Genomic DNA, 57671 nt, shown 5'->3' with positions numbered 1-57671 from the left:
GGAATTGTGGGCAATGGATGGTATGATCGTACAGACTGTGAGATTAAATTCTGGAAACAGTCCAACAGGCTGGTAGATGCGCCCAAAATATGGGACAAAGCCCGCAGACTCAACCCGGAATTTACCTGCGCGCAAATGTGCTGGTGGTACAATATGTACGCCAATGTTGATTATTCGCTGACACCACGACCTAATTATCTCTCCGATGGCCGCAAAATTCCGGACTGCTATACTACGCCGGATACCTTGCGTGACTATCTGACAAAAGAGCTGGGAACCTTTCCCCTCTTTAATTACTGGGGCCCTACCGCCAGCATCAAATCCTCCCAATGGATCGCTGACGCTACCATCCTCACCGATAAATTATACAATCCCACACTCACTTTCGTTTACCTGCCGCACCTGGATTACTGTCTGCAGAAATTTGGTCAGGACCCGGTACGTAATGCGAAAGAAATCAGTGAAATCGATCAGGTATGTAAACAGCTGATTACCTATTATCAGCAGCAGGGCGTAGATCCGGTGGTGTTGTCAGAATATGGTATCACCAATGTGAATAACCCGGTGTACCTGAACCGCCGGCTGAGAGAAGAAGGGCTGCTGGCACTGCGTGTGGAAAGAGGGCTGGAGCTGCTGGATGCCGGTGCTTCCAAAGCCTTTGCCGTAGCAGATCATCAGCTGGCGCACATCTATATCAACGACCCGTCCTGCTATAAAAAAGTACGGACCATACTCGAAAATACACCCGGTGTAGAACTGGTGCTGGACAGGGAAGGCAAGCGGCAGCATCATATGCATCATGAACGCAGCGGCGACCTGATCGCCGTCGCCGACGCCAACAGCTGGTTCGCCTACTACTATTGGATGGATGATAACAAAGCGCCTGACTTCGCGCGTATTGTAGACATCTTCCGTAAACCAGGCTACGACCCGGTGGAAATGTTCATGGATCCTGCCGACCCGCTGGTGAAGCTGAAAGCAGGCGCCAAACTCCTGAAAAAGAAACTCGGCTTCCGCTATCTCATGAATGTTATCCCCCTGGATGCCACACTCATCAAAGGCTCCCACGGCAGATTGGAAGAAAACCCACTGCATCATCCCGTAGTCATCAGCAACAATCCTACCGGCAAAAATCAGTTGCAGGCAACTGAAGTGTATGATGTTATTTGGGAGACGCTGATGGGGAGATAATAATTACGAATTACGAATTGCGAATTACGAATGAAGAAGCGAAGCGCTAAACGTAGATTAAAGGTGATAAGTATTAAGTATCTCCTTTAATCTACGTTTAGCGCTTCGCTTCTTCATTCGTAATTCGCAATTCGTAATTCGTAATTATTTATATTAATTTAGATCGCAGGTAAAATTCCAGTTATGAAAAGAAGAGATTTTATAAAAACCGGTACCCTGGCAGGTTTGGGCGCAGGGCTTACTATACTTGATTTTCCGGTATTCGGAAAAAATGCTCCTGGTAATAAGTTGGTGTTGGGTGTGATGGGAGTGAACTCCCGTGGCAACTGGCTGGCACAGGTGGCGGCAAAGCTGCCGGGCGCGGAGATAGGCTATATATGTGATGTAGAGGACGGGGCCATTGAAAAGGGATTAAAGGCAGTGGCGGGTGCTCAGGAGCGCAAGCCGCAGGTGATAAAGGATATACGCCGGTTGCTGGAGCGCAGGGATTTTGATGCGCTCATCATTGCAGCGCCGGACCACTGGCATGCTCCGGCAGCTATCATGGCTGCGGCGGCAGGTAAACACGTGTATGTGGAAAAGCCCTGCGCACACAATCCGCATGAAGGAGAAATGCTGGTAGCCGCAGCGAAAAAATATAACCGGCTTGTGCAGATGGGTAATCAGCGCCGCTCCTGGCCTAACCTGCAGCAGGCCGTGAAAGAAGTAAAGGAAGAAGGTATTATCGGCAAGGTGCACTATGGCCGCGGATGGTATGTCAATGACCGTAAACCCATCGGTACGGGAAAGCAGGTACCAGTGCCGGGTACGCTGGACTGGGACCTGTGGCAGGGTCCTGCACCCAGGCAACCATACCTGGATAATATTGTGCACTACAACTGGCATTGGCGCTGGCATTGGGGTACATCCGAAACCTGTAACAACGCTACGCATGAACTGGATTGTCTGCGTTGGTTTATGGATGTAGACTTCCCCACAAAGGTAACCTCTGCAGGCGGTCGTTATGCTTATCCTAAAGATGATTGGGAAACACCGGATACACAAACGCTCAACTTTGAATTTGAAGGTGGCAAAGCTATCGCCTGGGAAGGCCGCAGCTGCGATCCTTTCACGCTGGAAGGCAGTGGCCGCGGCTTTACGCTGTTCGGTGAAAACGGAAGCCTGTATAACTCCGGCGGCGACAGCTACAAAATCCTTGACAACAAAAACAAGGTGGTGAAAGAAGTAAAGCAGGCCGCCAATCCCAATCAAAGCGTAACCAATACCGTGAGCCCCGCCGGCGAATTCTATGATGCCATTCATCTCAATAATTTCCTGGAAAGCATCAGAGGTAATGCCACCCTTCACTCAGAAATCAATACCGGCTATCGCAGCACCTTGCTATGCCTGCTCGGAAATATAGCGCAACGCACCGGCCGCATACTCCACACAGATCCCCAAAACGGGCATATACTGCATGACAGAGAAGCTATGGCGATGTGGGGAAGAACGTATGAGAAGGGATGGGATCCGGGAAGACTGGTTGGATAGAAACCACGCATTCATTTTATTATTTTATTATTTGAGATTTATATAAAAGCGAAGACCAGAGCAAATACTTAAAGTACAATCGCTCTGGTCTTCGCTTTTATATAAATCTCAAATAATAAAATAATAAAATGAATTCGTAGTTTATTTCGGTAGGAGGTATTTCGCAATATCGAAGTTCGGTGGCGGGGGATCTTCATTATAGGCACTTTCAATAATTTCTCTGGAGGGGAAAAGCTTGAAGCCCTTTTGCCATATGGGGTGGGAGCGTATTTCTTCTTCAGGTCCGGGGGTGACGGGTAGTTTTATTTTATGGTAGATGGCAGAGAGACAATGTTCCAGACGGGGGGCATTGAGTTCTGCGAGGTCTATCTGCCAGCTGAAGTTGTCTTCATCGTGTGTGGCGACAGGCGTCCATACATTTTTGAAAGTGGTGATTTTAAAGCTCCTTTCAGTAAAGCGGAAGTCTGTCAGCTGAATGAGATCGGGTTGCATGATTTCCTCACCACCGGGCATTTTCACATAGCCGTAACCGTATATGTCCAGTTGCTGGGTGATGATCCTGGAGCGCACCAGCTGTCTGATCTCTTCCACTATCTGGTCTGTCTGCAGGCCGGCGCATCCGAAGTTACCGGTTTGGGTGAGTTGTACAGGAAGCAGCAGACGGGATTCCATGAATTGAGTCAGTATGATGTGCAGATCTTCGTATATACGTTCATGTGCTACGCCAATGGTGTTGTAATCACTGTAGATATCATTGTCTTCATCCTTGAACAACCATTGAATCGTATAACCGATGTTGGGAAAATCAATCGTTTTCGTCATATGACAGTAGAGCCGTTGGTTTTTGATAAATTGAATATACCTATTATTTCATTAGCTTTATAGACTAGCAATAAATATAATATCTTGTTATCTCCCATAACTTATAGTTATTGCTATTATTTGTCTGCCTTTCGCACATGACCTACTTTTGAACGACCTGTAATGAACGAAACCAACCACACCAACCATAAGTGCTCATTCCCGGAGGGATGAAAGAATGGAATATTTACAACAATCTGATTACCTGCCTGTCCTGTTGATCGGGGTAGTTGTCGGTTATTTATCCGGCCTGCTGGGAAAAGGAGGAAGTGCTATCAGTACTCCTGCGCTGCAGATATTTGCCGGTGTGCATCCTTTTCTGGCGCTGGCATCGCCGTTACCTGCTTCTATTTCCAGTACCTTATCTGCAACAGTGGTATACAGCAGGGAGAAATTATTCAACCGGCGTGTAATATTGCTGGGCGCCGTTTTCGGTGTACCTGCCACTATTGCCGGATCCTGGCTGAGCAGTTATCTGCCGGGAAAAACGCTGATGGTGCTGACTGCGCTGTTCATTGTCACCATTGGTCTGAGTCTGTTGTTCGCCTATCTGACCAACAGAAACAAGTCGCCCGAAATGGCTATTACCAGCAGCAGCGTAAAGGCAGAACAGCTGATAGGCGCGGCGCTCTTCATTGGTTTTCTGGCAGGGCTGCTGGCTAATGCCGGCGGAATACTGTTCAGTTCCTTCTTTATCAAAAAGCTGAAAATGCCTATTAAGCAGGCTTTGGCTTGTGCAGTGGTCCTGTCTGCCATCTTATCGGTGCCCGGCGCCATTACACATTGGTACCTGGGGCATATTGACTGGAACATTGCCCTGTTGTTATCACTTACTGCGTTCCCCGCCTCCTGGCTGGGAGCTAAGACAGCCGTGAAAATGAAGACACCGCTGCTGGAAAAAATATTTGCCCTGACATTAGTGGTATTCGGTCTGTACGATATCATTTTCACCCTTTGCAGATAGCCGTCAGGCATTCACCTTCATCTTATGAATGGCATCCTGTTCCTGAGCGGGCAGGGTGCTGACAATCAGTTCATAGGCATGATGCAGAAAATTCTCCAGTTCCTGTGAAGGCAACATATCTTCCTGTTTCAGCTGTACCCAGTGATAACGCGCCAGATGCGGCGCCGGCACAATACCCGGTTTGGCTATCAGCTGATGGTAATCGCCCTGGCTGCACTTGAAAGAAATGCGGTGGGGCGGGTCCATGGAAATCATGCAGAATAATTTCTCTCCCACAAAAAAACGCAGCTCATTATCCCACTTCTTATCAGTGGTAACTGCCGGTAAGGACTGACAAAAGCCCAGTGTGTGATCAAACATAGCAGCGGGTTTTAAGGCATACAACATCTGTTCGCCAGGCGAACGGTTCTCTCAATAGCTTTCAACCACAACAAAACATATACAAATATGTTGCATGTGTGGAATTGATTTGTCTTGCTGTAAATAGTGAATGAAACTGCTGTATAAATGTAGGAAATAAAACGCAGAAAAATTGACTGCAGGATATTAAGGGGGAAGGATTAACGAGGTTTTAATATTAATTACGAATTACGAATTGCGAATTACGAATGTAGAAGCGAAGAACTAAACGTAGATTAAAGGTGATAATTTAAAAATATTCTCCTTAATCTACGTTTAGCTCTTCGCTTCTACATTCGTAATTCGCAATTCGTAATTCGTAATTATTTTTTCGCCCATCTTTCCATCTTCTGCTCCAGTACAGAAAGCGGTACACAGCCGTCTTTCAGGAGTTCATCATGGAAGGAGGAAAGGCTGAAGCTGCTACCCAGGGTGTTGGCGTAATGGTTGCGCAGTTCCCGGATTTTCAGTTCACCGATTTTATAGGAGAGGGCTTGTCCGGGGATAGCCATGTAGCGTTCAATTTCAGCTGTCACTTCCTGTTCGGAAACGGGCTCGTTGTCCAGCATATATCTGATTGCCTGTTCGCGGGTCCAGCCTTTGTGATGCAGGCCAACGTCAACGACTAAACGAATAGCGCGGTGAATTTCATCAGACAGCCGTCCGAAGTACATATACGGATCCGTGTATAATCCCAGTTCTTTGCCGAGACTTTCACAGTACAGGGCATAGCCTTCGCCATAGGCCCCGATCCAGGTGAAGCGGCGGAATTTAGGAAGGGAGTCGTTTTCCTGTTGCAGGGAGAACTGGAAATGATGGCCGGGAATGGCTTCATGAAGAAACAGGCATTCCATGCCGGCGTAGCTGAAATCGCCTGCGTTCAGGATGGGCACATAGAAGATACCCGGGCGGGAGCCGTCAGGGGTTCCCGGCTGGTATTCCGCAGAGGCGGAGGCTGCGCGGTATGCTTCTGTCTGCCGGATTTCAAATTTTGTTTTCGGAAGATGACCGTACATTTTTTTAACACCCGGCATGATCTTGTTTTCGATAGCCCGGAAGGAATCCAGTACGGCCTGTGGTGTTTTGAAGATGCGCAGTTTTTTATCAGTACGTACGGAAGCAAAGAAGGCAGGCAGATCTCCTTTAAATCCGGTACTGTTCTTAACTGTTTCCATCTCTGCCCGGATGCGGGCTACTTCTTTTTCTCCCAGCGCAAAAATTTCATCCGGTGTTTTATTGGTGGTTGTCCAGGTGCGGATCAGGAAATTATAGTATTCCCTGCCATCAGGCAATGCGTTGATGCCACTGCTGGTACGGGCTTTCGGCAGGTATTCCTTTTCCATGAATTGCTGCAGTCTGTCATAGGCAGGCAGGATATACTGTTCAATAGCCTGCGTATAATCCTTTACCAGCTGCGGTTTAGCGGCTACGTCAACAGCTGCGGGAATAGATTTCAGCGGTGCATAAAAAATATTGGCGGCAGTATCTTTTTTAGCGAGGTCTTTTAACTGCGGAATAGTTTTCACGACCAGGCTGGCGGGCAATACATAACCGGTGGCGATGCCGCGGCGCATATTGGCAATGGCGGTATCTGTCCAGGCAGCAAAGCCTTTCATACGGCCGATGAAATTCTCGTAGTCCTTCTTCGTTTTGAAGGGTTGTGCGGCAGATCCAGAACCGAGTTGTGCCAGTGTAATCGGCAGACAGGTAAACTGCTGTACCGGCATCAGGTGATCATGAAAAGTAAGCGCTTCCCGGCTGATGGCAAATTCACGCTGCAGCATATCATAGGTGATGCGGTCGTTCCCCGATAATACAGCGGTATCAATACCCTTCAGCTCTTCCTGGTAACGGGCATATACGGAATCGCTATGTGCGCGGAAGCTCTCGCTGATATCCACAGGCAACTGATCGTTATATTGATTCTCACCATTAAAGGTGGCCTGCACCGGATTCAGGATCAGAAAATCCGCATAGTAACGATCGGCAATATGCTGCAGAGAATCCTGCATAGCCCCGGAACCGCTCTTGCCGGTCTGCTGACAGGCGCCTGCCAGCAAAGCGCTTCCCAGCAATAAAAGGTGTCTCCCTTTGAATGTAGACATAAATATATTTTTGGATGACCGAATGTAGGAAATCATTTTTTATTTGGTTATTTGGTTATTTGAGATTTGTTGCTGTACAACGTATGCCTTTGTAGTACAGGAGATAGCTTATCTCAAAGGAAAATCCTGTACTACCGCAAATCTCAAATAACCAAATAATAAAATAAAAAAGCATTCCGAAGAATCGGAATGCTTATTTAGAACAGTGAACAATGAAAAAAAAGATAAAATATTTTTACTTGAGTATTTTAATACGAATGCTTTTATAGGAAACCTCGTTACCATGGTCCTGTAAAAGAATGTGACCTACTGGCCACAGGCCGAAATTTTTCCAGTTTTTATATTTGCTGATTGCCACCAGATCTTTGAAGGCTTGGGAGCCCCGCTCATATTCCAGCACTTTAAAACCATTCAGCCAGTGTTCTACATGGTTATTTGGATACACAATAATACGACCTTTGTTCCATTCTCCAATAGGTAGGAGGGCACGTTTTTCCTGTTTTCTTGTCATAAGGTCGTAGAGTGAAGCCAGTGTGCGGTTTCCGTCACGGCCTAATTTGGCGTCCGGGTGTTTTTCGTCGTCCAGTACCTGATATTCCAGGCCTATGGCTGACTTCCCTCCTGTTTCGTAGCTTTCACTTACAAAGTATTTAACGCCACTGTTGGCTCCCGGCGTGAGTCTGAACATGAATTCCATCTCAAATGCGCCATATTCCTTATCTGTAACGATATCGCCGCCACTGCCTTCTTCGTCGCCATTGGAATGCTGGATGGTAAGAACGCCATCATTCATTCCCCAGCCCTTGTCCGGGAAAGTTTTCTTGTAGGCGCCTCTCCAGCCTTTGGAGGTCTTGCCGTCCCACAGGAGCTGGTAACCGTTTTTCTTTTCCTGACCGGAGATGGTATTGTCTACATTGTTGACTACGTAAATGTTATCGTATGGCGAATACTGTGATGGTGCAGGGTTTTCGAGTATGCGGATATTTTTCCAGTAGATATTTTTATGATCATCGGCAGTATTTTTACCGATACCATGTACCTGCAGGGCGATGAAACCCTTGGGCAGCGCGGTATCTACCAGGTGAGCGGCAGGTACGCCGTTTACCCAGGTACGCATTTCATGGCCGCGGCACTCGATACGGTATTTGTTCCAGTCGTCTTTCCTGAAGGCATTTTGCCCGGTCGGGTTGAGTTCCATGGGGTATTGCCAGCCTCTGCGGCCTTCTTCATAGATGCCGCCGCTCCATCTACGGTCCGACGGATCAATTTCCATCTGGTAGCCGAATACGCGCCCATTCTGGTAATCGGGGCGGCTCTGGCTCCGGAATTGTATGCCTGAGTTAAATTCTTTGCCCAGCTTGAATTCCAGCTCCAGGATGAAATCGCCGTATTCTTTTTCAGTTGTCAGGAAGGAGTTGGGTGTTTCCAGAACGGTAGTGCCTACTATCTGGCCGTTTTCCGCCTGGTAGATGGCCTTACCGCCCAGCTGCTTCCAGCCTTTCAGGTCCTTGCCGTTGAAGAGTGTCTGCCATTGCGCTTTCTGTGCAAATACGCCGCTATATAAACATAGCAGACTGCCACATAATAAAATCGTTCTTTTCATAACTTAACCGGAATAAGTCGTCAAATTAATCAATGAAAATGATTTTTACAACCGATTGCAAAAAGATTTTATTTGTATAATGCCAGCATATCTTTCAGGATGCTGTTGATCTTTTTCATGGGAAGGTCTTTTTCAGGGTCCAGCAGCAGTATTTTCATACGCGCACGTTTTTCCTGCAGCAGATCCGGATGATGTACGCTGCTGCCTTCTACGATGCCTATATAAGGCTGTTTCAGCTTTTTGTGTATCCACAGGTAGCAGCACATTTTACCGTTGTAACAGTACATGGGCATGCCATATTTCCAGGCCTCCGTCAGGTGACTGTCCAGCTGCAGGATATGCCCGCGCAGAAATTGCATACAGCCCCTGGCCGGTTCTTCCAGTTGCAGAAAATATTGATCAATAGGACGAATACTCATCGCAGCCAATAATTATTAGTATCCCGCAAATTATTGAAAACAGGTAAACCAGCAAAGCCGGAACAATGCCGCCGCACAGCGGCAGTCAGCGCTGCATATAAGTAATAAGCGTACAACATACGTATATCAGCTTATCTAGATAGCGATGCCGGCGGTTAGAAATTCTGTCGGCAATATCCCTGGCAGCGCTTGCTGGTAAAGGATATGACCGATCGGGTATAAAAGGTCCTCCGCATACTCCTGCGCAAATGCTGTCCTGAAAAATTATTTATTTGTGCAAACGTTTGCAAATGATGAAATAAGTATTATTTTGGTCAGGATATCATGTAATGGAAAACACGTAGAAAACTATCGCTGGATAAAAATCAGCCAACACACCGAAATCAACTATCAGTAAAAGGAACGTTATGAATAAGAAAATTTCACGTCTGTGCTTTGCAGCATTGTGTCTGCTCTTTCACCAGCTGGCGCACGCCCAGTCCGTTCAGGTAGAGGGTAATGTGCTCGCCAAAGACAAATCTCCGCTCGTAGGCGTATCCGTTTCAATTAAAGGAAGCAGCACCGGAACGCAGACCGACATGCAGGGGCATTATAAACTGCAGGTTAAAGATGCCGCCAATGCCGTGCTGACGTTTTCATTCATCGGGTTCACCACACACCAGGAACCTGTCAGCAACCGTAAAGTAATCAGCATCATCCTCGAAGAAGATCAGAAAAAACTGGAGGAAATTGTAGTTGTCGGTTACGGACAACAGAAGAAAAAGGATGTAACCGGCTCTATCGCCTCCATCAGTAACAAAGCCATCCAGGATGTGCCTGTAACCAACGCCCAGCAGGCGTTACAAGGCCGTACTCCCGGTGTGGACGTACTCGCCAACAGCGCCAAACCCGGCGATGAGCCTACCGTCCGCATCCGTGGTACCCGCTCTGTAACCGCCGGAAACGACCCCCTCTATGTGGTAGACGGTATCCCTTACTCAGGGAGCCTCAACGATATTGGTCCGGGTGTAATACAATCGATGGAAATTCTGAAAGACGCCTCTGCTACCGCCATCTACGGTTCCCGCGGCGCCAATGGCGTGGTACTCATCACCACCATCCGCGGAAAAGTGAGTAAACCCGTTGTAACCTACTCCGGCTCATACGGCGTAGTGAATACCCTGGGGCAGACAGACCTCATGAACGGTCAGCAGTTTGCGGATATGCGCCGCGAAGCAAGACGTGCCATCGGCAGATACAACGATAACAACCGCGACTCCTCCGACCGCGCCATCTTCAACCCGCAGGAACTCGCAGGCATTAAAAACGGTACCAGCACCGACTGGCAGAAACTGCTCCTGAAACAGGGGTACCAGACTAACCACGCGCTCAGCGTAGCCGGCGGTACCGAGAAAACAAAATATGCCATGGGCATCGGTTACTTCAAAGACCAGGGGGTACTGAAACTACAAAGCTATGAACGCTATAATATTAACATAGGACTGGATCAGATGATCGGCTCCCGCGTAAAGGTAGGTGGCTCCCTCCTGGCTGCCTACAGCAACCGTGCCGGTGAAACCTACAACGGTATCAACAATGCTATCCGCATGCTGCCGATTACTTCTCCCTATGATGAAAACGGTAACCTCGTTACCTTTCCCAATAACGACAGTAACCTGCCTAACCCGTTACTGGATTATGTTCCCGGCACCCGTACGGAAAACAGAAAACGTTTCCGCCTGTTTACCAGCCTGTACGGAGAAGTGGAAATCATCGACGGACTGAAATACAGACTCAACGTAGGCCCTGATATCTCCCAATACAATTACGGCCTGTTCCAGGGTAAGAATAACTTCGACCTCCTCATCGGTGGCGGCGATGCCACTGCCAGGAAAACCAGCGGGGAAACAATTGCATACACAGTAGAAAATATACTGACCTATAATAAAATTATCAAACAGAAACACAACATCGGATTCACCGGATTGTACAGCGTGCAGCGGCAACGCGGCGACAGCTCCACCGCTAACGTGCGCGGCGTACTCGTGGAAAACCAGGAATACTACAACCTCGGCGAAGCACAGAACGTAACCGGCGTAGGCAGCAGCCTCGGTACCTGGACTATCCTCTCCTACATGGGCCGCCTTAACTACGGCTACGATGACCGCTACCTGGTAACCCTCACCATGCGTGCAGATGGTTCCTCCCGCTTTGCACCCGGCAAACAATGGGGTTACTTCCCTTCTGTGGCCGCTGCGTGGAACCTGACCGGCGAAGAATTCCTGAAAGGCAAAAGAAATATCGATAACCTGAAACTCCGCCTCAGCTACGGCCGCATCGGCAACACCGGTATCGACCCATATGCCACACAGGGCGCGCTGCAACGCATCGCCTACTCCTTCGGCGGAAAAGGCGTACTGGGCTATACGCCACAGATGCTGCGCAACCCGGAACTAACCTGGGAAACAACTACCTCCTTCGATGCAGGTATCGATTTCAGCTTCTTTAAAGGCCGCCTGACCGGTGTGCTCGACTACTACAAACAGAAAACCACCGACCTGCTGATGCCCTTCCTGCTGCCTTACAGCAACGGCTTTAACAGCGTGCTGCAAAACGTGGGCGCTACCAGCAATACCGGCTTTGAAATAGGCCTCACCGGCGTTATCATCGATAACCCCAAAGGCTTCAACTGGACCATGGATGTAAACTGGTCACGCAACCGGTCCAAAATTCTGGAACTCATGGGCGGTAAACAGGCCGACATCGGTAACGCATGGTTCGTTGGCCAGCCTACCTATGTGTACTACGATTATAACAAAATCGGTATCTGGCAGTCTTCCGATAAAATAGACTTCGTTGTATCCCCGCCCAAACCAGGCGAAATCAAAGTGGAAGATGTAAACGGCGATAAGAAGATAGATGCAAACGACCGTAAAATCCTGGGCTCTCCGCAGCCGGACTGGACTGCCGGTACTACACAACGTTTTTCCTACAAGGGATTTGAATTGTCGGTAGTAGCCTTTGCACGTGTGGGCGGCATGATTAAGAGCGATTTCTATCAGAATACCAACACCCTGTTCGGCCGTTTCAACAACCTGAATATCAACTACTGGACACCGAATAATCCGACAAACGATTTCCCCAGACCTAACGCTAACCAGGAACGTCCGGTGAACTATCAGTCACTCAGCTATTTTGACGGCTCTTTCTTCAAAATAAGAAACATCACCCTGGCATATTCCTTACCGGAATCGCTGGTGAAACGCTGGCAGATGTCTGACCTGCGCGTCAACGTAGGCGTGAAACAGCCGCTGATCCTTGCTCCTTACCGCCAGCAATGGAAAGGTGTGGATCCGGAAGATGTGAATGTTATCGGCATTGATGCGCCGGCCACCTGGATGTTACAGTTTGGCGTGAATGCACGGTTCTAATTTTTTCAACCTAAAAAATTTGTCATGAAAAATATTATTTGGGGAATGGCATTGCTGGCCATCGCAGGAACAGGTTGTAATAAAATGCTGCAGGAAGATGTGGTGACGAATACAACAGATGATTTCTATTATACTAAAAATGGTTTCAATACCGCCGTCAACGCCGGTTATGCCGGTATGCGCATCTTTTACAGCACAGAACGCGGTATGACGCTTACCAACGCAGGAACAGATATTATCACCAACGGTTCCGACGGTAATTTCAAATTTGCCAATCAGTACACCTCCCAGTTCGATGCGCGCTATGATCACGTACGTGAATTATGGAACGGCCTGTACCAGTCTATCAACAATGCCAACGTTGCCATAGACCGGGCAGACCAGGTAAAGGGCCTCGATTCCGCCAGCAAGGCCAGGGGCGTGGGAGAAGCCTTGTTCTGCCGTGCGCATTATAATTTCATTCTGATGCAGACGTTTGGGAGCATACCCTTACGGCTACACGAAAATAAAGTGATAGAAACTGCCGCCACAAGAGATACCACCACGAAGGTATACGAGTCCATTATCACCGATCTGCTGGCTGCCGAATCCAGGCTGCCGGATGTGCAAAGCGAATGGGGGCGCGCTACCAAACCTGCCGCCGAGCACCTGCTCGCCAGGGTTTACCTGACAAGAGCCAGTTCTACAGACGCCAAACCGGATGATTATACCAACGCCGCTAAATATGCGGATATGGTCATCAAAAATTATCGTTTCCGGCTGCTGGATGACCCGGGAAAAATATGGGCGCAGGGTAATGAGAATAACACAGAAACCATCTTCGCAGCACAGTATACCACCGACCCGCTATATGCATCGCCGGATAACAACGCCTGCCGCTTCTTCCTGATGCAGTACGATGTACTGGACGGAATGCAGCGCGACCTGCCCAACGGTACACCCTGGAAGCGTTTCAGGCCAACTGCCTTCCTGCTGGATACGCTGTATAAAGAGCGTGTATTCGATACGCGTTATGAGAAATTCTTTACAACTGTATGGTTTGTGAACAAACCGATGACTTCCCCGAAAGTCCTGAAACTCGGTGATACAGCCGTTTACATGCCAGGCCGCCCTGTTTCTGCCGCAGAAGTAAGCAGTAAGAACTACCTGCTGGTAGGCTCCGATAAATATGACGAAAAACTTTATCCGTCCCTGAACAAGTTCGCTGACGCCCTGCGTCCGGATAACCAGGCTTCCGGCGTACGGCCCTTCATCGCGTTCAGGCTCGCAGAAACTTACCTGATCGCTGCGGAAGCACAGATGAAACTCGGCAACCTCCAGGGCGCCGCTGATAATATCAATGCTGTCCGCATGCGCGCTGCCCGCCAGGGTAGCACCCCTGCAGAAACGCAGGCCAATCAGCAAGCCATGAAAGTCAATGCCGCCAATATCGACATCGACTTCATCCTGGACGAAAGAGGCCGTGAACTCGTAGGCGAACAACTCACCTGGTTTGACCTGAAACGTACCGGCAAACTCCTGGAAAGAGTAAAGAAACATAACATGCAGGCTACGACCAGTATTCAGTCCTTCCACCTGCGTCGCCCTATCCCGCAGGACCAGATTGACAGGTCGTCGACACCGTTCTGGCAAAATCCCGGATATTAAATTTTAATTACGAATTACGAATTGCGAATTACGAATGAAGAGGCGGAGATGAAAGCGGAGATTAAAGGTGATAGCTTTTAAACATCATCATTCATCTCCGCTTTCATCTCCGCCTCTTCATTCGTAATTCGCAATTCGTAATTCGTAATTATTTTTCCTTAACTTGATGTACCACAAAAACTTACAATCATATGGGAAAGAAGAAAATACTTTTACTGACAGGTGATTATGCGGAAGACTATGAAACGATGGTGCCTTTTCAGATGTTGCAGATGGTAGGGCATGAGGTACATGCGGTTTGCCCGGATAAGGCGGCGGGAGATAAGGTGAAGACGGCCATCCATGATTTTGAGGGGGACCAGACATACAGTGAAAAGCCGGGGCATAATTTTGTGCTCAATGCATCCTTTGCAGATGTGGTGGCAGGTGATTATGACGGGCTGGTGATTGCAGGGGGGCGTGCGCCGGAGTATCTGCGGCTGAACAGGAATGTAATAGAGCTGGTAAAGCACTTTTTTATAGCGGAGAAGCCGGTAGCGGCAGTTTGTCATGGTATCCAGATACTGACGGCAGCAGATGTTGTCCGGGGAAAGAAGCTGACGGCTTACCCGGCAGTAGCGCCGGAAGTAACCGCTGCCGGAGGAACCTATGTAGCCGTGAATGTGTATGAGGCGGTGGTAGACGGCAGGCTGGTAACGGCCCCGGCATGGCCCGCACACCCGCAGTGGATTGCGGCATTTTTGCAGGTGCTGGGAACAACTATTACATTATAATATTTAAAATTTTGTAATAAATTGATTTTTAGTCTTTAAAAGAAAGATTTAATTATCTTTTCTACGAATTTTCAAATTAAATCGTCATTACTTACCTTTGCAGCCAAATTCGGGGATGGAAACATTTCCGGGTGAAGGAAGATCCAGTAATTTGTCATTCGTAACTTGATTAAAATATATGTCCGGACAGCTTAAAGAAGTTCGTAACCGAATCAAATCTATTCAATCTGGCCAGCAGATCACTAAAGCCATGAAAATGGTGAGTGCGGCTAAATTAAGACGTGCACAGGATGCTATTATGCTGATGCGTCCTTACGCCTTGAAGCTCCAGGAAATGCTGCAGAATATTGTTTCCAACAGTGAAGGCAATATCGACACGCCCCTGGCAGCGCAACGTGCGGTTGAAAAAGTACTGATCGTGGTAATCACTTCCGACAGAGGGCTGTGCGGTGCATTCAACTCCAACCTGATCAAAACTGCGAAACGCGTTATCCGCGAGAAATATGCAGAGCAGTTTGAACTGGGTAATGTGGAATTACTGCCAATCGGTAAAAAAGGCTATGATCATTTCTTACAGAATGGTTATAAAGTGAATGATAAATTCTGGAACATGTTCGGCAATCTTACTTTCGAGCATGTGAAAGAAGCTGCTGCCGTAGCGCTGAACGGTTTTACCGAAGGTACCTACGATGCCGTGGAAATCGTCTACAGCGAATTCAAAAACGCCGCTACCCAGGTATTTGTTGCTGAACAATTCCTGCCTATCGCCAAAGTAGAAAATGAAGAAAACAGCAAACTGAAAGCTGACTACATTTTTGAACCGGAGAAAGAAGTACTGATAGCTGAACTGATGCCTAAAATTCTGAACACCCAGTTCTTCAAAGCGATCCTCGACTCTCATGCTTCTGAGCATGGCGCCCGTATGACCGCGATGGATAAGGCAACAGAGAATGCGCAGGAGCTGCTGCGTTCCCTGAAAATCTCCTACAACCGTGCACGTCAGGCGGCTATTACAACCGAGCTGACAGAAATCGTGAGCGGCGCTGCTGCACTCGCGGGTTAAGCGTTGAAGGAATTTATTCACACTACGTCAACACTGAATATTTTATATTTTCAGATTAGGGTCAAAGGCTGTATTTTCGGTCTTTGACCTTTTTTTGTAATCCATACTACTGAGTATCATATGGAAATATCACAGCTCATCCCGCATGTGGAAGCACTGATTTTTGCTGCCGACAGGCCCCTGCCCATGCTGGAAATAGTGGATTTACTGAACAATGCACTGGCTTTCCTGGAAGACCGCGCCACCCTGGAGCAGGTGGAAGCTGCCATCGATGCTATCAGGGAAAAATACAGTTCTGAATTCTACGCTTTTGAAATACGTAGCAGCGGAGGCGGGTTTCAGTTCATGACTAAAAAGGAATATTATCAGACGGTAGCCCAGCTGAACGGAGACAAATTCCTGAAACGCCTGTCTACCGCCGCCCTGGAAACACTGGCTATTATCGCTTACCGTCAGCCTATTTCCAAAGGTGAAATTGAATATATCCGTGGCGTAAGTACCGACTATTCCATCCAGAAACTCCTGGAAAAGGAACTGATCGTGATTTCCGGCCGTAGTGAGGACCTGCCCGGCAAACCCTTGCTCTATACAGTTTCCCGGTCATTTATGGATTACTTCGGCATCAATTCTGCCGCTGATCTGCCCAAACTCAAAGAACTCTTTGATGAAGAGATTATCCAGCCTACCCTGATCAATGATGATACTGCCACCATCGGCAGGGAAAGTGATAATACGCCTTCTGCAGAAACAGCCCACGTAATGATGGTGTCAGAAAACGGCGAACTGCTGGACCCCGATCATGAACTGGACAAGCTGGAAAATACCGGCAGCGACCTATTGCCGGCGGCTGAAGACGAAGATGCAGAACCGGATGATGAAATCATTCCCTTCGACGCCATCCTGGAAGATGCCGCCACTGAAGAAAGTAATGAGGATGAGGAAGAAGATCCTTATGCCCCCCGTAATACAACTGAAGAAGAGACAAATGACGAAGATCCGGATGGTACTATAGAAGACGCACAGGATGTATCTGCCGTAGAAGATACCCGGCAGGAAGAAGAGACGAAGGAAGAAGATCCGGATGATATCGTAGAAGACGCATTATCTGAGCCGTCTGAAGATGACGAAGATGACGAAGATGACGAAGATGACGAAGATGACGAAGATGACGAAGATGACGAAGATGACGAAGATGACGAAGATGACGAAGATGACGAAGCAACATCAACTGATGAAGATACAGATAAAAGCAAATAAAAAAGGGCCGGCATCGCCGGCCCTTTTTTATTTATAACCCTTTGATGACAGTGGCAAACACACTGCTCAGTTTCTTATCTGCCATACCCGCCACCGCAATAATTTCTTCTATGGAAACGGGGTGTAAATTATCCGGATCACATTCGTCTGTTACCACGGAAACTGCTGCACAGGGGAGTTGCAGCTGATTAGCCACAATTACCTCCGGAACGGTGCTCATACCTACCAGGTCTGCCCCTATCATGCGAAGAAAGCGGTATTCCGCCCTTGTTTCCAGGTTAGGGCCCATAACGGATACATATACACCGGTTTTCATCTCTGCGTCATGGCTGGCAGCAGCGGCCTGCAGCCGGGCGCCCAGCGCAGGATCATAAGGGCGGCTCATATCCGGAAAACGTGGTCCGAATACCGGTGAATTGAGGCCGCGCAGCGGGTTTTCCGGCTGCATGTTGATATGATCGTCCAGCAATACCAGATCTCCCTTTTTAAAGGCCGTATTCATACCGCCGGCGGCATTGCTCAGCAATAGCTGCGTAATACCCAGGGCTTTCATTACCCGTATCGGGAAAGTGATCTGCTGCATGGTATAGCCTTCATAGTAATGAAAGCGGCCCTGCATGGCTATTACAGGCGTATCGCCGATATGCCCCAGTATCAGCTGGCCTTTATGTGATTCTACGGTAGATTCCGGGAAATGTGGTATCTGATGATAAGGGATGCTGTGAGATATTTTAATATGACCGATCAGCTCTCCCAGTCCGGTGCCCAGCACCACGCCCACGCGGGGCTGTTCAAAGGAAAGGGCCCGGAGATAATCCGCGGCAGCTGATATCTGTTGCAGTAGCAAGTCCATACGATGTTGAATTTGGCTGCAAATTAATTCCCTTTGCGGGCAATCACATAAAACAAGGGGGGAAAAAATCTTTTAAACCACAGGAGCAGTCTTTCTGCCCTGGCAATCAGTATCTGTTTACGTTTGCGGCGCATGCCGCGTAATATGCGTCTGGCGCAAACATCTGCCGGAATGCCCTGCGCCTGCCCCGGGTCCATTTTCCCGAATGGCTCTCCGGTGGCGGTGATAGCGGAATAGGTAATGGGTGTCTGTATACGGCCCGGACAAACAATAGTGGTGTATAACGCCGGAATGGGCTGTTCTGTTTGTAATGTTTCGAAATAACCCTGCAATGCGTGTTTGGCAGCATTGTAGCCTGAGCGCCAGGGATAGCCCATCAGTCCGGCCATACTGCTGATAACAATGATCTGCCCCTGCTGTTGTTCGCGGAAATGTGGCAGCAGGGCTTTGGTCAGCATGACAGGTCCGAAGAAATTCACGTCCATCAGCTGACGTACAGCAGATACGGGCGTATCTATCAGTTTGGAGCGCTGGGTAACGCCGGCATTGTTTACAAGTACATCTATCTTGCCGAAAAATGTCAGGGCCTTTGCTGCGCCTGCTGTTACGGCTCCTTCATCTGTAATATCCATTACCAGTACTGCGCAGTGGGGAGTAAGCTGCAGGCATTCCTGCTGCACCGCCTCCAGCGCGGGTAGTTTACGGGCTGCCAGTATCAGCCTGGCTTTCTCTTTTGCGAGCAGCAGGGCCAGTTCCCTGCCTATGCCGGAGCTGGCGCCGGTGATGAGGATGACTTTATCGGTGTACAACATGTAGATATATAGATTTCGATTTACTGATTTACGAATTTAAAATGCAGCGAAGATTTTAGCGTACATCATTTCCGCTAAAATCTTCGCTGCATTTTAAATTCGTAAATCAGTAAATCGAAAATCAGAAAATTTTATAAAGTGGTGACTTTAATATTTTTCCATTTCACTTTAATGCCGCCACCAGAGTGAATCTGTAAGGCAATCTGGCCATCGGCGCCGCCGATTTTGGCATCTTTGAGGGTAATCATTTCCTGTCCGTTGAGCCAGGTGGTGACTACGTCGTTGACCACACGTATTTTCATGGTATTCCATTCGCCCATCTTCAGGTATTTTTCCTTTTCTTTATCGGGCTGAATGAGCCATCCGCGGCCGTAAGATTCGTAGATACCGCCGGTATGCATGCCGGGAGGTGCTACTTCAGCCTGCCAGCCGGTAATTTTGGTACCTTCCAGTGAAGAGTGGAAGAATACGCCGCTGTTACCGTCCGCTTCCTGCTTGAATTGGAGGGTCAGTTCAAAATTCTTGTATTTGCCATCGGTGCCGAGATAGCCGTATTCTTTATCCGGACCACTTTCACAGATCAGCTCTCCTTTCTCCACATACCATTTTTCGGTACCGTATATTTTCCAGCCGTCCAGGTTTTTTCCGTTGAACAATGATTTTCCCTTCTGGGCAGCTGCGCTGCCGGCGCTCAGTACTACAGCGGCGCCCAATACAAATTTTAAGATAGACTGTTTCATATAGATGGATCGAATTTTCGGATAATTCCGCCAATAAAAAAAGTCCTCCGTTATACACGGAGGACTTCCAAGATATTTTTTTATTTGAGATTTTCAGATTTAATTATTTAAACGAAACCAACAGGCTTACTAAATAATCAAATCTCAAATAACCAAATCTTCAAATAATACTTATCTGGCGATGTTTACCGCTCTTTTTTCGCGGATAACGGTTACTTTAATCTGGCCAGGGTATTGCATTTCAGTCTGTATCTTATTAGCGATCTCGAAGGAGAGGCGGTCTGCATCGTTATCGGAAACCTTATCACTTTCCACGATGATACGCAGTTCTCTGCCGGCCTGGATAGCGTATGCTTTTTCCACACCTTCGTGGGAGAGGGCCAGGTTTTCGAGGTCTTTGATACGTTGCAGATAGCTCTGCATGATTTCGCGGCGTGCGCCGGGACGGGCGCCGCTGATGGCGTCGCAGGCCTGTACGATCGGGGAAATTACATATTGCATTTCCATTTCATCGTGGTGAGCGCCGATAGCGTTCACTACAGCAGCATGTTCGCCGTATTTTTCAGCCAGTTTGGCGCCCAGGAGGGCGTGGCTCAGTTCAGTTTCTTCGTCAGGTACTTTACCAATATCGTGCAGTAAGCCGGCGCGTTTGGCCAGTTTAGGGTTGAGGCCGAGTTCAGCAGCCATTACCGCGCAGAGGTTAGCGGTTTCTTTGGAGTGCATGAGCAGGTTCTGACCGTAGGAAGAGCGGAAACGCATTTTACCTACGAGACGTACCAGTTCTTTATGGAGGCCATGGATACCCAGTTCAATCACGGTTCTTTCACCGATGTCCATTACCTGTTCTTCCAGTTGTTTCTTGGTTTTTTCTACTACTTCCTCGATACGGGCAGGGTGGATACGGCCATCCTGAACGAGACGTTGCAGGGAGAGACGCGCAATTTCACGGCGTAACGGATCGAAGGAAGATAATACGATAGCTTCAGGGGTATCGTCAACAATGAGGTCAACGCCGGTAGCAGCTTCTATGGCGCGGATATTACGTCCTTCACGGCCGATGATCTGCCCTTTGATTTCATCGCTTTCCAGGGTGAAAACGGTGATGGTGTTTTCGATGGTCTGTTCTGCAGCGGTACGCTGGATAGACTGTATAATGATTTTCTTGGCTTCCTTGTTAGCCTTTAACTTGGCGTCTTCAATAATTTCCTGAATATGAGACAGCGCCTGTGAGCGGGCTTCTTCTTTCAGGCTCTCTACCAGCTGGTGTTTGGCTTCTTCAGCAGTCAGGCCGGCAACTTTTTCAAGGCGGCGGATATGCTCTTCCTGATGCTTTTCCAGTTCGGTACGCTTGATGGTTACCAGTTCCATCTGGCGGTTCAGGGTTTCCTTGATCGCATCGTTCTCATTGATCTGTTTCTGGAGCTGTTCGTTCTTCTGATTCAGTCCCTGCTCTTTCTGCTTGATACGGTTTTCAGACTCAACTATTTTCTGATTGCGCTGGAGCACTTCCTTTTCGTGCTCACTTTTCAATTGCAGATATTTTTCTTTGGCTTCGAGTAACCTGTCCTTTTTGAGGTTTTCTGCACTTACCTGTGCGTCTGCGATGATTTTTTTAGCCTGTTGATCAGCTTCGTCAATTTTTTGCTGCGTGTTTTTGGCAAATATCACCTTTCCCAGCACTATCCCAATGACCAATGCCACTACCGCAGCTATTGTCGTATAAAGTGTAACATCCATATGAATTATTTATACTTGATTTATATAGTATTCTCATACCCAGGTCGCTGCTAAAAGGCAACAGGGGCGAGAACTGACCCGCGAAAATACAAAAAAATAGCAGTAAAGCGTGTTTAATACGTGATAATTAGCGAATTAGCTAAGTCATTGTTTAGCAGGGGATAACGTGGTTAGCCCAATGCCTGGTTGATGATTTCTTCCAGCTTTTCCAGTTTTTCCTGGAGAAACGGCGCCGTGATTGCCTGGGCCTTTCCTCCGCTGGTACCGGGATGGGTGGCATACATGATGAGGGCCATAGCTATATAATCCTGCTGGTCTTTGCCGGCGTAGGATGTTTTAAAATCGACGATTTTCTCATTAACTTCTTTCATAATACGGCGTACCTCTTCTTCTTCTTCCGGTCTGATCTTGATCCGGTAAGAGCGGTCTGATACAACTATATTAATGGGAATGAGCTGCTCCATAATTTTAGTAGCTATTTTATCAGTCGTTCAGCAGTGCGATGCAGCGGTCTATCTCTTTGATATAATCATTGATTTTCCCGCGGATCTCTTTTCTGAAGGCTGCGTCATCTTCTGCTATGGCACTTCCTCCCTGGGCAGTAGCTGCAATCCTGGCCAGCTGCAGCTTGTCTTCCAGCGATTGTATTGCCGTCTGCTGCTGTTGCAGCGCCTGTTGCTGGGTATTGATTTCTTCTTTAAGCAATACATTCTCCGCCTGTAACTGCTGGAATTTTTTTACCAGCTGTAACAGTTTCTCTTCTACGCGTTGAATATACTGCTCTAAAACCATAATATGCTTTGAATTACGAATTGCGAATTACGAATTACGAATGTTGAGCGGAGATTTAAGCGAATATAGCATTATTATGATTATGCGCGTAAATCTTCGCTTTCATTCGTAATTCGCAATTTGTAATTCGTAATTATTTTCTTATTTCCGCCTGTAACTGTGTCTCAAACGTTTTTACCAGCTTGTCCATAACACCATCAATCTCCTTATCGGTAAGGGTTTTCTGGGTATCCAGGAAGGTAAAGCTGACAGCGTATGATTTCTTGTTTGCACCCAGCTTCTCGCTTTCGAATACATCGAACAGGTTGATGTCCCGGAGCAGCTGCGATTTAACTGCACGGGCAGCCGATTCAACTGCGGCGAACTTCACCTGTTTGTCGAGTACCAGCGCGAGATCCCTGCGTACTGCCGGGAAGCGGGGTATTTCCTTATAAAAGTTATCACTTTTTTGCAAGAGTCCCAGTATTTTATCCCAGTTAAAAGTGGCATACCATACGGGCTGTCTGATATCGAACTGTTTCAGTTTCTGCTGGGAAACACCGCCCAGGGTAACTACTGCCTGGTTTTTAACCTTTATTTCCCAGGCCGGCTGCAGGTCTGCCGCGGTGCTTTCCACCCACTGCAGGTTGCTGTAACCCAGCTGGTTCAGGATGTTCTGCACATAGCTCTTCAGTTCGTAGAAGTCAACCGGACTGCTTTTATGCATCCAGGTTTCTGTTGTTTTCCGGCCGGTCAGGTACAGCACCAGGTGATTGGTTTCGCCATAGCCTTTTTCCAGCACGGAGTAGGTTTTACCGAATTCAAAGAAGAACAGGTCTTCGTTTTTACGGTTCAGGTTATATGAAATGCTTTCCAGGCCGGTTTCCAGCATGGAGGGGCGCATCACATCCAGTTCCACGGTGAGGTTGTTCATCATTTTTACCGTATGCTCCAGTACTTCAGGCGTAAAGTATTTACTGTTGGTAATGGAGTTGGTGAAAATTTCATGAAAGCCGTTGCCGGCGAGGTAGTCTGCGATTTTCTCGCGCACCCGTTCTCCGTCAGGCTGAACGGAGAGTGCCGGGGAAATGGTAACATGTGTAGGGATTTCGATGTTATCGAGACCGTCTATCCGCATTACTTCTTCCACCAGGTCGGCCGGCAGACTGATATCCGGTTTGCTGAAGGGCACCGCTACTTTCAGGCTTTCTGCCGTTTCGCTGAGTACTTCAAAGCCCAGGCTGCGGAGGATATTTTTGATTTTATCAGCGGGATAGTTGCTGCCGCTGAGTTTACGTATATAGGCGTAGGTGGTTTCCACCTGTGTTTTGTGCTTAGGCTCCGGATATATATCCACGATAGCGGAAGCAGCCTGGCCGCCGGCCAGTTCACAGATGAGAGAGGCGGCGCGTTCCAGTGCAAACAGCGTATTGGAGATATCCACGCCTTTTTCGAAGCGGGTGGCCGCGTCTGTACGCAGGCCATGCCTGAAGGACGTGGTACGGATAACGCCGGCGTTGAACAGGGCGCTTTCCAGGAAAATATGTTGCGTCGTATCGCTCACCCCGGAGTGGAGCCCGCCGAAAACGCCGGCAATGCTCATCCCTTCGCCTGCGCCGTTGCAGATCATCAGGTCGGTGGCATCCAGTTTTCTTTCTTTTTCATCGAGGGTCACGAACGGCGTGCCCTGTGGCAGGTTTTTCACCACTACCGCGTTGCCTTTAATGGCATCTGCATCAAATGCATGCAGGGGTTGCCCGGTTTCATGCAGGATGAAGTTGGTGATATCCACAATGTTGCTGATGGAACGTACGCCGATAGCCTGCAGGTGATTCTTCAGCCAGTCCGGCGACGGGCCCACCTTTACGCCGGTGATGCTGATGCCGCTGTACCGCGGACAGGCATCTGTATTTTCGACGGTAACGCTGATGGGCAACGGTGTGGCTGCCTGTGGCAGCGCCTTGATAGCCGGCAGCTGCACCTGGTATTTATGGGTGTGTTCCAGGTTGTTCAGGAAGGCGCAAACATCTTTTGCCACGCCGATATGGCTCATGGCATCCATACGGTTGGGGGTCAGCCCGATTTCGTATATCCAGTCCTGCGCAGGTTTGAATATTTCGCTGGCAGGAGTACCCGGCTGCAGGGAGGCATCCAGTACCATAATGCCGGCGTGACTGCTGCCCAGCCCGATTTCATCTTCCGCACAGATCATTCCCTGGCTTTCTTCTCCCCGGATTTTCGCTTTTTTCATCGTCAGCGGTTCTCCGTTTACCGGATAGATGGTAGTGCCGATAGGGGCTACTACTACTTTCTGGCCTGCCGCCACATTGGGCGCGCCGCAAACGATACGCAGCGGTTCGCCGTTGCCGGTATTTACCGTGGTGAGCGTCAGCTTATCTGCATTGGGATGCTTTTCAGTTGTCAGTACTTCTCCGATTACCAATCCGGCCAGACTGCCCTTTACAGCTTCAAATTTTTCGAGGCTTTCCACCTCCAGACCTATTCTTGTCAAAATGGTGGACAGTTCCTCCGGGATAGGCTTTACCGGTAAGTATTCACAAAGCCAGTTGTATGAAATCGTCATTTGTCTGCTCTTTTTAATAAAGAACCGTAAAGTTAAAGAATTACGAATTACGAATTGCGAATTACGAAGGATGAGCGGAGATAGGTGGGAAGATGGGTGGGTATTTTGGCGGGGAGATGCGGGGAGGATATGTGAGGATGTTTTTTAATGTTTGCGAAGATAGATGATTTTTCCTGACAGCGCGGCCGGTAATGGTGACATAGCGGCAGGCGGCGGCTAACGGTGGCGGCTATATTTATTTTTTCGGTGGCTGGTGCGGATGTTTTCCGTTGTTTACCTGATGTGAAAATCTTTTTTGCACAATGTGTGTGAATAATCGGACCTTTGCATGGGGATTTCTGGTGTAAACGTGGATAACCATAATATAGTCAGTGGATAACTGACATTTTGCTGGTGGAAAACGTGTGCGTTAGACTTAATAAATTTAGTCGTCAAATAAAAAAGGTTAATTAAAAAAATGCCTTTACCTTAGTTTGTACGGCTCGAAAAAATTTACAATTTCTTAAAGCAGGAATTGCTTCTGAATGCGGGAAATAATGCAAACAAAATAATTGTAAAACTTCTGGAAAGGCCCATTGACAGTAACCTTTTATTAACTTTTTTTAATACACTAACCATAAATGGATCTCAATCTCAAGAAAGACCGCAATGTTCGCAGAAAACCGGCCATTGAGGTGTCATCTTTGGTGTATGGTAAGATACCCCCACAGGCTAAAGAGTTGGAAGAAGCCGTTTTGGGAGCCGTCATGCTGGAGAAGGGTGCTTTTGATGTCGTTATTGAGATATTAAAAGGAGAGTGCTTTTATGTAGAGGCACACCAGCTGATATTTTCCGCCATGACAAGACTGGCGGCCAAATCCATGCCGGTAGATATTCTTACCGTCACTGAAGAACTCAGATCCATGGGATCGCTCGAAGCAATAGGCGGTCCTTACAGCGTGATGAAGCTCACCAATGCGGTGGTGTCTTCCGCCAATATTGAAGCGCACGCCCGTATCATCCTGCAGAAATTCATTCAGCGTGAGCTGATACGTATTTCCGGGGAAATCCTGACGGAATCCTATGAGGATACCGCCGATGTATTCGACCTGCTGGACAGTGCCGAATCAAAGCTGTTTGAAATAACCAATAATCACCTGCGTAAAAACTACGATTCCATCGACCGTGTCCTGGTAAATACCATGAAGCGTATCGAGGATCTGCGTAACAAGGGGGATGATATAACCGGGGTGCCTTCCGGCTTCCCGTCACTCGATAAGGTGACCTATGGCTGGCAGTCAACCGATCTTATCATCATCGCTGCCCGTCCGTCTGTGGGTAAGACCGCCTTCGCCCTGAACCTGGCGCGTAATGCGGCGCTCCATCCACGTTTCCCGAAAGGCGCAGCGGTATTCTCTCTGGAGATGTCCTCCGGCCAGATTGTACAACGTATCCTCTCGGCCGAGTCAGAAATAAAGCTGGAAAAGATTTCCCGTGGTAAGCTGGAAGAATATGAGATGAAGAAGCTGATGACCCACGGTATCGAACGCCTGGCGAAAGCGCCCATCTTCATTGACGATACGCCGGCGCTCAACATCTTTGAGCTGCGTGCAAAATGCCGGAGACTGGTGCATAACCACGGTGTAGGCGTTATCATTATCGACTACCTTCAGCTGATGAGTGGCAGCGGCGATGGTAAAGGCTCCAACCGCGAACAGGAGATCAGTAAGATCTCCCGTGATCTCAAGGGGCTCGCAAAAGAGTTGCAGGTGCCGGTAATAGCACTGTCCCAGCTGAGCCGTGATGTGGAAAAACGAAAAGACGGTAACAAGATGCCGCAGCTGAGTGACCTCCGTGAATCCGGAGCCATTGAACAGGATGCGGACATGGTAATGTTCCTGTACCGTCCTGAATATTATGAGATCAACACCAACGAAATGGGCGAATCCAACAAAGGAGAAACCCACGTGCGTATAGCCAAGCACCGTAACGGTCAGCTGGATACCATCAAACTCAGAGCTGTACTGGAATTCCAGCGATTTGAAGATGATGGCAGCCTGGAAAACCCCGGTGGTGGCAGTCCTTTCGCAGGTATGCGTCAGCAACATGGAGGCGGTGGTAATGATGAAGCGAAACTGTACATACAGAAAGGATCCAAGATGAATGACATGAACTTCGATGAAGGCTTTGAAGATGCTCCGTTTTAATGCATAAGATATTGCAGTAAAAGGCCGGCATCGTAAGATGACCGGCCTTTTTGTTTATCATACATTTAACCCGTAAACCGACAGAAGATTAAAAGATGAAACAGCTTTATTTAAAATACAGGGGATATTACAAAGACAATTTCCACCTGGCCTATCCTGTGATTATTTCCCAGCTGGGACACACGTTGGTAGCATTATCCGACAGTATTATCATTGGCCATACCGGGAAAGTGCCGCTGGCGGCTGTTTCATTAGGTAATGGCCTGTTCTCCGTTTTTATGGTGACCGGCATAGGCATGTCCTATGGCCTGACTCCGCTGATTGCACAGGAAAACGGCCGTGGCAATAAAACTGCCATCGGCCATCTGTTGAGCCATAGTCTGATTGTGAATATGGTGGTAGGTTTCCTGTTATCGGCCGTGATCTATTTCGGCAGCAGTCATCTTACCCTGTTAAGGCAGGAAGCGGATGTAGCTGCACAGGCAAAGCCTTTCCTGCGCTACCTTGGCTTTTCCTTCATTCCGCTGATGTTGTTTCTGTCCTTCAAACAGTTTGCGGAAGGGCTGGGCTTCACGCGCCAGGCGATGAATATCAGTATTATCGGTAACGCCATCAATATCATTATTGGTATTACGCTGGTATACGGGCTGTTTGGCTTTCCGCGTATGGGCGTGGTGGGGGTGGGTATCGCCACTTTCACGGACAGGCTTATCATGGGTATTACCATGGCGTTCTATGTATTGCGTGCACCGCGTTTCAAGCCATACCTGCAGACCTTCGGGTTCAGTAACCTGAAGATGTCTTCTGTTAAAAAGATCCTGGGTATAGGCACGCCGGTGGCGCTGCAGTACATTTTTGAGATCAGTGCATTCAGCGGCGCAGCTGTAATGGTGGGCTGGATGGGGGCTGCCGAACTGGCGGCGCATCAGATAGCACTCAGTCTGGCTGCCATGACCTACATGATGGCCAGCGGTGTATCGGCGGCGGCGGGTATCAAGAGCGGTAATAATTTCGGTAAGAAGGATTATACCTCTCTGCGTTTATCTGCTATCGCGAGTTACCATATGGTGCTGGTGTTGATGGGCGGCGCGGCGCTGTTATTCACATTCGGCCGTTTCCTGCTGCCTGCCATGTATATCAACGATCCGCAGGTGATACACATCGCTTCCGGCCTGCTGATTATTGCGGCCTTCTTCCAGTTGTTCGACGGTACGCAGGTAGTGGGTCTTGGTATCCTGCGCGGCCTGGGCGATGTGAAGGTGCCTACTGTCATTACCCTGATTGCCTACTGGGGAATTGGTATCCCGCTGGGTTATCTATTGGGCATCCGCCTGGGATTCGGTGTACAGGGCGTTTGGTGGGCATTGTTACTGGGACTGCTGGCAGCATCCGTACAGCTGTTTATCCGTTTCCACATTAAAACGAAAAAGCTGGTAGAAGAGGCATAATCTGCAAAACCTTTTACCTTTGCGCCCATGGAACAGTCTTTATTTTACGCGCCTGATATACAGCCCGATGCTGCCGCCTACACCATGAATGAGGATACTTCCAAGTACTGCATTCAGGTACTCCGCCATGAGAAAGGCGACAGCGTGCTGCTGGCAGATGGCCGCGGCCATAGGTTTACGGCTGTCATCACTGATGATAACCGTAAACGCTGCAGCGTAAGCATCCGGCAGCGTGAACAGATGCCTGCGCCTTCGCCGGCATTACGTATAGCCATTTCGTTTACCAAGAATGCCTCCCGTATAGAGTGGTTCCTGGAAAAAGCAACGGAAATAGGTATTCAGACCATCATCCCGTTGGTCAGTCAGCGTACAGAAAAAGAAAAAATAAAAGCAGAAAGATTGCAGAACATTCTGGTGGCTGCCATGCTGCAGTCAAAACAATTCTATCTGCCCGACCTGCAGGAGCCGCAGCCTTTTGAAAAGGTGGTTAACAGTAACGATCCGCAAAAGCTGATCGCCCACTGCCTCCCTGAACAGAAGCAGGAACTGCACCAACATATGCAGCCAGGAAAAGATACGCTCATCCTGATAGGGCCTGAAGGAGACTTTACTCCTGAAGAAATACAACAGGCCCTGGCAAAGGGTTTCGAGCCGGTAACGCTGGGGAACACGCGCCTGCGTACAGAAACAGCGGGGTTAGTGGCGGTGACGCTGATGAACGCAAAACAAAGAAAACTATGAATTAAGAATTACGAATTACAAATTGCGAATTACGAATGAGGAGCGAAGACATAAGCGGATAAAGAATTTGTTTCTTCGCTTATGTCTTCGCTCCTCATTCGTAATTCGCAATTTGTAATTCGTAATTAAATTGAAGGTTCTTCAATCAGCATGAACCTACAATTTCGGTTCTTTCAGCTCCACCGGCTTACTCCCCTTTCTCACTCTCATATTCAGCATTTCTACGCCGAAGGAGAAGGCCATAGCGAAGTATACATAATTTTTCAGGTGGAGGTCATGTGCTTTATCAGCATCCCAGCCTTCTATGATGAGGATGGCGCCTACCATAACGAGGAAGGATAATGCCAGCATTTTAAGGGTCGGGTGTTTATGGATAAAGTCACTGATTCTGGGAGCAAAGAGGAACATGACGATCATGGCGATAACTACGGCAATGATCATCACAGGTACCTGTTTGGCGAGGCCCACGGCAGTGATGATGCTATCGAAGGAGAAGATGGTATCGATCAGGATGATCTGGCCTACTACATTCAGCATGGATGCAGCGGGTTTGTTACCATTTTTGATGTTGATCTGCTCTTCCTCTCCTTCCAGTTTGTGGTGGATTTCGAGGGTGGTTTTGATGAGCAGGAAAAGGCCGCCGCCCAGCATGATGAGGTCGCGCAGGCTGAAGCCATGGCTGCCGATGTGGAAGAGGGGATGTACCGCTTTCACGATGTACCCGATACACAGCAGCAGGATGATACGAACGGCCATACCTGTAAACATCCAGATACGGCGTGCGGCCGGGCGTTTCTCTTCCGGCAGGCGGTTCATAACAATAGAAACGAAGATGACATTGTCGATGCCAAGCACTACTTCCATGAGCACCAGCGTCAGCAGGCTGATAAGTGACTCAGCAGTGAGAAATTGTTCCATATAGGTTGTGATTCAATTGATGCGATGTTATTTACGCAAACCGGCACAGATCTTTTTCACAATGGTCGGGCCTTCATAGATGAAACCGGTGTATACCTGTACCAGCGATGCGCCGGCATCCAGTTTTTCCTGGGCGTCGGCAGCTGTAAAGATACCACCTGCAGCGATAATGGGAATGCTGCCCTTGCTATGTTGGTGGATATACCGGATCACTTCGGTGGATTTCTGTTTCACCGGAAGGCCGCTTAGTCCGCCTGCTCCGATGGAGGCCACTTCTGCCGCCGGCGTGTTCAGATCTTCGCGGCTGATGGTGGTATTGGTTGCCACAATGCCGGCCAGTTTTGTTTCCTGCACAATTTCAATGATATCGTCGAGTTGCTCGGTAGTGAGGTCCGGCGCAATTTTCAGGAGAATAGGTTTTGGTTTCAGCTTTTGTGTGTTGAGCAGCTGCAGGTGATGCAGGAGTTGCTTCAGTGGTTCTTTCTCCTGTAATGCCCTCAGATTGGGGGTATTGGGAGAGCTGACATTTACAACAAAATAATCAGCCACCTCATACAGGGCGTGAAAACATTTTTCGTAGTCGCTGACAGCTTCTTCGTTAGGTGTATTCTTGTTTTTGCCGATGTTGCCGCCTACGATGATGTTTGATTTTTTATGTTGCAGTCGCTTGGCAGCGGCGATGGCGCCTTCGTTGTTGAAGCCCATCCTGTTGATGAGGGCTTTGTCTTCCGGCAGCCTGAAAAGCCGTGGCTGATCGTTGCCGGGTTGGGCCAGTGGGGTGACAGTACCTATTTCCACAAAGCCGAAGCCGAGGCATGACAGTTCATCAATGTATCTGGCGTCTTTGTCAAATCCGGCGGCCAGTCCTACCGGGTTGGAAAAGCGCAGGCCGAACAGTTCGCGTTCCAGTCCGGGTGTTTTTACGCCGCAGAAGGCCTTTAAAATATTTTTGCCCAGGGGCAGTGCGTAGATTGTCTTGATACCACGCATTACGCTGTGGTGGATGTTCTCCGGCGGAAAGCGGAAAAGTAGTTTTTTGATCAGGTTGTACATTGCGGGATCAAAGATAGGGAAGGATTTTATCATTTGAGATGATGATATTTGAGATCTGGTGTTGTACAACGGGTGGGAATATACCGCAGGGAGGCTTTTGTAAAGGAAAAAATCAGGAGAACGGGCGGTGGGGGCAGCTATCATATGATATTTATCCTCCGAGGTTTTGTAGCTGATTGATAATTTATTATGAAAGTCCGGGCGAAGATTTTTAACAGAAACAAAATCTCAAATGACAAAATCTCAAATGATTACATCTATATTTGTGTTTCATCATGTTGGACCTCCAATCATTTGAAGAATTATTCCGGGAAAATCATGCTCAATGCATTGCCTTTGCCACACACTACATGGGTGATTCCCATGCGGCAGAGGAGGTCGTGCAGCAGGTTTTTCTGCGGTTATGGGAAAAGCGGGATAGTATCACTATAACCGGCCCTGTAAAGGCATACCTATTCTCAGCGATACGTAATACTGCCATCAGTCAGTGGCGTAAGGATAATGTCAGGTCTGATAGAGAAACCCAGTACAGTAATATCAAGGATGTGGCTATCGGTGCATCCGACGAAGTAAGGGAGCTGGAAAGGCTTTACCTGAGAGCGCTGGATATGTTGCCGGAGCGTTGCCGGGAGGTATTTGTGCTGAGCCGGCAGCAGCAGCTGAAATATGCAGAGATAGCTGCTACCCTGAATATCTCCGTGAAAACGGTGGAAAATCATATGGGTAAGGCGCTCAAAATTTTGCACCAGGAGCTGAAGGAATACCTGCCTTTGCTCACTGGTTTTTTATTTTAATAATTATTTAAGGACGCATAGGGGAAGGGGTCTTTTCCATGCGTCTAATTAAGGGGAATCCGCCTGAGAGCGGGAATATTAAAAAAACATACAACTGCATGACACCAACTTTTCCTGATGAGGCACTGTATACCTTGCTCTGCAAGTATCTGCTCGACGAAGCAGATGCGGAAGAGCGTGCATGGGTAGACGAGTGGCTGCAGGACGCCGGGGATAACCGGGCGCTGTTGGCTTCCCTGCAGAAAGTGCTGACCACCGCAGCGGCCCCGTCGGCCGTAACGGCTGCAGATACCAGCAGGTCCTGGCAGCAATTGTATGATAAGATGGAATTAAGGCCGGAGGACCGGAAAATTTCTCAGGAAGGAAAAGCCCCGGTGGAAGAGACTTTGATGCCGAAACGAAGCGGAGTGATCTATACCCTCTTGAAAATTGCCGCAGTTGTTTTAATATTGCTGGGCGCAGGCTGGTGGATGCTGGGCAGTAAGAAGTCCGCTGACACCTTCGCAGGCCCGCTGACCACCACGCTGGCCGATGGCAGCAGCATTACGCTGCTGGGCAACGCCCGGCTGGAGGTCGCAAACGGGTTTAATGAAAAGAACAGAAAAGTAACCCTGTCCGGTTCCGCTACTTTCGATGTTGCCGGCAATGCCGCTTACCCTTTTGTGGTAACGGCCGGACACACAGTTATAAAAGTATTGGGCACCCGGTTTACGGTGCGTTATGAACCAGGAAAATCCACCCTGGCTGTACATGTAGCAAGTGGTAAAGTGATGGTGATCGATCATGAAAAGGCGGACAGCGTAGTGCTTACTGAAAATATGCTGCTGCAACAGGATAATTACCATCCTGCTTTTCGTGTAGCCGCTCACGTGAAGGACGCAGACCGCAGGGCACTGGCCTTCCATGATACCCCACTGGAAGAAGTACTGCACACCATTACCGAAGTATATGATGTAAAGGTGGTGGTAGAAGATACCTCCCTGCTGAAACTTACCGTCAGCACTAATTTCAATGGCGAAAACATCGATGATGTCATCAATGCACTGGCCATGACATTAAATGCACAATGGGAAAAAGCGGGCGACAGACAATATAAACTGAAGTAACCGGCATTACTTCAGCAGGAATCCCAGATAACAAAGTCATACATTAAATTATGTCGTTAGCCGGCAAACTGCTGACGGGTATTCTGCTTTTATGCATCCCGTTAAAAGTTTCAGGGTGGGATTGGCAAACAAGAGTTACAGTGATAGTAAAGGATCAACCTATGCGGGTTGTGTGTGAAATATTGGAGAAGGAATACGGCATCCATTTTTCATATAGCAGGGAACTTGTTAACTTATCCCGTAAAGTTACAGTTACAGCGTACCGTCAGCGCCTCAAAGGTGTGCTGGAGGAAGTCTTTGCGCCTGAAAATATCAGATTCACCCGTGTCGGAGATCAGATTGTACTGCAACAGATCATACGCACCACCCGCACTATCAGCGGTTATGTACAGGATGGCCGCAGCGGCGAAAAACTTCCCGGCGCCACTATCTACTCGCCTGCACTGAAACAGGGCACTACCACCAATCAATACGGCTATTTCAGTTTTACCACTGTGAAGGATACCAACAGCCTCATTGTTTCATATATCGGCTATGAACCGGTATTGCTGCCGGTTTCAGAACGGGGCGACAGAATTGTGATGGTATCGCTGCAGCCTGTGGCCAACCTGAAAGAAGTAGTCGTTAACGCTTCCGATAATAAACTGCAGGATGAAACCCAGATGAGCAAGATAACCCTGCCCTTGTCTGCCATGCAATCCATGCCTAAGTTACTGGGAGAATCGGATGTGATGCGAACGCTGCAATCCATGCCCGGCGTAAGTGGTGGTATGGACGGCGCCGGCAACCTGCATGTGCGCGGCGGTAGTCCGGATCAGAATCTCATCCTGATGGATGGCTCAACGGTATTTAATTTCTCTCACTTCTTCGGTGTATATTCCCTGCTGAACACAGAAATAGTGAAATCCACCGACCTGTATAAAGGCGCTTTCCCGGCACGTTTCGGAGGCCGCCTGTCATCTGTGGTGGATATTACACTGAAAGACGGAGATATGAAGCATTACCACGGAGATGTGGCTATCGGGTTAATCTCTGCCAAGGTAAATGTGGAAGGCCCTATCATTAAGGATAAAACATCTTTCATCGTTTCTGCCCGCCGCTCCTATCCGGACCTGGTATATAATACGATGCTCCGCTCCGATGATGACCTGGGCCGGGAAGGCGCACTGTACGCCTATTTCTATGATGTGAATGCAAAAATCAATCACATCTTCTCTCCTAAAGACCGCATCTATTTCAGCATCTATAAAGGAGAAGATAATTTTCTCCTGAAACTGGCGCCGGATACCTTACCCGTTCCGGATCTCAGCGGCCGCGTAGTGGAATCCAGCCGCCTGAAATTCAGCTGGGGTAATACTATCGGGGCATTGCGCTGGAATCATATTTATAATCCGCGGCTGTTTTCCAATACCACCATCAATTATTCCCAGTATTCCTTTCTGACGGAATATGGTATTAAATATGGCCGGCAGGCTACCGGAGAACAGGTGGATCAGAATACTACCTATTATTCGCGTATGCAGAATACCAGCCTGAAAATGGATTTCGACTACCGGCCAGACCCGCAGCATTCTTTCCGTTTCGGCGGAGCGGTAGTGGGGCACCTGTTTCAGCCCGGTGTACTGGATTTCGAGGAAAAGGAGAATAACATCAAACCGCTGGATACTACCGGCAGCGGCCTGAAAGTAAAGGGAATGGAATTCCTGCTGTATGCGGAAGATGACTGGCGGCTGAGTACCGGGCTGTTTGTCAATATAGGGGTGCATGCTTCCGGCTTCCTGGTGGAAGGGCGTTTTTACAATTCGCTGCAACCCCGGCTGGGAGTGCGTTACATGCTGCCCAGAAACTGGGCGGTAAAGGGCTCCTATACCCATATGAACCAGTATATTCACCTGTTATCGAGGAGCGCGCCTTCGCTGCCAACTGATATATGGGTGCCGTCTACCCAGCGTGTGGCGCCGATGTATTCCCGGCAGGTGGCGTTGGGGATAGCCAAAACTACCCGGAACAATATGTTTGAGTTCTCGATGGAAGGCTATTTCAAGTCCATGTATAACATGATCGAATATACGGACCTGTCTGCCACCACCAACGTGGAAATAACGCGCTGGGATGAAAAGGTTACCATCGGTAAAGGCTGGAGTTATGGCGGTGAAGCTATGATCCGCAAGCAGAAGGGAAGTACTACCGGCTGGATCGGTTATACGCTGGCATGGAGTACGCGCCGTTTCCCCGGTATCAACAACGATCAGATCTTCCCTTATAAATATGATCACCGGCACGACCTGGAAATCATCCTGTCGCAGAAGCTGGGTAAACACTGGGAGCTGTCTGCATCCTGGCATTTTACTACAGGTGCACCGATGACATTGCCGGTATCAAGTTACAGCGGTATTGAGTCCCCGTCTCCCTGGGATCCGGGGTTTGGAGAGGAAAGCCATACCCGTGACCGGTATGACAGCCGTTACAATTACCGTACAGAAAATGTACACCGGCTGGATGTAGGCATTACGTATACCAAACAGAAAAAATACTGGCGCAAAAGCTGGAACCTCAGCGTGTATAACGTATATAACCAGCCCAATCCCTTTTACTACTATATCAAAAGAGATGATGCAGAAAAGCAGCGCTACCTCTCCAAGGTATCTGTATTGCCTTTCCTGCCTAGTATAACATATGCTATAAAATTTTAAAAGAGGTGTATGAAAAGTATCTTCGTTTACGCGTTACTGTTAGTAGCCCTTTTAACTTCCTGTGAAAAACGGGTGAATATCAGTCTGCCTTATGAAGGCGATAAAATAGTGGTGAACAGCCTGATACAGCCGGATAGCGTCATCTACATCCGGGTGACGCGCAGCGTTCCTTCCAATGTGTATGATGACAGCGGCTTTGAGGAAATAAAGAATGCAGCGGTATCCATCGATCAGGATGGAACGCCCATGCCCGCTCCGGTGCAGCAGGTGATTAAAGGACAGACCTTTTTCGTTACCGCCGGAAAGGCGGAGCGGGGAAAGAAATATACTATCCGGGTTGCTTCCGGCAAGCTGGATCCGGTGACAGCGGGAGATACCCTGCCGCCGGCGCCGGCGGCCTCAGAACCGGGAGCAGTGCGTACCAGCAGCAGGATAAGATTCACGCTGGATGATAATCCCGGTGGTAAAGATTACTACCGTTTCCGGTTATTCGTGTGCAATGACGAGATGCAGCCGGTATCTATGCGGTCTTTCAGGCTGGACCCGGCTTTCAGCAATAACCTGCTGGACAATAACTATACTACCAGTCTTATCATCAATGATGAACGTTTCAACGGCAAACGTTTACTGTTTGTGCTTGAAACACAGGAACCCATTACCAGCCAGTACCTGATGCTGGAGGTAAGTTCACTGACGCATAATTCCTATCAGTATTTCCTGACTACGAGGGCGCAAACCATCAATAATGGAAATATCATTACCGAACCGGTACGGGTATTTACCAATGTAGAGCGTGGTTATGGCATCGTTGCCGGCATTAATATGAAAAGGATGGTGTTCAGAACGGAATAGCTGTTGGCATTTGTTAACAGGTTTTACAGCTGACTTTATTTTTTCTCATTCCGTGGAATTGCCGGTGATGGCGTCATGCATGTCCACCGCCATTTTTACGGCGTGTTTAATAATGACTGTTTCCAATACGCTCCTTGTTCCCGGCTGCATATTACCCACCGCCGGATAATTTTCCGCAGCCAGCTTTTTGGCGGCTGCTATCAGTCCGTCCTGTACGTTTACAATTTTGATCTGCTCCTGCATAGTTTCCCGATTAAATGGCGACAAAGGGTCCAGTAGTTCGTCCCAGTCCATGAGTAGAATTTATTTTGTTCCGATTCTTAACACCGGAAAAACAAATTGGTTGCAGTACGAACTAATTTTTTTCAGATTTTCCCGAATTGTCATTTTTTTTCCCGATTCGATAAACTCATTACATTTTTATGACGTAGATTTGTTTCCGATAAAATTACTCCGCCGCCAATACTACCGCTATCCTTCTCATTAACCCGTGATGGACGCGGTAAATCATCATCTCTTTAAACAGATAAAGATATTTTGGTCATATTTTTTGAAAGAAGAATATGCCAGGAGGGGAATTATATGCCCTTTCCAGCTTAACCTGCAGGAACATGGCGGAGTAAAGATTGTTCCTGTAGGCCGATGGCCGCCCTATCCCGGGATAGGGTTGCCATTTTATCTCTTTAATTCCTGAATACCAATTCAAAAAATTATCTGAACATGTCTCTGAAATTAAGAAGCAGTCTGCTGCTCCTGGCTTTCGTGTGCGTAGTGGTAAACGCCTCCGCACAAACAGCCTATAAAAGAATTGTATCGCTGAATGGCGCTATTACAGAAGTATTGTGCGCGCTCGGTTTTGAAAAACAGATAGTGGGTGTGGATGTGACGAGCACTTATCCTGTTGCGATGGAGAAGGTGGCGAAGGTAGGTCACAACCGGAATATCAGCGCAGAGCCGGTGCTGGCGTTGCAGCCCGATATCATTATTGCCACCAGTAATTTTCTGACACCTGCCGTGCTGGATCAGTTCAAAAGTGTAGGTATTCCTCATGTTATTATAGAACAGGAATTTTCTGTGGCAGGAACGAAAAAGCTCATCACGCAGGTAGCTGCAGCGATGCATGTACCGGAGAAGGGCACAGCGCTTTGTGCACAGCTGGACAAGCAGCAGCAGGCATTGCGCGTGACGCCTCAGCATAAGAAAGTATTATTTATCTATGCCCGCGGCGCAGGTACGATGATGGTAGCCGGCACAGCTACGCCGATGGATAAAATGATTGGCCTGGCAGGCGCTTCGAATGCCGCTACCGGCTTCGCCGATTTCAAACCGCTCACCGCAGAATCCCTGGTGGCAGCTAATCCGGATGTGATATTACTGTTCGATACCGGGCTGCAAAGTATGGGAGGTATAGACGGATTGCTGAAAGTGCCGGGGATGGCGCAAACCAGCGCCGGCAGAAATAAAAGGGTGATTGTGATGGACGGGCAGCTGCTGGCTGGTTTCGGGCCGCGTATCATCACTGCCATTAAAGAACTGTCGCAGAAAATAAGCGGATAAATGGCGCTGGTAACCACTCCGTGGCAGCGCCGGAAAGAAGCCGGGGCAGTGAGTGTATTGTTGCTGGTATTGATAATGGTCATACTTGCAGCCACCGGTACCGGTGCTATGCATATATCACCGTTGCAGGTAGTTGCCATCCTGCTGAAAAAAATTCATATAACCCTTCCCGTTAGTTACGATCCTGCTATGGAAGGTGTGTTGCTGATGATAAGGCTTCCGCGGGTACTGCTGGGGGTATTAACCGGTGCAGGACTGGCGGTGGCAGGCGCTGCGATGCAGGGGCTTTTCCGCAATCCGATGGCGGATCCCGGCCTGATAGGTATCAGCTCCGGCGCTTCTGTAGGGGCTGTGTTGGTATTGTCGCTGCAGCTGTGGGTGCCGGCATTGACGGGCAACGGCTGGCTGCATTATTACGGAATGAATATCGCCGCTTTTGCGGCTGCATTTGCAGCGGCATGGCTCATCATCCGTATCGCCCGCACAGCTAACGGATCATCGGTAACCATGATGCTGCTGGGTGGTATTGCCGTGAATGCGCTGTGCGCCGCCTTTACCGGACTGCTCACCTACCTGTCGCCGAATGAACAGCTGCGTAGCATTGTGTTCTGGATGATGGGGAGCCTGGGAGCAGCTACCTGGCAAACGGTGCTGGTGGTGATGCCTTTCATTCTGCTACCGGTGGTATTGCTACCGCGGCTGGCGCCGGCCATGAATGTTTTTGCTTTGGGAGAAAGGGAAGCGCAGCATAGCGGCGTACGGGTACAATCGCTCAAAATGCAGCTGATGCTGCTGGCTACACTGGCGGTGGCGGCGGGCGTGGCGGTGACGGGTGTGATTGGTTTTGTGGGACTGGTAGTGCCGCATATGATCCGGCAGTTCACAGGCCCGTCGTACCGGATACTGTTTCCGTGTTCGGCATTGGGTGGCGCGATACTGATTACGCTGTCTGATTTGTTATGCCGTACCATCATAGCGCCGGCTGAGCTGCCGGTAGGTATTGTTACGGCAATCATCGGCGCGCCTTTTTTCATCTGGCTGATTATGAAAGAAAAGAAAAAACTGGTATTATGATGCTGGATATTCAGAATATCTCCTTGTCGCTGGGAGGGCGCCGCATTCTGCAGCATGTCAGTCTGCAGGCGAAGGCAGGAGAGCTGTGTGTGGTGATGGGCGCCAACGGCGCCGGAAAAACCACCCTGCTCAAAGTGCTGGCCGGTGAGTACAGACATTATACCGGTCAGATACGCTTACATGGCGAACAGCTGCAATCATTCTCTGTGGCGGAACAGGCGCAACGCCGCGCGGTGCTGTCGCAGCAGGTGGTACTGCAGCTGGCTTTTACGGTCAGAGAGGTAGTACAGATGGGCCGGTTTGTGCATCATGCTGCACCGGAGCTGGATACTGCCATTGTTGACTATGCCATGGACACCATGCAGGTCGCTGATCTGGCAGGCCGCTCCTGGGTAACACTTTCCGGAGGACAGCAGCAACGCGTGCATATGGCACGCGTGCTGGCACAGCTCCTGGAGAAGCCGCAGCTGGAAAAATCAACAGCCGGAAAAAAAATGTTGCTGCTCGATGAGCCAGTAACGGGAATGGATATACGTCATCAGCAGCTGGCGCTGCAGCTTGCAAAAAAGCTGACTGAATATGGTATGCTGGTGATCGCCGTGCTGCATGATTTTCAGCTGGCGGCTGCCTATGCAGATCAGCTGATATTCCTGCACCAGGGCGGCGTTCATGTAGCAGGATCCGTACAGGAAGTACTCACCGCACCGCATATCCGTCATTGCTTCGGTATCGGTGTGCAGGTGCTGGTTCATCCGCAATGTAATCATCCTATTGTTATTCCCGCTTTCGCTGAAACTTCAAACTTATTATATCATGGAAACAACGATCTCTTCTCTCCGGTCAGCATGGAACAGCTACCGGACAGCCAACCCGAAAGTACGCATCCGTGACGCTGCCAAAGCGTTACAGGTCAGCGAAGCTGCCCTGGTAGCCACCTGTATAGGTACGGCAGTAAAATTGCTGCAGCCGGATTTCCGCTCCCTCATCAACGGTATGCCGGCACTGGGGCGTGTGATGGTGCTCACCCGCAATGAAAGCTGTGTGATAGAACGTAAAGGCATATTTGAACAGGTAGATACCAGCAACAAACATGTGGGTATTGTACTGGGAAAAGATATTGACCTGCGCATGTTCCTGAATAAATGGACCTGGGGTTTCGCCGTGGACAATGATGACGCGGCAGGATTTAAAAAATCAATACAGATATTTGATGCATCCGGAGATGCCATCATCAAGATATATGCATTGCCGGAAACAGATATTACCGCCTGGGATGCCCTGTTGACAAGGCATCTGGAAGCTGTACAGCAGGAGCCTGTTACCTTTGCAGCTGCCGGCAAAACAATACCCGCTACGGCAGCCATTAATAAAGAAGCATTGCTGGCCGACTGGGCAGCGCTGAAAGATACGCATGATTTTTACCCGATGCTGATGAAGCATCGTGCACAGCGTCTGCAGGCGGTAGAAGCCGCAGCCGGCGTGTTTACCCGCAAAGTGGATAACCAGGCTGCAGATGCCCTGCTGCGTGGCGCTGCCGCATCCGGGCAGGAAATTATGGTGTTCGTTGGTAATCATGGTAACATCGAAATACATACCGGTCCTGTACAGAAGATAGTAGCTATTCCGGGATGGATCAACGTCATGGATCCCGATTTTAACCTGCATCTGAAAACTGCGGATGTAGCCCAGTGCTGGATTGTAGATAAGCCTGCAGAAGGCGGCGTCACTTCTATGGAAGTATATGATGAAGCCGGTGAGATGATTGTACAGTTTTTCGGAAAACGTAAACCGGGCATTCCGGAACAGGAATCCTGGCGTGAACTCTTGCGCAGCCTGTAGTTCCCGATAGCGTAACTTAATTTCCCGATTGGATCAGGCAATTCGTTCGCTGATAACTATTTTTGCCATGCAATTTTAATTACTCCGCTTCATACAATAAGTAAAAGAATATTCTGGTAGCAACCCGGTACTGTCTGCACAGCAGTATCTACTGTATTACTGTTGGTGTAACGTTAATGAATATACGAAAATGAATTTTACAAAATCAATTGCAACATCCATGTTGTATGTAGCGGCATGTTCCATACTGTTATCTGCCTGCAAAAAAACAACTGATGCGCCGCCGTTGCCGGAGAACCGCATGCTGCGGTTTACTGTCACCAATACCCGCGACGGCGCTGTGGAAGGCGTTATCAACGATAGCAGGAAAACCATTACGGTATATATCCCTTACTTTACGGCGCTGGTATCACTGCTGCCGGAAATAGCCGTGCCGGCGGGTGCTACCGTGACGCCTGCAGGTGGGACACTGCTCGAAAACTGGCCTTTCCGTATGGCGATGGAAGAAGATATATTATATACCGTAAAAGATAAAAGCGGCAATGCAACATCCTATAAACTGGTGGTAGACGGGCAACAGCCGGCTCCGGCAGCAACGGAGGTATCTGCTGCCGCCGATCCGCTGGTAATACAACACCGGCCGAAACAACAGGGACTATATATTACGATCAGCGGGGATAACCTGATCCCGAACAGCAACATCACTTTCCTGACACTGGTGAATGAAGCCGGTAAAGGGTTTCAGCTGGTGACGCCAACAAATATGCCGATAGATTACAAACGGTTTTCCGCGGAGATCCCGGCAGATTCAACGGGGCTGCCTTCGGGGAAATATACCCTGCGGGTTACCAGCTTCAGTAAAACGGTGAAGCTCAGCCACCCTGTTATTATTCAGCAACTTACTAAATAACTTATCCGACATACCTGTAACGGCCCGCACCCGTAACAGTAATTATTTATCAAAAAATTCCTTGAAAACATGACCCATCTATTTAAAAGGATGGCAGCATTCGCGATAGTTGCGCTGCTGGCTGCCTCCTGTCAGAAAGACAATACAACTCCTGCATCAGACAAGTCTGGTGTAAGTCTCTCTAAAAGTGCCGCTACTGAAGGCGTAACCCTGCTGTCACGCACCATCAATACCGGAGATACTGCCCAGGTAAGAAACCTGAAAAGCGACAGTATCATTCCGCCAAACTCACCGGCGCCGTTTTACTACAGCCTGAGCACTGAATCTACCGTAACCGCTTTCAGCGCTTCCCGGTCCCTGCAGTTCAACGGTTATTTTAATGCGGACATCAATGGTGTCAACAATTTCATACTGGCATACATTGACAATATCGCCTATGGCAGCATTAACGCAACCAACGCGATATCTTCTTCTACAGCCGCTACCGGCAACAAGCTGGGCTACAACTCGGTAAATGCCGGTTGGTATAACTATTTCTTCAATGATAATCACAAGGTTTTACCGGTAGCCGGCAGAACTATCATTGCCTATAAAAAGGTAGGTACTGTGATTTCTGAGATCTACAAAATTAAAATGTTGAGCATCTATAAGGATATGCCGGCTAACCCGACAGGAACTGAGCCTATTCCTTATTTATCATTCGACTATCAGCGCCTGCAATAAAAAAGTACCGGCCCTGGTATGGTGTAACACCCTGAACAAGTATAGCACCCTGGCGGCCGGTACAGGTATACGGATAAAATTAATACATAATGACGATTTTCAGAACATATATACTTCCCCGTTATATTGCGGCCATACTCTTGCCGGTATTGCTGGTAACGGCCTGTACAAAGGAAAGTGAAAAGCTGCCCTGGTCACTGATTACCTCCTTCCAGCTTGCGGATGCAGGAGGTAATCCTTTACAGGCAGCCATTACAGCTAACGAGATTATTATTTACTGGCCCTTCGGACAACCGATGCCTGCTGAGATGACGCCCGTCATCACCGTTTCAGAAAAGGCGGTTGTCAGCCCGGCCACCGGCATTAAAGTACCGTTGAAATCAGGAACCAACTATGCCGTTACGGCGGAAAACGGTAACAGTACCGCCTATAAAGTAAGAATTGTTTCTTCACAACCATACCCCGTTATCAACACACCGGATATGGGCTATCAGTTTATCACCCCCGGAATTCCTACCAACCTGTCTGCCCTGTATGTTATCCCTGATCCTGCTCAGACGCATATTTCCCTGATATCCGCTGCAGGAAAGAAGATACCGATGGCTATTGATTCCATTACCCGTGAAAGAATTTACTATAAATATCCAGCTCCCATTGACTCCGGCAGATATACGCTGATGCTGGAAACTGGTATTTACACCATCAACCGTAAGTCCGACCTGTACGTCAGGAATACGGAACCTGCACTGGAAGACTACGGGCAGCTGCGCGTGAAACGCGGCGATACCTTTACGCTGAAGGCACAGGGGCTGGGTGTTATCACCGAAGCGCTGCTGATCCTGAATGCACAGGGAGAAACACAGCGTATAGAAGTGATAGGCAACACGCAGACGGCCGTTACACTTAAAATTCCGGCAGCCATACCGGCAGCTACCTATGCTTATGGTATTGTATTGAACGACCGGTACTATGCTTATGAGAATTATATAGGACTGGAGCAGCCGGTTACGGTTACACCCTGATAAATAACATTACCCGATGCGTATTCTTTCTTTCGTATATACCTTGCTGTTATGTATTATCAGCCTCTCCGCCAGGAGTCAGGCTGATAGCAGCAAGCGTGTCCGCGAGCTGCAGGGCGTTGAAGTAAAAGCGGCCGGTATAGCGCCCGAAAGCGTAGCGGGAAAAACTGCCATGCCGGTAACTGTCATTACCCGTAAAACCCTTGATATGATGGGGAGCCGCCGCCTGGATGAAGTGCTGCGGGAGCAGACGGGGCTGGCGGTAGTCAATGATATCAAGGGCGGCGCCCGTGCTGTGGGGCTGCAGATGCAGGGATTCAGTGCCGCCTATACGATGATAATGATTGACGGGCAGCCTATGATCGGGCGTAATACCGGCGATTTTGATCTTTCGCGTATAACCGTTTCCGATATAGAGCGCATTGAAATTATCAAGGGGGCATCGTCGGCACTGTTCGGCAGCGAAGCGCTGGCCGGCGTGGTCAACATCGTCACCCGCCAGCATATCAAAGCGCCGCAGGCGCTGGCATCTTTCCGCTATGGCTCCCTGAACAATACTGATGCAACCCTGGAGGGCGAAACTCCCTGGCACAAAGGGAAAGGGGCTGCCTATCTCTCCGCCAACTTTTATCATACAGACGGCTTCACCGTCAACCCTTACCTTACCAGGGGCGTTACCGCTCCGCCCTATAACAGTGTTACGCTGCAGGGAAGAGCAAGGTATGCAGTGAATGCCGTTACCTCCTTCAGTTTCGCCGGAAGGCTTGCCGGCAGGCGCTCTGTAATGGTGAACAGCTACGGTAAGGATGAACTGCACACCAGCAGGGATGCCATGAAGGAAGATGATATGAATGCTTCGGTCATCATGTATAATAACCTGCCAGGCGGCACCCGGCTGAAGACGCAGTATTACATCACCCGTTATGCTTCAGATCAGCTGACCACGCTGCCGGCTGCCGGTGTAACGTACGCGAAACATACCTTTACACAATACCTCCACCGCGGCGAAGTCCAGGCTGCGCACGACTTCAGGGGCGGCTGGTCCCTGACCGGCGGCACGGGCGGAACTATGGAAACGATGCGTCATGAAAACTACCGCGATGCTGCCAATATGCAGGGCTTCTTTGCCTATACGCAGGCAGACTGGAAGCCACATGAGCAATTCAATGCCCTGGCAGGCATCCGGTATGATCATCATAATACTTATGGCGGACGGCTCAATCCCAGTGCGGGCATCCGCTATACGCCGGTTTCCTGGCTTACCCTGAAAACCTCCGTAGGTACAGGTTTCAAGACGCCCGATTTCCGGGAGCGCTATCAGATATTCACCAATTCACAACAGGGCTACACTGTGCTGGGCGCAGCCGTACTGGATGATGCGCTGCGGCAGATGCAGCAGGCCGGCCAGATCAGTGAAATACGACAGGTTGCAGACCGCATCGGTAAAAACCTGCAGGCAGAAAAATCGGTATCTTATAATATAGGCGTTTCCGTTAGTATTCCTGCCAATGTCAGCGTAGAGGTAAACGGTTTCTTCCATAACGTACATCACCTGATTAACACCATACAGGTAGCTACGAAAACGAATTATCAGCAGGTGTTTTCCTATATGAACCTGGACAGGGTAACGATGAAGGGACTGGAAGCCAGTATAGGCTGGAAACCATTAACCGGCCTGGATATTACGGCCGGATACCAGCTGCTGTATGCGCTGGACGAAGGTGTGAAAGATTCCATCAGGGCAGGCGTGTATCCTTACAAAACCATCCGTAACAACAACACCGGCGATTCGCGTAAGTCCGTTGCCGGAGATTATTTCGGACTGGAAAACCGTTCCCGGCATATGTTTAATCTGCGCATGTTCTATGAGTATGCCCCATGGGGAATAACCGCCTCGTTCCGCCTCAACTACCGCAGCAGATACGGCTTCGATGATGCCAACGGCAACCGGTTTATTGACCGGTACGATACATTTGTGAACAGTTATTGCCTGCTGTTTGCTTCCCTGGAAAAGAAATTATATAACAGACATCTATCCATACAGCTGACGGCCGATAACGTACTCGGCTATACGGACATGCTCATGCCTGCACAGCCGGGGCGTATTGTCATGGCCGGACTCAGCTGGCGCTTTTTTAAAGACAGTAAAAAACAATAGTCATGTACAGGAAATTTACACTGCTACTCATATTGCTGACGGGCCTTTTTGCCTGTAAGAAAAGTGAAGATAAAGTAACCCGGCAGGGATATGAAGATGGTACAAGTACCGTCGTGTATGATATGGCCGGCGATACCCGTGCTTCGGTGGGCGATGGGATAGACGGTAAAGAGAAACGTCCTTTCAAGCCTTTTCTGTTCAGCTTTAAAACCGGGCAGCAATCCTGGGATACCAGCGCTTCCAACCTGAAAAGCAGCAGCTGGGACCTGGCTTTTACAGAGTTGTACAATGCCATGGTAGTCGCCAACAACGGAAAGAGCACTAAAAGTCCGGGTTACGGCGGCACAGGCAAAGGGGCGGTGGTCTATTTAGACAAGCCCTATGAATCTGTGACTACGGCACCGGATGATGCCTATTTCCAGGCCAACGATATGGTGAGTATCGGGTGGGACGGCTACCCGCTTCCATCCAGCCGCGGATGGTATTTTTATAGCCTGACTACCCACCTGGCACGCGCCATACCCAACCGCACCTTTGTTGTACGCACGGCTGCGGGAAAATATGCCAAGCTGGAGCTGATCAGCATGTACAAGGGGAACCCGCCTGCAGTAACTGATCTGATGTGGCCTGCGCCGTATTTCACCATCCGGTACTTTGTACAGGAGAATGGCAGCCGCGATTTAACTACACCTGCTAAATAATTTTTATGAGATCAATATTTCGTTTATCCGTTCCAGTTATAATGATGTTGTCGGCCTGTTCCAAAAGCGATGATAACAAGAACACCGGCACCCCTGGCGGAGGCACGGAAGGCCGGGAGCCTGTTAAAACAGGCGTGTACACGGTAGTGAATATGCAGGCAGACACGGCAGCTAATTCCGCCGGCAGCGCCAGAACCATTTATTACAGTCTGGAAGAAAACAGGATAGTACCGGCGGCGCAGGCGCAAACAGCCAGCTGGGATATTGCCTTCACAGGTATCTATAACAGCAGTGTAGCGCCCAACAATGGCAACGCCGCTAACAGCCCCGGTAACGGCGGTCCGGGAAAAGGCGCGCTGTTGCTGCTCCGCGATGCCTCCGTAGAATCCCGGTATTTCAATGACAACAACAATACCCCCAAAGTATTACCCGTGCCCAAAGCCCTGTTTGATGAGGCTTTCGTGAATGTAAAATCAGTGACATCCCCCGATACTGATTTTATGACAAATGATTATGTTGGCCTGGACCACTTTATGGGCACCGGTTTCGGCTATGCCTTCTATGATTTTTCCGGCGCCCTGTTCCCCGGCAACCCTAAAAAGGCACATATCGTTTATACCTTCCCGCGTGTCATCCTGATAAAAACTGCCAAAGGAAAATACGCCAAACTACAAATCCTCAGCGTTTATAAAGATAGTCCGGCTAACCCCGACAGAGATAATAAAACAGGCTATCTAAGTTTCCGTTATGCTATTCAGATGGATGGATCGAAGAAGCTGGATTTTTAGAAATTGCGAATTACGAATTACGAATTGCGAATGAAGCGCGGAGATATTAGCGAATAATTACACAGAATATATTGATTATCCTATGACCCGAAGGACGCGTTTAGTCTTTCGGGTTCCCTATTTATAGCCATGCACAGATGAAAAATGATCGCAATTGAAGACGTAATCCTTTGTCCGCTTATGTCTCCGCGCTACATTCGTAATTCGCAATTTGTAATTCGCAATTAACACTATTTACTTTTCCTTTTTGCGTAAATCCTTTTCCTGATCCGACACCGCTACCTTGATTCATCATTATACTTTTGTGTCAGTACATCATAAGCTATACATAGAACTCCGTTGTTTGTACCACAATGTTTAGTAAAGAGTGATGAAACAAGTCCTGACAGCGGCCTTTAACCGGGCCGCTGGAGGCACTATAACCCAAAGATTTTATGTGTAATTATCAGACTTTGTATCACAGCAGTAACGGTTATATGATCCGTTGCCCCCATTGTAAAGGTATTCAGCTGGCTTTCGGTACCAGCGTTGTAAATCTTTCCGGAGATGAGTTTTTCTGCTTTGCGGATATGGTTGTGCGGATGAGTGATCATGGAGATGTTCATCGTGAACTGAATGAAAAGTCCATCTGTCTGCCGCTTCCGGCGGATCATGTCATGATGTTGCTGACGCCTGCGGAACTAAACCGCTTATCCCATATGGTACAGCAGGTACAGGCCCTGCTGCGTACCTATGAAATCCTCGATGAGGCTTCCAACTATACGCCGGGAGAGTAGCTGTCTGTGTTAACCCCTTTCATGGAAGCATACGCCTTAATTCTCTGCTGATTGAACTTTTCCGGTTCAGGCGTGTTCTTATACCTACAGGCAGGCGCCCTAATCTGTTGATCTTCAAGGTAATTAATTATCTGATACCGTTATCTCTGCAGGAAAGATTGCCGGATGTCGGGTATGCATCCCGGTGACGATATCTGCTGACAGCGGAAGGCTGCTTCTCCATGGTGTATAAATTTTAATCTTTTCATATGAAAAAAATCCTGCTGCAATGGCTCACGGGCATGTGTATACTGTTATCCGGCAGTGTGGCCCTGGCGCAGAAAGATAAACAGCTGTCTGAAAAGCGTATCCGGGAAGTGATGCATGCCGCCTATGAAAAATACAGGAACACTACCGGCGGCGCCAATGCCAGCTACATTCCCTACCTGGCAGACATTGATCCCAAACTATACGGCATAGCCATCTGTACGGCCGACGGGCAGGTGTACGAGGTGGGCGATACCAAGTTCGAATTCGGGATAGAGTCCATTTCCAAAGTATTTGTGCTGGCGCTGGCCATGAGAGATCGCGGCGCCAAAGCTATTGAAGACAGCATCGGGGTGAATGCCACGGGGATGCCGTTTAATTCCGTTATGGCAGTGGAGCTGAATCCGCGGCGGGCAGTAAATCCGCTGGTCAATGCCGGCGCCATGGCTACCAACAGTTTCATTCCTGCCGCCAGCAGCGCAGAGAAATGGACAAAGATAGACGACATCATCGCTAAGTTCGCCGGCCGCCGCCTCTCCGTTATAGAACAGCTGTATGCTTCAGAAACCGCCACCAATCAGCATAACAGAGCCATCGCGTGGTTGCTGTATTCCTATGGCCGTTTCTATGGCGATATCAGCGAATCCGTAGACCTCTACACCAGGGCCTGCTCCTATGGCTCCCATACCCGCGACCTGGCCATCATGGCTGGCACATTAGCCAACAATGGCGTGAACCCTGTCACTAAAGAAGCGGTCATCGACGAAGCCCTCTGCCCTAAAATTCTGGCGACCATGATGACCGAAGGCTTCTACGACAGCACCGGCGGTTGGGTATACCATACCGGCCTGCCCGGCAAAAGCGGTGTAGGCGGTGGCATCATCGCCATCGTTCCCGGCAAACTGGCCATTGCCGCCTTTTCCCCACCCTTAGACCATGCAGGCAACAGCGTAAAAGCCCTGAAGACACTGGAGTATATTGTGGAGGAGCTGAGGCTGAATATTCTGGATGCGAGGAAATAATTTAATTATGAATTACGAATTATGAATGATGAGTTGATGCGAAGATTTTAGCAAAGAAAATATTTAATTATTCGCTAAAATCTTCGCATCAACTCATCATTCATAATTCGTAATTCATAATTATTTCGGTATATTTCTTGTGACCTTTTCAGCCGCCTGAACAAGTTTAAATCATCACATGTTGTATACTTATGGACGTAAAAGATTATTATAAGGTATTAGGAGTAGATAAGACAGCAACAGCGGATCAGATCAAGAAAGCGTACCGGAAGCTGGCCGTAAAATATCATCCTGACAAGAACCAGGGGGATAAGGCTGCAGAAGAGAAATTCAAGGAGATCAACGAAGCATATGAAGTGCTGGGCGACGAAGAGAAGCGTAAGAAATACGATCAGTTCGGGGAGAATTATAAGTATTATGAGCAGCATGGCGGGAGGCCGGAAGATTTTGACTGGTCGCAGTACGGGGGTGGCAGGCAAGGCAGTTACACCTATCAGGGGAATATGGAGGATATGTTTGGTGGTGGCAGAGGAGAAGGATTCTCTGATTTCTTTGAGCAGCTGTTTGGCAACCGCTTTTCCGGTGGAGGCCGCCGGCAGCAGGGACCCGGCCGTGGCCGTGATGTGCAGGCCACGATGGAGGTGTCTCTGGAAGATGCCTACAGCGGCGCCACCCGGCAGGTGGAAGTCAACGGCAGCCGGCTGAACATCAAGCTGAAGCCGGGCTTACAGGAAGGACAGGTAATACGCCTGAAAGGCAAAGGCGCTCCGGGGCGCAAGGGCGGTGAAAACGGTGATCTGCTGATCACTATCAGCCTGGGAGCCCATCCGCAATATGAGCTGAAAGGCCGGGATATTTATGCCGACGTAGCCTTGCCACTGTATACGGCCATTCTGGGTGGAAAACTGACCATTCCTACGCCGGGGGCTTCGCTGCATATGAATATTCCTGCCGGCACAGACAGTGGCAAAGTATTCCGCCTGAAAGGAAAAGGGATGCCGGCATATGATAACAAGGAAGGCGCCGGCGATCTGTACATCAAAGCAATCGTGCATATCCCGCAAAAACTATCCGAAAAAGAAAAAGAATTGTTTCAGCAACTTTCACAACTAAATGAGAATGGTCATGCTTAAACTTTTTGATTACCTGGAAGAAGTGATTGCCACAGAAAGGATTTCGCAGCTAAACAATCCCCCGCTGCTGTATACAACGAGCCAGATCATGAAGGAACTGGGTTATACAGAAGTTGCCCTGATACAGGAACCGCTGGACAGAGCCATGCATGCCTGTACTTCCCTGCAGATACCCGTCAATTATAACTTCAGAAAGATCTACTGCTTTAAGGACGGAGAGATGATCACCGACTGGCAGCTGTCTGAACTGGCCACCTATTTGTTTATGATCAACTGTAACCCGCTTAACCCGGTGGTAGCCAAGGCTCAGCTGATATTTATGATGAAAGACAGGGTATGAGAGATGTTAACCGGAACGGTATCCTGATCGTAATCATCATGGGTACTACTATGGCTGGGATAGACTCCAGCATTGTTAATATATCCCTGCCCGTTATGAGCAGACAGTTCGATTCCACACTCAGTGAAATTGAATGGGTGATTACTTCCTATATGCTCAGCTTTTCTGTGCTCATGCCGCTGACCAACTGGCTGAAAAACCGGATCGGTTTCTTTAATCTTTTTGTAGGCGCTGTTTTCCTTTTCACGCTGGGCTCTTTGCTCTGTGCATTGTCTACCAACCTGCCGTCGCTGCTTACCGGGCGGGTAGTGCAGGCATTGGGCGGCGGCGCGATGGCGCCTACTTCCATGGCCATCATCTCCTACGTGTACCCGGCGCGGGTGCGAGGTACAGTGCTGGGCTGGTGGGGGCTGGGCAACCTGGTAGGCCCTGCTGTAGGCCCTACGCTGGGCGGGCTGCTTACCCAGCAGTTTGGCTGGCCGTCTATCTTCTACATCAATCTGCCAATCGGGATACTGACCATTGTTCTGGCGTTCCGGTATCTCGGCGTGCTGAGGAGTCAGCCTAAACTGAAGCTCCCCTTTGACCTGCCGGGATTCACTGCGCTCACTATCTTCCTGGTATGTTTGCAGTATGGCGTGGCCCGTGCGGAAGTACTGGGGTTATCATCTCCCGAAATACTGGTTACACTCGGGATAGCGGCTGCAGCGCTGATCGTGTTTATTGTTATAGACAGGCGGGTAGATACTCCTATTATCGACCTGCATCTTTTTTCGAATTATGCTTTTGTGAGTTGTATACTGGTCACCATATCCCGTGCTGCCGCCCTGTTTGGCGGCCTGTTTCTGCTGCCGTTCCTGCTGCAGGAGCAGATGGGATTTTCAGAAGGAATGTCCGGTCTGCTGATATTGCCGAACTCCGTATTTATGGCTGCCCTGATGCCTTTTGCCGGCAAGTGGTCTGACAAGCACGGATCACGCGAAATCACGATGTGTGGTATTGCACTGCTGGCCATCTCCATGTATATGTTCGCCCTGCTGGACAAAGGCAGTAATATGTGGCAGATACTCGTTACCATGACCGTCAGGGGAGTAGGTATGGGGCTGGTGCTGGCCCCGCTGAATGCTGCTACGCTGAGTGCGGTGCGGCCATCGGAAGTAACGATGGCTTCTTCTGTCAGCACCCTGATGATGCAGGTAGGCGGCGCCATCGGAATAGCCATGCTGGCTATCATTACGCAGAATGCCTACAACCGGCATGTGCTGGAAGGCAGCAGTAATGCGGTTTCCCACCACCTGGCGCTGCGGCAGGGATTCCACATTTCCATGTGGATACTGATCCTCACACTGATCCCTGCCTGGTTTATGCCCCGCCGTAATCTTGTACTGAAGGATACCAGCGCACATATCGATACCTGATTTTTTTTCCGCACGGTATTTGAGGTGATGGCAAAAAATTCTTTCAGACAGTAATGAATAAGAAGCACATTTTAATGATAGATGATGATGAAGATGATTTCTTCCTGGTAAATGCATTATTACAGGATATTTCACCGGATCAATATGTGCTGCAGTGGGTATCATCCTACAAGGAAGCATTACTGCTGATAGCATCCCGCATTCATGACCTGTACCTGGTAGACTATCGCCTGGGGGCGCATACAGGGATAGATGTGCTGCATCATTTCCGCCACATCGGGTATAATGCTCCTGTCATCATCTTTACGGGTAAGGGAGATTACCGCATTGACCAGGAAGCTATGCTGGCAGGCGCTTCCGACTATCTTGTAAAAAGCGAAATCAACGCCTCCCTGCTGGAGCGGGCCGTTCGTTATACGCTGGATAAATATGCCCACCTGAGTGCCATCGAAAAAAGTGAGATGCGGTATTTCAGCATCTTCGAAAAATCCAACGACGCCATTCTGCTGGCAGACTGTGAGCATAAAATAGTGGCCGCGAATCCGGCTGCGGTGAGACTGCTGAAATATGAAGAGCCGAACCTGTACAGCAGTTACCTGAGCGGTCTTTTTGCGGAATCTTCTCATATACAGGCTTTTATAGATCAGCTGTGCAGCGAGCAGGGCGTAGTGCAGCAGGAATATGTGTTCCGCAGTGCTGAAGGGCAGCCGCTGGATGTGCTGGTGAATGCCTCCCTGCTGGATGAAAAAAAGCAGCTGTACCTCTGCATCATCCAGGATGTTACCGAACGTAAGCGCAAGACCCGCGAGAAACAGCAGCAGGAGAAATTCGCGATTACCGGCCGTATTGCGCGGTTAATTGCCCACGAAGTGCGTAACCCGCTCACCAATATCCTGCTGGCTGTATCCGAGCTGAAAACGCATGCTATAGCTGAAACAGAGGACTCCCAGCTTTACCTGGACATCATGGAGCGAAACTGTCACCGGATCAACCAGCTGGTAACCGAACTGCTGGAATCTACCCGGATGTTTGAACTGAACATGCTGCCACAGGGGTTGAATGTATTGATAGGGAAAGCGTTGCAGCTGGCTGCAGACAGGCTGCAGTTACACGATATCCGGGTGATACGGCAGCTGAGTGAGCCGGATATACAGATCATGGCCGATGAAGATAAGCTGCTGATAGCGCTGCTGAATATCATCATCAATGGCGTAGAGGCTATGAGGGCCGGCGATGGCACCCTCAGCATACATACCTGGCATGAGCAGGGACAGGTATTTGTTCGTATAACCGATACCGGTAGCGGTATTCCCAAAGAAAACCTGTCGAAATTGTTTGAGCCGTTCTTTACCAGCAAAACCAAAGGTACCGGTCTGGGGCTCACCGCCACACAAAATATTATCCTGAATCATAAAGGGGAGATCAGCGTAGAAAGCACGCCCGGAGAGGGTACCAGCTTCCTGATCAGTTTTCCTGCCGTACCCCCGTCAGAAGAAACACATGGATAATTGAAATTATTAATTAATTTTATCCCCGGTTTATGTCACCATTTTAACCATTCCCTGGAAGCCCCAATAAACAGATAATTTTTATCTATCTATACATGTATCATCTATACCTAATTGAAATGAGCAGGCGTATTGCTTTCAGGGCGCCCCTGAGCAAAGCCATAGCCAGAATCTTTTCTGTTTCGGCAGCATTAATTGCCGGCAGTCTGGCTGCCACTGCGCAGGACTGGTCAAAAACCTCCACGCCCCTACAACCTCTTACCAGCCAGTATTTCCAGAATCAGTACATGATGAACCCCGCTATGGCCGGGATAGACAGCGGACTACACGTCAATGTTGCCTATCGCAGCCAATGGACCGATATGCCGGGAGCGCCGGTCACCAAATCAGCTACGGCGGACTACTACTTCGGGGACCGCGTTGGGGGAGGTATCAATGTATTTAACGACAAAGCCGGGTTGATTAACCGTACCAAAGCCTCCTTTACGTACGCGTATCACCTGCCGCTCAGCAACAGGAAGACAGACTACCTGCACTTCGGGCTGTCCCTGGGTATCAACAGCGAACGCCTGGATAAGTCGGGCCTTAACGGAGAGATGAACGATCCCGCCATTAACGCTTTCAACCGCCGCGATAACTACTTTGAGATCGACTACGGTATGGCTTATACGGGACATAACCTCACCCTGCAGGCAGCAGCTCCCAACCTGATGAACCTGCTCCGCAAAGAGGACGACAGAACCGTTAACGGTTCCACCTTTTTTGCCTCCGCCTCTTACAGGTTCTTCCTGGAAAACGGTATATTCAATCATATTGAACCTAAAGCTACTCTCCGCGGTGTTCGCGGCTACGAAAGCCTGGTAGATATCGGAGCCAATCTGGTATTCCTCTACGAATACCTGAATGTATTCGGTATGTACCACTCCAGCCGTAACTTCACTGCCGGCGTAGGTTTCAACTATAAATCCATATTGGGAATACAGGCGATGTATACCACGCAGACCAGCGGGCTGAAAAATTATTCCAGCGGAAGTTTTGAGCTGGGGCTGGTAGTACACGCTTTTAAGTAATTACGAATTACGAATTGCGAATTACGAATGTATAAGCGAAGAGCTAAACGAAGATTAAAAGAGATACTTAATAGTTATCACCTTTAATCTTCGTTTAGCTCTTCGCTTATACATTCGTAATTCGCAATTCGTAATTCGTAATTACATCAATCCTCCAGGCTCTTAATTCCTGTCTGCGTAAACTCCACTTTCCGCTGCTTGTACAGGGTGCCGATGGTCATTTTAAAGGTTTTTTTGCTCATGCCGAAGAACTCCTGGATTTCTTCGGGAGTGGATTTGTCGTGATAGGGAAGGTAGCCGTTGTTTTCGGCGAGGAGGCGCATTATTTTTTCGCTTTCATCTTCTACGCGTTTGTAGCCTGCCTGACCGGGGATGACGTCTATTTTATTGTCGCGGATGCGGCGGATAAAGCCTTTTAGTTTATCGCCTGTTTCCACGCTGCGGAACAGTTCATTATGGTGGATGATGCCGGTGTGCTGGTTGTTGATGATGACTACATAGCCAATATCGGTGCGGCGGTAGATGATGAGGTCTACCAGGTCTTTTTCCTGTACGGTGAGGTGTTCGTTGCTGAGGAACCGGTCCAGTTTTTCGGTAGCCGCGAGGCGGCCTGTCAGCTCATCGATGTAGATCTTCACCAGGTATTCCTGGCCGGGCACCATGCGGGTAAGCTGCTGGGACTGTGCCACGAAGAGGTCTTTCATGAGACCCCAGTCGAGGAATGCCCCCTGACGGGTGGTGCTTACGGCTTTAAGGCTCACGATGTCGCCCACAACGCCGTAGGGTTCCTGGGTGGTGGCAATCAGCCTGTTTTCTGAATCGTGATAGAGAAACACTTTCAGCTCGTCGCCTACTTTAGTTCCTTCCGGGACAAACCTTGTTGGCAGCAGTATTTCCTGGTCTACGCCTTCCAGGTAAACCCCAAAATCTGCTTCTTTTTTTACCCTTAACAGGTTAAACTCACCCACCTTTATCATAAAGTTCAATTAAGTATCAGACAGCAAAGGTACTTATAGATTACCGTTTAATGCGCATACAGGGCAGTAAAAGAGAGTCCGGCATTAAAAAGGCGGATTCATGCTGCGGCGGATACCGCTGTTTTTGCGGGATGCATATAAAAACAGGTATACATGTATATTATATTTTACCGGTTTTCAGAAAATTTTTCCGGCAGACAGATATGCAGCGCTGCAGCAGTTGTTAGTGCCGGATTTTCCTACCATTCCGACGGGGAATAGGTAGAATCCGGAGCCGGATTCCTTGATGGTATTGATTCTGATTAAGGCAGTGCGGAGATAGTTTTTTCAGGATGATAAAAACGGACATTAAAACGGGATTATAGCCTATTTGTCTATAGAATTTGTGCTTTTGTTTTTATACCTATCACCCTTGATTATCCGATGTTTGGAAGCATATTCTCCCTTACTTTTGCAGGTATCAGCCATTGATAAAGCTGTTTTAAAGAGCCTGTAATTGCTGGTATAAACCAACCAAACCATCTTATGACGATTATCGTATTTACCCTGATCCTGCTGTGCGGGGCCTTTCTGGCCGGGCTACTGGGGTCGTTAACCGGATTGGGAGGCGGGGTAGTGATTATTCCGCTGCTGACGCTGATATTTCATGTGGACATACGTTACGCCATAGGAACGGCGCTGATTGCGTCTATTGCTACCTCTTCCGGCTCTGCGGCAGCTTATGTGAAGGAAGGAATTACCAATATCCGGCTGGGCATGTTCCTGGAGATAGCCACTACCACCGGCGCGGTGGTAGGCGCACTGCTGGCAGTATATATGCCGACAAATGTGGTGGCCATTATTTTTGGCTGCGTGCTGATATTTTCTGCTGTCATGTCTTTGCGCAAGAAAATGGAAATGGCGACTGATGAAGATGTGAGCAAACTGGCGCGGCAGCTGAAGCTGAACGGCTCATATCCAACGCCTGCAGGTCCTGTAGCCTATAAAGTAAGACATGTACCGGGCGGTTATTTCATGATGATGTTTGCCGGCGTGATGTCCGGATTGCTGGGTATAGGTTCCGGTGCGCTCAAGGTACTGGCGATGGATAATATCATGCGTATACCCTTTAAGGTATCCACTACAACCAGCAATTTCATGATCGGCGTTACTGCTGCAGCAAGTGCCGTAGTGTACCTGCAACGTGGCTATATCAGTCCGGGTTTATGTATGCCCGTTGTGCTGGGCGTACTGGCCGGCGCTTTCGGCGGATCAAAGCTGCTGGTAAAAGCCAATACAAAATGGTTACGTATAGTCTTTAGCGTTGTCATCACCTTCCTGGCGCTGCAGATGATTTATAATGGTTCAATGGGTAAACTGTAGAAGATGAAGCAACTGTTTTCAAAACATTACTGGGCAGATAAAGATATTCAGCAGCTGATAGGCAAGCAGCTGCGCATCGGGGTCATTACCTCCAGCATTATCGTCTTCATCGGCGGTATGATTTACCTGTACCGCCACGGCCACGAAATTCCCGACTACCGCACCTTCACCGGCGTCCGCGAGGGCCTCGACAACCTCCCCGGTATCCTGAAAGGCGTACTCGCCAACCAGGGCCGCGATATTATACAACTGGGCGTTGTGCTCTTAATTGCCACTCCCATTATCCGTATAACCCTCTCCGTTATAACCTTCTTCCTGGAAAAAGATTATTTGTATGTAGTGATTACGCTTATTGTACTGAGCGTGATTACGTTTAGTATGCTGGGAGGATTAGGAGGATAAGGGGGATGTAATTACGAATTACGAATCATTGGTGTCCGGTAAAAATCCAGGCTTTGGTTAAAGCGTAAGATTATTGGGACACCAATGATAAAAAATCATTGTTTTCTCATTTCCAAGCCTCTATGTGTCAAAAAG

Annotated in this window: 50 protein-coding genes (1 of these 50 running past the window's edge); 34 read left to right on the top strand and 16 right to left on the bottom strand. The window is 48.9% G+C overall.

Translation table 11 applies throughout. The features are described from left to right. Positions 1-1191, top strand: the 3' portion of a protein-coding gene (locus GWG06_RS27890) for an alkaline phosphatase family protein (RefSeq protein WP_127035459.1). Its footprint begins 177 nt before the window's first position; 1191 of the gene's 1368 nt are visible here — the last part of the coding sequence; its start codon lies beyond the left edge, outside the window; it ends in the stop codon at positions 1189-1191. Between the two features lie 183 nt (positions 1192-1374). Continuing rightward, complete coding sequence (locus GWG06_RS27885; RefSeq protein ID WP_160717678.1) at positions 1375-2721, top strand: Gfo/Idh/MocA family protein; 1347 nt, start codon at positions 1375-1377, stop codon at positions 2719-2721. Positions 2722-2862: 141 nt separating this feature from the next. Here GWG06_RS27885 and GWG06_RS27880 read toward each other — a convergent pair whose 3' ends face one another. Then, complete coding sequence (locus tag GWG06_RS27880) at positions 2863-3543, bottom strand: hypothetical protein (protein WP_127043763.1); 681 nt, start codon at positions 3541-3543, stop codon at positions 2863-2865. 217 nt (positions 3544-3760) lie between these two features. Here GWG06_RS27880 and GWG06_RS27875 point away from each other — a divergent pair, with 217 nt between their 5' ends. Beyond that, positions 3761-4546 (top strand): sulfite exporter TauE/SafE family protein, encoded by a 786-nt coding sequence (locus tag GWG06_RS27875; protein ID WP_160717676.1) that lies wholly within the window; start codon positions 3761-3763, stop codon positions 4544-4546. A gap of 3 nt (positions 4547-4549) precedes the next feature. On the opposite strand, the gene GWG06_RS27870 is transcribed toward GWG06_RS27875, so the two are convergent. The 4 genes from GWG06_RS27870 to GWG06_RS27855 all read right to left on the bottom strand — a co-directional run bounded on the left by GWG06_RS27870 (position 4550) and on the right by GWG06_RS27855 (position 9072). Then, positions 4550-4906, bottom strand: a complete 357-nt coding sequence (locus GWG06_RS27870) for an MmcQ/YjbR family DNA-binding protein (RefSeq protein WP_160717674.1) — start codon at positions 4904-4906, stop codon at positions 4550-4552. Between the two features lie 362 nt (positions 4907-5268). Beyond that, entirely contained in the window at positions 5269-7050 is a 1782-nt protein-coding gene (locus tag GWG06_RS27865; protein ID WP_160717672.1) for a DUF885 domain-containing protein, read from the bottom strand. A 235-nt stretch (positions 7051-7285) separates the two neighbouring features. Next, the gene (locus GWG06_RS27860; protein WP_160717670.1) at positions 7286-8653 is read right to left on the bottom strand and encodes a 3-keto-disaccharide hydrolase; all 1368 of its coding nucleotides are present in this window, start codon (positions 8651-8653) and stop codon (positions 7286-7288) included. Positions 8654-8721: 68 nt separating this feature from the next. Continuing rightward, positions 8722-9072 (bottom strand): DUF1801 domain-containing protein, encoded by a 351-nt coding sequence (locus GWG06_RS27855; protein ID WP_127043758.1) that lies wholly within the window; start codon positions 9070-9072, stop codon positions 8722-8724. Between the two features lie 407 nt (positions 9073-9479). On the opposite strand from GWG06_RS27855, the gene GWG06_RS27850 reads away from it, so the two are divergent. From GWG06_RS27850 to scpB, 5 genes are all read left to right on the top strand, one after another. Then, positions 9480-12482, top strand: a complete 3003-nt coding sequence (locus GWG06_RS27850; RefSeq protein WP_160717668.1) for a SusC/RagA family TonB-linked outer membrane protein — start codon at positions 9480-9482, stop codon at positions 12480-12482. A gap of 24 nt (positions 12483-12506) precedes the next feature. Then, the gene (locus tag GWG06_RS27845) at positions 12507-14129 is read left to right on the top strand and encodes a RagB/SusD family nutrient uptake outer membrane protein (RefSeq protein WP_160717666.1); all 1623 of its coding nucleotides are present in this window, start codon (positions 12507-12509) and stop codon (positions 14127-14129) included. Between the two features lie 191 nt (positions 14130-14320). Then, complete coding sequence (locus GWG06_RS27840) at positions 14321-14902, top strand: DJ-1/PfpI family protein (protein WP_160717664.1); 582 nt, start codon at positions 14321-14323, stop codon at positions 14900-14902. 178 nt (positions 14903-15080) lie between these two features. After that, positions 15081-15965 (top strand): ATP synthase F1 subunit gamma, encoded by an 885-nt coding sequence (gene atpG, locus GWG06_RS27835; protein ID WP_127037768.1) that lies wholly within the window; start codon positions 15081-15083, stop codon positions 15963-15965. Between the two features lie 120 nt (positions 15966-16085). Next, on the top strand, positions 16086-17222 hold the full coding sequence (gene scpB / locus GWG06_RS27830; RefSeq protein WP_160717662.1) for an SMC-Scp complex subunit ScpB: 1137 nt from the start codon (positions 16086-16088) through the stop codon (positions 17220-17222). 31 nt (positions 17223-17253) lie between these two features. Here the strand turns inward: scpB and GWG06_RS27825 are convergent, their stop codons facing one another. The 7 genes from GWG06_RS27825 to pheT all read right to left on the bottom strand — a co-directional run bounded on the left by GWG06_RS27825 (position 17254) and on the right by pheT (position 24719). Further along, a complete protein-coding gene (locus tag GWG06_RS27825) occupies positions 17254-18075 on the bottom strand; it encodes a purine-nucleoside phosphorylase (protein WP_127037764.1) in 822 nt (273 codons plus the stop codon). 23 nt (positions 18076-18098) lie between these two features. Then, on the bottom strand, positions 18099-18887 hold the full coding sequence (locus tag GWG06_RS27820; protein ID WP_127037763.1) for an SDR family oxidoreductase: 789 nt from the start codon (positions 18885-18887) through the stop codon (positions 18099-18101). 131 nt (positions 18888-19018) lie between these two features. Continuing rightward, entirely contained in the window at positions 19019-19627 is a 609-nt protein-coding gene (locus GWG06_RS27815) for a 3-keto-disaccharide hydrolase (protein WP_127037761.1), read from the bottom strand. A gap of 171 nt (positions 19628-19798) precedes the next feature. Next, entirely contained in the window at positions 19799-21364 is a 1566-nt protein-coding gene (gene rny, locus GWG06_RS27810) for a ribonuclease Y (RefSeq protein ID WP_127037759.1), read from the bottom strand. Between the two features lie 170 nt (positions 21365-21534). Continuing rightward, positions 21535-21828, bottom strand: a complete 294-nt coding sequence (locus tag GWG06_RS27805; RefSeq protein ID WP_127037757.1) for a cell division protein ZapA — start codon at positions 21826-21828, stop codon at positions 21535-21537. Between the two features lie 19 nt (positions 21829-21847). Further along, positions 21848-22156, bottom strand: coding sequence for a hypothetical protein (locus GWG06_RS27800; RefSeq protein ID WP_127037755.1), 309 nt, complete (start codon positions 22154-22156; stop codon positions 21848-21850). Positions 22157-22289: 133 nt separating this feature from the next. Next, positions 22290-24719, bottom strand: coding sequence for a phenylalanine--tRNA ligase subunit beta (pheT, locus tag GWG06_RS27795; RefSeq protein ID WP_160717660.1), 2430 nt, complete (start codon positions 24717-24719; stop codon positions 22290-22292). A 620-nt stretch (positions 24720-25339) separates the two neighbouring features. On the opposite strand from pheT, the gene dnaB reads away from it, so the two are divergent. From dnaB to GWG06_RS27780, 3 genes are all read left to right on the top strand, one after another. Next, positions 25340-26905, top strand: coding sequence for a replicative DNA helicase (gene dnaB, locus GWG06_RS27790; RefSeq protein ID WP_127037751.1), 1566 nt, complete (start codon positions 25340-25342; stop codon positions 26903-26905). A 95-nt stretch (positions 26906-27000) separates the two neighbouring features. Next, on the top strand, positions 27001-28353 hold the full coding sequence (locus GWG06_RS27785) for an MATE family efflux transporter (RefSeq protein ID WP_127037749.1): 1353 nt from the start codon (positions 27001-27003) through the stop codon (positions 28351-28353). Between the two features lie 27 nt (positions 28354-28380). Further along, a complete protein-coding gene (locus tag GWG06_RS27780; protein WP_160717658.1) occupies positions 28381-29094 on the top strand; it encodes an RsmE family RNA methyltransferase in 714 nt (237 codons plus the stop codon). Positions 29095-29250: 156 nt separating this feature from the next. Here GWG06_RS27780 and GWG06_RS27775 read toward each other — a convergent pair whose 3' ends face one another. Together GWG06_RS27775 and GWG06_RS27770 are read right to left on the bottom strand one after the other, a co-directional pair. Further along, positions 29251-30012 carry a TerC family protein gene (locus GWG06_RS27775; protein ID WP_127037746.1) on the bottom strand — a complete coding sequence of 254 codons (762 nt, stop codon included), beginning with the start codon at positions 30010-30012 and terminating at the stop codon, positions 29251-29253. 27 nt (positions 30013-30039) lie between these two features. After that, positions 30040-31098: a quinone-dependent dihydroorotate dehydrogenase gene (locus GWG06_RS27770; RefSeq protein WP_235938574.1), complete on the bottom strand. Its 1059-nt coding sequence runs from the start codon at positions 31096-31098 to the stop codon at positions 30040-30042. 242 nt (positions 31099-31340) lie between these two features. Here GWG06_RS27770 and GWG06_RS27765 point away from each other — a divergent pair, with 242 nt between their 5' ends. The 4 genes from GWG06_RS27765 to GWG06_RS27750 all read left to right on the top strand — a co-directional run bounded on the left by GWG06_RS27765 (position 31341) and on the right by GWG06_RS27750 (position 36510). Further along, the gene (locus tag GWG06_RS27765) at positions 31341-31859 is read left to right on the top strand and encodes an RNA polymerase sigma-70 factor (RefSeq protein WP_127037744.1); all 519 of its coding nucleotides are present in this window, start codon (positions 31341-31343) and stop codon (positions 31857-31859) included. Positions 31860-31957: 98 nt separating this feature from the next. Further along, positions 31958-32965 carry a FecR family protein gene (locus tag GWG06_RS27760; RefSeq protein WP_158631439.1) on the top strand — a complete coding sequence of 336 codons (1008 nt, stop codon included), beginning with the start codon at positions 31958-31960 and terminating at the stop codon, positions 32963-32965. Between the two features lie 161 nt (positions 32966-33126). Further along, positions 33127-35658 carry a TonB-dependent receptor gene (locus GWG06_RS27755; protein ID WP_235938572.1) on the top strand — a complete coding sequence of 844 codons (2532 nt, stop codon included), beginning with the start codon at positions 33127-33129 and terminating at the stop codon, positions 35656-35658. Positions 35659-35667: 9 nt separating this feature from the next. Beyond that, positions 35668-36510, top strand: a complete 843-nt coding sequence (locus GWG06_RS27750) for a DUF4249 domain-containing protein (RefSeq protein ID WP_160717654.1) — start codon at positions 35668-35670, stop codon at positions 36508-36510. A gap of 45 nt (positions 36511-36555) precedes the next feature. Here the strand turns inward: GWG06_RS27750 and GWG06_RS27745 are convergent, their stop codons facing one another. Further along, positions 36556-36804 carry a hypothetical protein gene (locus GWG06_RS27745; protein ID WP_127037736.1) on the bottom strand — a complete coding sequence of 83 codons (249 nt, stop codon included), beginning with the start codon at positions 36802-36804 and terminating at the stop codon, positions 36556-36558. 426 nt (positions 36805-37230) lie between these two features. Between GWG06_RS27745 and GWG06_RS27740 the strand changes: the two genes are divergently transcribed. The 17 genes from GWG06_RS27740 to GWG06_RS27660 all read left to right on the top strand — a co-directional run bounded on the left by GWG06_RS27740 (position 37231) and on the right by GWG06_RS27660 (position 54795). After that, positions 37231-38067: a heme/hemin ABC transporter substrate-binding protein gene (locus GWG06_RS27740; RefSeq protein WP_235938570.1), complete on the top strand. Its 837-nt coding sequence runs from the start codon at positions 37231-37233 to the stop codon at positions 38065-38067. Beyond that, entirely contained in the window at positions 38068-39141 is a 1074-nt protein-coding gene (locus GWG06_RS27735; protein WP_160717652.1) for a FecCD family ABC transporter permease, read from the top strand. Further along, on the top strand, positions 39138-40031 hold the full coding sequence (locus tag GWG06_RS27730) for a heme ABC transporter ATP-binding protein (RefSeq protein ID WP_160717650.1): 894 nt from the start codon (positions 39138-39140) through the stop codon (positions 40029-40031). Before GWG06_RS27735 ends, GWG06_RS27730 begins: the two co-directional genes overlap by 4 nt. Next, positions 39955-40980 (top strand): hemin-degrading factor, encoded by a 1026-nt coding sequence (locus GWG06_RS27725; RefSeq protein WP_160717648.1) that lies wholly within the window; start codon positions 39955-39957, stop codon positions 40978-40980. Before GWG06_RS27730 ends, GWG06_RS27725 begins: the two co-directional genes overlap by 77 nt. A gap of 220 nt (positions 40981-41200) precedes the next feature. Next, positions 41201-41890 carry a hypothetical protein gene (locus tag GWG06_RS27720; RefSeq protein ID WP_160717646.1) on the top strand — a complete coding sequence of 230 codons (690 nt, stop codon included), beginning with the start codon at positions 41201-41203 and terminating at the stop codon, positions 41888-41890. A 69-nt stretch (positions 41891-41959) separates the two neighbouring features. After that, positions 41960-42613, top strand: a complete 654-nt coding sequence (locus tag GWG06_RS27715; protein WP_127037725.1) for a hypothetical protein — start codon at positions 41960-41962, stop codon at positions 42611-42613. 89 nt (positions 42614-42702) lie between these two features. Continuing rightward, positions 42703-43635 (top strand): hypothetical protein, encoded by a 933-nt coding sequence (locus tag GWG06_RS27710; RefSeq protein ID WP_160717644.1) that lies wholly within the window; start codon positions 42703-42705, stop codon positions 43633-43635. A gap of 16 nt (positions 43636-43651) precedes the next feature. Then, positions 43652-45793, top strand: a complete 2142-nt coding sequence (locus GWG06_RS27705) for a TonB-dependent receptor plug domain-containing protein (protein ID WP_160717642.1) — start codon at positions 43652-43654, stop codon at positions 45791-45793. Between the two features lie 2 nt (positions 45794-45795). Then, positions 45796-46494 (top strand): HmuY family protein, encoded by a 699-nt coding sequence (locus tag GWG06_RS27700; RefSeq protein WP_160717640.1) that lies wholly within the window; start codon positions 45796-45798, stop codon positions 46492-46494. Between the two features lie 5 nt (positions 46495-46499). Then, positions 46500-47282, top strand: coding sequence for an HmuY family protein (locus GWG06_RS27695; RefSeq protein WP_160717638.1), 783 nt, complete (start codon positions 46500-46502; stop codon positions 47280-47282). A 434-nt stretch (positions 47283-47716) separates the two neighbouring features. After that, the gene (locus tag GWG06_RS27690; protein WP_160717636.1) at positions 47717-48058 is read left to right on the top strand and encodes a DUF6686 family protein; all 342 of its coding nucleotides are present in this window, start codon (positions 47717-47719) and stop codon (positions 48056-48058) included. 248 nt (positions 48059-48306) lie between these two features. Then, a complete protein-coding gene (glsA, locus tag GWG06_RS27685; protein ID WP_202183141.1) occupies positions 48307-49326 on the top strand; it encodes a glutaminase A in 1020 nt (339 codons plus the stop codon). 191 nt (positions 49327-49517) lie between these two features. Beyond that, a complete protein-coding gene (locus GWG06_RS27680) occupies positions 49518-50459 on the top strand; it encodes a DnaJ C-terminal domain-containing protein (protein WP_160717634.1) in 942 nt (313 codons plus the stop codon). After that, a complete protein-coding gene (locus GWG06_RS27675; RefSeq protein WP_160717632.1) occupies positions 50452-50799 on the top strand; it encodes a hypothetical protein in 348 nt (115 codons plus the stop codon). Before GWG06_RS27680 ends, GWG06_RS27675 begins: the two co-directional genes overlap by 8 nt. After that, positions 50796-52217 carry a DHA2 family efflux MFS transporter permease subunit gene (locus GWG06_RS27670; protein WP_160717630.1) on the top strand — a complete coding sequence of 474 codons (1422 nt, stop codon included), beginning with the start codon at positions 50796-50798 and terminating at the stop codon, positions 52215-52217. The genes GWG06_RS27675 and GWG06_RS27670 overlap by 4 nt, the downstream gene beginning before the upstream one ends. 53 nt (positions 52218-52270) lie before the next feature. Beyond that, entirely contained in the window at positions 52271-53725 is a 1455-nt protein-coding gene (locus GWG06_RS27665) for an ATP-binding response regulator (RefSeq protein WP_160717628.1), read from the top strand. 119 nt (positions 53726-53844) lie between these two features. Next, positions 53845-54795 carry a PorP/SprF family type IX secretion system membrane protein gene (locus GWG06_RS27660; protein WP_160717626.1) on the top strand — a complete coding sequence of 317 codons (951 nt, stop codon included), beginning with the start codon at positions 53845-53847 and terminating at the stop codon, positions 54793-54795. A 146-nt stretch (positions 54796-54941) separates the two neighbouring features. Here GWG06_RS27660 and GWG06_RS27655 read toward each other — a convergent pair whose 3' ends face one another. Next, the gene (locus GWG06_RS27655; protein WP_160717625.1) at positions 54942-55772 is read right to left on the bottom strand and encodes a CvfB family protein; all 831 of its coding nucleotides are present in this window, start codon (positions 55770-55772) and stop codon (positions 54942-54944) included. Positions 55773-56297: 525 nt separating this feature from the next. Between GWG06_RS27655 and GWG06_RS27650 the strand changes: the two genes are divergently transcribed. Together GWG06_RS27650 and GWG06_RS27645 are read left to right on the top strand one after the other, a co-directional pair. After that, positions 56298-57134 carry a sulfite exporter TauE/SafE family protein gene (locus GWG06_RS27650; protein WP_127044121.1) on the top strand — a complete coding sequence of 279 codons (837 nt, stop codon included), beginning with the start codon at positions 56298-56300 and terminating at the stop codon, positions 57132-57134. Positions 57135-57137: 3 nt separating this feature from the next. Then, positions 57138-57536: a DUF1634 domain-containing protein gene (locus tag GWG06_RS27645; protein ID WP_127044122.1), complete on the top strand. Its 399-nt coding sequence runs from the start codon at positions 57138-57140 to the stop codon at positions 57534-57536. Positions 57537-57671 lie beyond the last annotated feature (135 nt).

It is taken from the genome of Chitinophaga solisilvae (assembly GCF_009928525.1).
Taxonomy (GTDB): Bacteria; Bacteroidota; Bacteroidia; order Chitinophagales; family Chitinophagaceae; genus Chitinophaga; species Chitinophaga solisilvae.
This window is presented reverse-complemented; position numbering and strand designations above follow the sequence as displayed.

What these genes read in the sequence shown, in the direction of transcription:
- GWG06_RS27885 (WP_160717678.1), top strand. Translation starts at nt 1,375, where the DNA reads ATGAAAAGAAGAGATTTTATAAAAACCGGTACCCTGGCAGGTTTGGGC.
- GWG06_RS27880 (WP_127043763.1), bottom strand. Translation starts at nt 3,543, where the DNA reads ATGACGAAAACGATTGATTTTCCCAACATCGGTTATACGATTCAATGG.
- GWG06_RS27875 (WP_160717676.1), top strand. Translation starts at nt 3,761, where the DNA reads ATGGAATATTTACAACAATCTGATTACCTGCCTGTCCTGTTGATCGGG.
- GWG06_RS27870 (WP_160717674.1), bottom strand. Translation starts at nt 4,906, where the DNA reads ATGTTTGATCACACACTGGGCTTTTGTCAGTCCTTACCGGCAGTTACC.
- GWG06_RS27865 (WP_160717672.1), bottom strand. Translation starts at nt 7,050, where the DNA reads ATGTCTACATTCAAAGGGAGACACCTTTTATTGCTGGGAAGCGCTTTG.
- GWG06_RS27860 (WP_160717670.1), bottom strand. Translation starts at nt 8,653, where the DNA reads ATGAAAAGAACGATTTTATTATGTGGCAGTCTGCTATGTTTATATAGC.
- GWG06_RS27855 (WP_127043758.1), bottom strand. Translation starts at nt 9,072, where the DNA reads ATGAGTATTCGTCCTATTGATCAATATTTTCTGCAACTGGAAGAACCG.
- GWG06_RS27850 (WP_160717668.1), top strand. Translation starts at nt 9,480, where the DNA reads ATGAATAAGAAAATTTCACGTCTGTGCTTTGCAGCATTGTGTCTGCTC.
- GWG06_RS27845 (WP_160717666.1), top strand. Translation starts at nt 12,507, where the DNA reads ATGAAAAATATTATTTGGGGAATGGCATTGCTGGCCATCGCAGGAACA.
- GWG06_RS27840 (WP_160717664.1), top strand. Translation starts at nt 14,321, where the DNA reads ATGGGAAAGAAGAAAATACTTTTACTGACAGGTGATTATGCGGAAGAC.
- atpG (WP_127037768.1), top strand. Translation starts at nt 15,081, where the DNA reads ATGTCCGGACAGCTTAAAGAAGTTCGTAACCGAATCAAATCTATTCAA.
- scpB (WP_160717662.1), top strand. Translation starts at nt 16,086, where the DNA reads ATGGAAATATCACAGCTCATCCCGCATGTGGAAGCACTGATTTTTGCT.
- GWG06_RS27825 (WP_127037764.1), bottom strand. Translation starts at nt 18,075, where the DNA reads ATGGACTTGCTACTGCAACAGATATCAGCTGCCGCGGATTATCTCCGG.
- GWG06_RS27820 (WP_127037763.1), bottom strand. Translation starts at nt 18,887, where the DNA reads ATGTTGTACACCGATAAAGTCATCCTCATCACCGGCGCCAGCTCCGGC.
- GWG06_RS27815 (WP_127037761.1), bottom strand. Translation starts at nt 19,627, where the DNA reads ATGAAACAGTCTATCTTAAAATTTGTATTGGGCGCCGCTGTAGTACTG.
- rny (WP_127037759.1), bottom strand. Translation starts at nt 21,364, where the DNA reads ATGGATGTTACACTTTATACGACAATAGCTGCGGTAGTGGCATTGGTC.
- GWG06_RS27805 (WP_127037757.1), bottom strand. Translation starts at nt 21,828, where the DNA reads ATGGAGCAGCTCATTCCCATTAATATAGTTGTATCAGACCGCTCTTAC.
- GWG06_RS27800 (WP_127037755.1), bottom strand. Translation starts at nt 22,156, where the DNA reads ATGGTTTTAGAGCAGTATATTCAACGCGTAGAAGAGAAACTGTTACAG.
- pheT (WP_160717660.1), bottom strand. Translation starts at nt 24,719, where the DNA reads ATGACGATTTCATACAACTGGCTTTGTGAATACTTACCGGTAAAGCCT.
- dnaB (WP_127037751.1), top strand. Translation starts at nt 25,340, where the DNA reads ATGGATCTCAATCTCAAGAAAGACCGCAATGTTCGCAGAAAACCGGCC.
- GWG06_RS27785 (WP_127037749.1), top strand. Translation starts at nt 27,001, where the DNA reads ATGAAACAGCTTTATTTAAAATACAGGGGATATTACAAAGACAATTTC.
- GWG06_RS27780 (WP_160717658.1), top strand. Translation starts at nt 28,381, where the DNA reads ATGGAACAGTCTTTATTTTACGCGCCTGATATACAGCCCGATGCTGCC.
- GWG06_RS27775 (WP_127037746.1), bottom strand. Translation starts at nt 30,012, where the DNA reads ATGGAACAATTTCTCACTGCTGAGTCACTTATCAGCCTGCTGACGCTG.
- GWG06_RS27770 (WP_235938574.1), bottom strand. Translation starts at nt 31,098, where the DNA reads ATGATAAAATCCTTCCCTATCTTTGATCCCGCAATGTACAACCTGATC.
- GWG06_RS27765 (WP_127037744.1), top strand. Translation starts at nt 31,341, where the DNA reads ATGTTGGACCTCCAATCATTTGAAGAATTATTCCGGGAAAATCATGCT.
- GWG06_RS27760 (WP_158631439.1), top strand. Translation starts at nt 31,958, where the DNA reads ATGACACCAACTTTTCCTGATGAGGCACTGTATACCTTGCTCTGCAAG.
- GWG06_RS27755 (WP_235938572.1), top strand. Translation starts at nt 33,127, where the DNA reads ATGCGGGTTGTGTGTGAAATATTGGAGAAGGAATACGGCATCCATTTT.
- GWG06_RS27750 (WP_160717654.1), top strand. Translation starts at nt 35,668, where the DNA reads ATGAAAAGTATCTTCGTTTACGCGTTACTGTTAGTAGCCCTTTTAACT.
- GWG06_RS27745 (WP_127037736.1), bottom strand. Translation starts at nt 36,804, where the DNA reads ATGGACTGGGACGAACTACTGGACCCTTTGTCGCCATTTAATCGGGAA.
- GWG06_RS27740 (WP_235938570.1), top strand. Translation starts at nt 37,231, where the DNA reads ATGTCTCTGAAATTAAGAAGCAGTCTGCTGCTCCTGGCTTTCGTGTGC.
- GWG06_RS27735 (WP_160717652.1), top strand. Translation starts at nt 38,068, where the DNA reads ATGGCGCTGGTAACCACTCCGTGGCAGCGCCGGAAAGAAGCCGGGGCA.
- GWG06_RS27730 (WP_160717650.1), top strand. Translation starts at nt 39,138, where the DNA reads ATGATGCTGGATATTCAGAATATCTCCTTGTCGCTGGGAGGGCGCCGC.
- GWG06_RS27725 (WP_160717648.1), top strand. Translation starts at nt 39,955, where the DNA reads ATGGAAACAACGATCTCTTCTCTCCGGTCAGCATGGAACAGCTACCGG.
- GWG06_RS27720 (WP_160717646.1), top strand. Translation starts at nt 41,201, where the DNA reads ATGTTGTATGTAGCGGCATGTTCCATACTGTTATCTGCCTGCAAAAAA.
- GWG06_RS27715 (WP_127037725.1), top strand. Translation starts at nt 41,960, where the DNA reads ATGACCCATCTATTTAAAAGGATGGCAGCATTCGCGATAGTTGCGCTG.
- GWG06_RS27710 (WP_160717644.1), top strand. Translation starts at nt 42,703, where the DNA reads ATGACGATTTTCAGAACATATATACTTCCCCGTTATATTGCGGCCATA.
- GWG06_RS27705 (WP_160717642.1), top strand. Translation starts at nt 43,652, where the DNA reads ATGCGTATTCTTTCTTTCGTATATACCTTGCTGTTATGTATTATCAGC.
- GWG06_RS27700 (WP_160717640.1), top strand. Translation starts at nt 45,796, where the DNA reads ATGTACAGGAAATTTACACTGCTACTCATATTGCTGACGGGCCTTTTT.
- GWG06_RS27695 (WP_160717638.1), top strand. Translation starts at nt 46,500, where the DNA reads ATGAGATCAATATTTCGTTTATCCGTTCCAGTTATAATGATGTTGTCG.
- GWG06_RS27690 (WP_160717636.1), top strand. Translation starts at nt 47,717, where the DNA reads ATGTGTAATTATCAGACTTTGTATCACAGCAGTAACGGTTATATGATC.
- glsA (WP_202183141.1), top strand. Translation starts at nt 48,307, where the DNA reads ATGAAAAAAATCCTGCTGCAATGGCTCACGGGCATGTGTATACTGTTA.
- GWG06_RS27680 (WP_160717634.1), top strand. Translation starts at nt 49,518, where the DNA reads ATGGACGTAAAAGATTATTATAAGGTATTAGGAGTAGATAAGACAGCA.
- GWG06_RS27675 (WP_160717632.1), top strand. Translation starts at nt 50,452, where the DNA reads ATGCTTAAACTTTTTGATTACCTGGAAGAAGTGATTGCCACAGAAAGG.
- GWG06_RS27670 (WP_160717630.1), top strand. Translation starts at nt 50,796, where the DNA reads ATGAGAGATGTTAACCGGAACGGTATCCTGATCGTAATCATCATGGGT.
- GWG06_RS27665 (WP_160717628.1), top strand. Translation starts at nt 52,271, where the DNA reads ATGAATAAGAAGCACATTTTAATGATAGATGATGATGAAGATGATTTC.
- GWG06_RS27660 (WP_160717626.1), top strand. Translation starts at nt 53,845, where the DNA reads ATGAGCAGGCGTATTGCTTTCAGGGCGCCCCTGAGCAAAGCCATAGCC.
- GWG06_RS27655 (WP_160717625.1), bottom strand. Translation starts at nt 55,772, where the DNA reads ATGATAAAGGTGGGTGAGTTTAACCTGTTAAGGGTAAAAAAAGAAGCA.
- GWG06_RS27650 (WP_127044121.1), top strand. Translation starts at nt 56,298, where the DNA reads ATGACGATTATCGTATTTACCCTGATCCTGCTGTGCGGGGCCTTTCTG.
- GWG06_RS27645 (WP_127044122.1), top strand. Translation starts at nt 57,138, where the DNA reads ATGAAGCAACTGTTTTCAAAACATTACTGGGCAGATAAAGATATTCAG.